This is a genomic window from Candidatus Poribacteria bacterium (assembly GCA_016866785.1).
GTDB lineage: Bacteria > Poribacteria > WGA-4E.
This window is the reverse complement of the sequence record VGLH01000004.1, coordinates 1-57,671: the sequence shown is the minus strand read 5'-3', so window position 1 is coordinate 57,671 and position 57,671 is coordinate 1. Positions and strand designations below refer to the sequence as shown.

The 57,671-nt window shown below is 64.9% G+C and carries 51 protein-coding genes (1 of these 51 running past the window's edge); 24 read left to right on the top strand and 27 right to left on the bottom strand.

The window, feature by feature from the left end:
* Positions 1 to 357, bottom strand: the beginning of a protein-coding gene (locus FJZ36_01445; protein MBM3213575.1) for a hypothetical protein. The gene continues 522 nt to the left of window position 1, outside the view; the window shows 357 of its 879 coding nt (coding positions 1–357); it begins with the start codon at positions 355 to 357; its stop codon lies beyond the left edge, outside the window.
* A 127-nt stretch (positions 358 to 484) separates the two neighbouring features.
* Here FJZ36_01445 and FJZ36_01440 point away from each other — a divergent pair, with 127 nt between their 5' ends.
* The 7 genes from FJZ36_01440 (at position 485) to FJZ36_01410 (ending at position 8,766) form a co-directional block, all read left to right on the top strand.
* A complete protein-coding gene (locus tag FJZ36_01440) occupies positions 485 to 1,543 on the top strand; it encodes a uroporphyrinogen-III decarboxylase-like protein (protein MBM3213574.1) in 1,059 nt (352 codons plus the stop codon).
* Between the two features lie 186 nt (positions 1,544 to 1,729).
* The gene (locus FJZ36_01435; GenBank protein MBM3213573.1) at positions 1,730 to 3,982 is read left to right on the top strand and encodes a PBP1A family penicillin-binding protein; all 2,253 of its coding nucleotides are present in this window, start codon (positions 1,730 to 1,732) and stop codon (positions 3,980 to 3,982) included.
* A gap of 7 nt (positions 3,983 to 3,989) precedes the next feature.
* Positions 3,990 to 4,538 (top strand): hypothetical protein, encoded by a 549-nt coding sequence (locus tag FJZ36_01430; protein MBM3213572.1) that lies wholly within the window; start codon positions 3,990 to 3,992, stop codon positions 4,536 to 4,538.
* An 82-nt stretch (positions 4,539 to 4,620) separates the two neighbouring features.
* A complete protein-coding gene (locus FJZ36_01425) occupies positions 4,621 to 5,538 on the top strand; it encodes a Zn-dependent exopeptidase M28 (protein MBM3213571.1) in 918 nt (305 codons plus the stop codon).
* 223 nt (positions 5,539 to 5,761) lie between these two features.
* The gene (locus tag FJZ36_01420; protein ID MBM3213570.1) at positions 5,762 to 6,754 is read left to right on the top strand and encodes a Gfo/Idh/MocA family oxidoreductase; all 993 of its coding nucleotides are present in this window, start codon (positions 5,762 to 5,764) and stop codon (positions 6,752 to 6,754) included.
* A gap of 13 nt (positions 6,755 to 6,767) precedes the next feature.
* Positions 6,768 to 7,730, top strand: coding sequence for a flippase-like domain-containing protein (locus FJZ36_01415; protein ID MBM3213569.1), 963 nt, complete (start codon positions 6,768 to 6,770; stop codon positions 7,728 to 7,730).
* Positions 7,717 to 8,766 (top strand): GNAT family N-acetyltransferase, encoded by a 1,050-nt coding sequence (locus tag FJZ36_01410; GenBank protein MBM3213568.1) that lies wholly within the window; start codon positions 7,717 to 7,719, stop codon positions 8,764 to 8,766. The genes FJZ36_01415 and FJZ36_01410 overlap by 14 nt, the downstream gene beginning before the upstream one ends.
* Here FJZ36_01410 and FJZ36_01405 read toward each other — a convergent pair.
* The 5 genes from FJZ36_01405 to FJZ36_01385 form a co-directional block, all read right to left on the bottom strand.
* Entirely contained in the window at positions 8,738 to 9,973 is a 1,236-nt protein-coding gene (locus FJZ36_01405) for a hypothetical protein (GenBank protein MBM3213567.1), read from the bottom strand. The genes FJZ36_01410 and FJZ36_01405 overlap by 29 nt on opposite strands.
* 68 nt (positions 9,974 to 10,041) lie before the next feature.
* Positions 10,042 to 10,245 (bottom strand): hypothetical protein, encoded by a 204-nt coding sequence (locus FJZ36_01400; GenBank protein MBM3213566.1) that lies wholly within the window; start codon positions 10,243 to 10,245, stop codon positions 10,042 to 10,044.
* A gap of 237 nt (positions 10,246 to 10,482) precedes the next feature.
* On the bottom strand, positions 10,483 to 10,839 hold the full coding sequence (locus FJZ36_01395; protein MBM3213565.1) for a hypothetical protein: 357 nt from the start codon (positions 10,837 to 10,839) through the stop codon (positions 10,483 to 10,485).
* Positions 10,840 to 10,858: 19 nt separating this feature from the next.
* Positions 10,859 to 11,935 carry an AIR synthase gene (locus tag FJZ36_01390; protein ID MBM3213564.1) on the bottom strand — a complete coding sequence of 359 codons (1,077 nt, stop codon included), beginning with the start codon at positions 11,933 to 11,935 and terminating at the stop codon, positions 10,859 to 10,861.
* On the bottom strand, positions 11,919 to 13,067 hold the full coding sequence (locus FJZ36_01385) for a hypothetical protein (GenBank protein MBM3213563.1): 1,149 nt from the start codon (positions 13,065 to 13,067) through the stop codon (positions 11,919 to 11,921). Before FJZ36_01385 ends, FJZ36_01390 begins: the two co-directional genes overlap by 17 nt.
* A gap of 262 nt (positions 13,068 to 13,329) precedes the next feature.
* On the opposite strand from FJZ36_01385, the gene FJZ36_01380 reads away from it, so the two are divergent.
* On the top strand, positions 13,330 to 14,190 hold the full coding sequence (locus tag FJZ36_01380; GenBank protein ID MBM3213562.1) for a hypothetical protein: 861 nt from the start codon (positions 13,330 to 13,332) through the stop codon (positions 14,188 to 14,190).
* Positions 14,191 to 14,335: 145 nt separating this feature from the next.
* Entirely contained in the window at positions 14,336 to 15,475 is a 1,140-nt protein-coding gene (gene dgoD / locus FJZ36_01375) for a galactonate dehydratase (protein MBM3213561.1), read from the top strand.
* Positions 15,476 to 15,479: 4 nt separating this feature from the next.
* Here the strand turns inward: dgoD and FJZ36_01370 are convergent, their stop codons facing one another.
* Positions 15,480 to 16,352: a hypothetical protein gene (locus tag FJZ36_01370; protein MBM3213560.1), complete on the bottom strand. Its 873-nt coding sequence runs from the start codon at positions 16,350 to 16,352 to the stop codon at positions 15,480 to 15,482.
* A 30-nt stretch (positions 16,353 to 16,382) separates the two neighbouring features.
* On the bottom strand, positions 16,383 to 18,740 hold the full coding sequence (locus tag FJZ36_01365) for a hypothetical protein (protein ID MBM3213559.1): 2,358 nt from the start codon (positions 18,738 to 18,740) through the stop codon (positions 16,383 to 16,385).
* A 150-nt stretch (positions 18,741 to 18,890) separates the two neighbouring features.
* On the opposite strand from FJZ36_01365, the gene FJZ36_01360 reads away from it, so the two are divergent.
* From FJZ36_01360 to FJZ36_01350, 3 genes are read left to right on the top strand one after another with little or no spacing between them, the layout of a single operon-like run.
* A complete protein-coding gene (locus FJZ36_01360; GenBank protein MBM3213558.1) occupies positions 18,891 to 19,322 on the top strand; it encodes a hypothetical protein in 432 nt (143 codons plus the stop codon).
* A gap of 12 nt (positions 19,323 to 19,334) precedes the next feature.
* Complete coding sequence (locus FJZ36_01355) at positions 19,335 to 19,616, top strand: RNA-binding S4 domain-containing protein (protein MBM3213557.1); 282 nt, start codon at positions 19,335 to 19,337, stop codon at positions 19,614 to 19,616.
* On the top strand, positions 19,609 to 20,418 hold the full coding sequence (locus tag FJZ36_01350) for a PHP domain-containing protein (GenBank protein ID MBM3213556.1): 810 nt from the start codon (positions 19,609 to 19,611) through the stop codon (positions 20,416 to 20,418). The genes FJZ36_01355 and FJZ36_01350 overlap by 8 nt, the downstream gene beginning before the upstream one ends.
* On the opposite strand, the gene FJZ36_01345 is transcribed toward FJZ36_01350, so the two are convergent.
* The 3 genes from FJZ36_01345 to FJZ36_01335 all read right to left on the bottom strand — a co-directional run bounded on the left by FJZ36_01345 (position 20,415) and on the right by FJZ36_01335 (position 23,351).
* Complete coding sequence (locus FJZ36_01345) at positions 20,415 to 20,981, bottom strand: hypothetical protein (GenBank protein ID MBM3213555.1); 567 nt, start codon at positions 20,979 to 20,981, stop codon at positions 20,415 to 20,417. The two genes, FJZ36_01350 and FJZ36_01345, sit on opposite strands and share 4 nt — an antisense overlap.
* Positions 20,982 to 20,984: 3 nt before the next feature.
* Entirely contained in the window at positions 20,985 to 22,880 is a 1,896-nt protein-coding gene (locus FJZ36_01340; protein MBM3213554.1) for a cation-translocating P-type ATPase, read from the bottom strand.
* 186 nt (positions 22,881 to 23,066) lie between these two features.
* Positions 23,067 to 23,351, bottom strand: a complete 285-nt coding sequence (locus tag FJZ36_01335; GenBank protein MBM3213553.1) for a metal-sensing transcriptional repressor — start codon at positions 23,349 to 23,351, stop codon at positions 23,067 to 23,069.
* Between the two features lie 188 nt (positions 23,352 to 23,539).
* Here FJZ36_01335 and FJZ36_01330 point away from each other — a divergent pair, with 188 nt between their 5' ends.
* The 4 genes from FJZ36_01330 (at position 23,540) to FJZ36_01315 (ending at position 28,306) form a co-directional block, all read left to right on the top strand.
* Entirely contained in the window at positions 23,540 to 24,646 is a 1,107-nt protein-coding gene (locus FJZ36_01330) for a hypothetical protein (GenBank protein ID MBM3213552.1), read from the top strand.
* 30 nt (positions 24,647 to 24,676) lie between these two features.
* Positions 24,677 to 25,783: a hypothetical protein gene (locus FJZ36_01325; protein MBM3213551.1), complete on the top strand. Its 1,107-nt coding sequence runs from the start codon at positions 24,677 to 24,679 to the stop codon at positions 25,781 to 25,783.
* A gap of 74 nt (positions 25,784 to 25,857) precedes the next feature.
* Positions 25,858 to 26,337 carry a cupin domain-containing protein gene (locus FJZ36_01320; GenBank protein MBM3213550.1) on the top strand — a complete coding sequence of 160 codons (480 nt, stop codon included), beginning with the start codon at positions 25,858 to 25,860 and terminating at the stop codon, positions 26,335 to 26,337.
* A 4-nt stretch (positions 26,338 to 26,341) separates the two neighbouring features.
* Entirely contained in the window at positions 26,342 to 28,306 is a 1,965-nt protein-coding gene (locus FJZ36_01315) for a hypothetical protein (protein ID MBM3213549.1), read from the top strand.
* Here the strand turns inward: FJZ36_01315 and queG are convergent.
* The 4 genes from queG to FJZ36_01295 are packed head-to-tail and all read right to left on the bottom strand — an operon-like array spanning position 28,258 to position 35,675.
* A complete protein-coding gene (gene queG / locus FJZ36_01310; GenBank protein ID MBM3213548.1) occupies positions 28,258 to 29,430 on the bottom strand; it encodes a tRNA epoxyqueuosine(34) reductase QueG in 1,173 nt (390 codons plus the stop codon). The two genes, FJZ36_01315 and queG, sit on opposite strands and share 49 nt — an antisense overlap.
* Entirely contained in the window at positions 29,430 to 30,953 is a 1,524-nt protein-coding gene (locus tag FJZ36_01305; protein ID MBM3213547.1) for a TolC family protein, read from the bottom strand. Before FJZ36_01305 ends, queG begins: the two co-directional genes overlap by 1 nt.
* Entirely contained in the window at positions 30,880 to 33,936 is a 3,057-nt protein-coding gene (locus FJZ36_01300; GenBank protein ID MBM3213546.1) for an efflux RND transporter permease subunit, read from the bottom strand. The genes FJZ36_01305 and FJZ36_01300 overlap by 74 nt, the downstream gene beginning before the upstream one ends.
* 56 nt (positions 33,937 to 33,992) lie before the next feature.
* Complete coding sequence (locus FJZ36_01295; GenBank protein MBM3213545.1) at positions 33,993 to 35,675, bottom strand: efflux RND transporter periplasmic adaptor subunit; 1,683 nt, start codon at positions 35,673 to 35,675, stop codon at positions 33,993 to 33,995.
* A 219-nt stretch (positions 35,676 to 35,894) separates the two neighbouring features.
* Between FJZ36_01295 and FJZ36_01290 the strand changes: the two genes are divergently transcribed.
* Positions 35,895 to 36,809: an aldo/keto reductase gene (locus tag FJZ36_01290; protein MBM3213544.1), complete on the top strand. Its 915-nt coding sequence runs from the start codon at positions 35,895 to 35,897 to the stop codon at positions 36,807 to 36,809.
* A gap of 21 nt (positions 36,810 to 36,830) precedes the next feature.
* Here the strand turns inward: FJZ36_01290 and FJZ36_01285 are convergent, their stop codons facing one another.
* From FJZ36_01285 to FJZ36_01235, 11 genes are all read right to left on the bottom strand, one after another.
* Positions 36,831 to 39,209: a hypothetical protein gene (locus FJZ36_01285; GenBank protein MBM3213543.1), complete on the bottom strand. Its 2,379-nt coding sequence runs from the start codon at positions 39,207 to 39,209 to the stop codon at positions 36,831 to 36,833.
* A 106-nt stretch (positions 39,210 to 39,315) separates the two neighbouring features.
* A complete protein-coding gene (locus FJZ36_01280) occupies positions 39,316 to 40,827 on the bottom strand; it encodes an NADH-quinone oxidoreductase subunit N (GenBank protein MBM3213542.1) in 1,512 nt (503 codons plus the stop codon).
* 28 nt (positions 40,828 to 40,855) lie between these two features.
* A complete protein-coding gene (locus FJZ36_01275) occupies positions 40,856 to 42,415 on the bottom strand; it encodes an NADH-quinone oxidoreductase subunit M (protein MBM3213541.1) in 1,560 nt (519 codons plus the stop codon).
* 66 nt (positions 42,416 to 42,481) lie between these two features.
* On the bottom strand, positions 42,482 to 44,782 hold the full coding sequence (gene nuoL / locus FJZ36_01270; GenBank protein MBM3213540.1) for an NADH-quinone oxidoreductase subunit L: 2,301 nt from the start codon (positions 44,780 to 44,782) through the stop codon (positions 42,482 to 42,484).
* Positions 44,783 to 44,785: 3 nt separating this feature from the next.
* The gene (gene nuoK / locus FJZ36_01265; GenBank protein MBM3213539.1) at positions 44,786 to 45,091 is read right to left on the bottom strand and encodes an NADH-quinone oxidoreductase subunit NuoK; all 306 of its coding nucleotides are present in this window, start codon (positions 45,089 to 45,091) and stop codon (positions 44,786 to 44,788) included.
* On the bottom strand, positions 45,088 to 46,062 hold the full coding sequence (locus FJZ36_01260) for a hypothetical protein (GenBank protein MBM3213538.1): 975 nt from the start codon (positions 46,060 to 46,062) through the stop codon (positions 45,088 to 45,090). The genes nuoK and FJZ36_01260 overlap by 4 nt, the downstream gene beginning before the upstream one ends.
* Before the next feature lie 3 nt (positions 46,063 to 46,065).
* Positions 46,066 to 47,313, bottom strand: coding sequence for an NADH-quinone oxidoreductase subunit NuoH (gene nuoH / locus FJZ36_01255; GenBank protein MBM3213537.1), 1,248 nt, complete (start codon positions 47,311 to 47,313; stop codon positions 46,066 to 46,068).
* 21 nt (positions 47,314 to 47,334) lie between these two features.
* Positions 47,335 to 48,486: an NADH-quinone oxidoreductase subunit D gene (locus tag FJZ36_01250; protein ID MBM3213536.1), complete on the bottom strand. Its 1,152-nt coding sequence runs from the start codon at positions 48,484 to 48,486 to the stop codon at positions 47,335 to 47,337.
* A 10-nt stretch (positions 48,487 to 48,496) separates the two neighbouring features.
* On the bottom strand, positions 48,497 to 49,111 hold the full coding sequence (locus tag FJZ36_01245) for an NADH-quinone oxidoreductase subunit C (GenBank protein ID MBM3213535.1): 615 nt from the start codon (positions 49,109 to 49,111) through the stop codon (positions 48,497 to 48,499).
* Positions 49,014 to 49,502 carry an NADH-quinone oxidoreductase subunit B gene (locus FJZ36_01240; protein MBM3213534.1) on the bottom strand — a complete coding sequence of 163 codons (489 nt, stop codon included), beginning with the start codon at positions 49,500 to 49,502 and terminating at the stop codon, positions 49,014 to 49,016. The genes FJZ36_01245 and FJZ36_01240 overlap by 98 nt, the downstream gene beginning before the upstream one ends.
* A 5-nt stretch (positions 49,503 to 49,507) precedes the next feature.
* A complete protein-coding gene (locus FJZ36_01235) occupies positions 49,508 to 49,900 on the bottom strand; it encodes an NADH-quinone oxidoreductase subunit A (GenBank protein MBM3213533.1) in 393 nt (130 codons plus the stop codon).
* Between the two features lie 538 nt (positions 49,901 to 50,438).
* Between FJZ36_01235 and FJZ36_01230 the strand changes: the two genes are divergently transcribed.
* The 5 genes from FJZ36_01230 (at position 50,439) to FJZ36_01210 (ending at position 55,478) form a co-directional block, all read left to right on the top strand.
* Positions 50,439 to 51,101 carry a (2Fe-2S)-binding protein gene (locus FJZ36_01230; protein MBM3213532.1) on the top strand — a complete coding sequence of 221 codons (663 nt, stop codon included), beginning with the start codon at positions 50,439 to 50,441 and terminating at the stop codon, positions 51,099 to 51,101.
* A gap of 3 nt (positions 51,102 to 51,104) precedes the next feature.
* A complete protein-coding gene (locus FJZ36_01225; GenBank protein ID MBM3213531.1) occupies positions 51,105 to 53,246 on the top strand; it encodes a xanthine dehydrogenase family protein molybdopterin-binding subunit in 2,142 nt (713 codons plus the stop codon).
* Positions 53,243 to 54,217, top strand: a complete 975-nt coding sequence (locus tag FJZ36_01220) for a xanthine dehydrogenase family protein subunit M (GenBank protein MBM3213530.1) — start codon at positions 53,243 to 53,245, stop codon at positions 54,215 to 54,217. Before FJZ36_01225 ends, FJZ36_01220 begins: the two co-directional genes overlap by 4 nt.
* 61 nt (positions 54,218 to 54,278) lie before the next feature.
* Entirely contained in the window at positions 54,279 to 54,527 is a 249-nt protein-coding gene (locus FJZ36_01215; GenBank protein MBM3213529.1) for a hypothetical protein, read from the top strand.
* Positions 54,528 to 54,959: 432 nt separating this feature from the next.
* Positions 54,960 to 55,478, top strand: a complete 519-nt coding sequence (locus FJZ36_01210) for a hypothetical protein (protein MBM3213528.1) — start codon at positions 54,960 to 54,962, stop codon at positions 55,476 to 55,478.
* 106 nt (positions 55,479 to 55,584) lie between these two features.
* On the opposite strand, the gene FJZ36_01205 is transcribed toward FJZ36_01210, so the two are convergent.
* Positions 55,585 to 56,439, bottom strand: a complete 855-nt coding sequence (locus FJZ36_01205) for a ThuA domain-containing protein (protein ID MBM3213527.1) — start codon at positions 56,437 to 56,439, stop codon at positions 55,585 to 55,587.
* On the opposite strand from FJZ36_01205, the gene FJZ36_01200 reads away from it, so the two are divergent.
* Positions 56,318 to 56,968, top strand: coding sequence for a nucleotidyltransferase family protein (locus tag FJZ36_01200; protein ID MBM3213526.1), 651 nt, complete (start codon positions 56,318 to 56,320; stop codon positions 56,966 to 56,968). The two genes, FJZ36_01205 and FJZ36_01200, sit on opposite strands and share 122 nt — an antisense overlap.
* A partial coding sequence (locus FJZ36_01195) for an adenylosuccinate lyase (protein MBM3213525.1) occupies positions 56,965 to 57,671 on the top strand: 707 nt, incomplete at its 3' end. The genes FJZ36_01200 and FJZ36_01195, both read left to right, overlap by 4 nt.

Here is a 57,671-nt window from a genome sequence, read left to right as displayed (position 1 = left end):
GCGAGTGCCCTGCTCATCGACGACGCCCGACTCGAACCGGATATCTCCGAGGCTCGGGTTCGTCGGGTTGTTATCGTGGAAGAAGTTGACCCCGTTGACTCGCGCGTGGCCGATGAAGATGCTCTTATGGTGGTTGAACCGGTAGGCGCAGTTCGTCGTGACGGCTCTGCCGCTGGGAGAGTAGACCGGAAAGAAGTTGGGCCGCGACAGGTAGAAGTCGCCCCACGACAGGTGACCCTTGTTGTAGGCGAGGGCGAGCCGGCCGTCCGCCAGAAACTTGTAGCGGAGGTCCTCTTCGACGACGCGCGCTGTCGGCATGGTCATGTCCTCGGTTCGTGCGGGGCTCCGGTGGTTCATGAGTTATCTGCCACACGATGCCGGAGCGCACAAGCGCGGCGCGACGTCTGAGGAGATGAGCCTGCCGGCGCGACTTCGGCGACATCCGAGCATCCACGCACCCGAACCGATGAGGAAGGACATGCCAATGCCCACGGAGACGATGACTCCCCGCGAACGATGGCTCGCCGTGATGCGCCGCGAGAAGCCCGACCGCGTGCCGCTCGACTATTGGGCGACCGGCGAGGCGACACGGAAGCTCCTAGCCCACATGGGATGCGCCACGACCACGGAGATGTTCGAGCGATTGCACATCGACCGCATCGACGGCGTCGGACCTCACTACACGGGACCCGCGAGCCCGCCAGGCGAAGATATCTACGGGTGTCGATACCGAACGGTCGAGCACGACGGCGGAGCGTACTCCGAGTGCATCCACAACCCGTTGGCGCAGTACTCGTCCGTCGAGGAGATCGAGGCGAACTTCCAGTGGCCCAGCCCGGATTGGTACGACGTATCCCACCTCAAAGAGCAGGCTGCGTCTCTGGGTAAACATCCTATCCGTGGCGGGGGATCCGAGCCGTTCCTGGTCTACAAGAACCTGAGGGGCCAGGAGCAGGCGTTCATCGACCTGATCGAGAACCCCGAGATCGTCCACTACTGCCTCGACAAGCTCTTCGACCTTGCCTATGAGAACACGGCTCGCATCTACGAGCAGCTTCCGGGCAAGGTTGACTTCAGCTACGTCGCCGAGGACATGGGAGCTCAGGAGGGCTTGATGTGCTCCCCGGCTCTCCTCGAGGAGTTTCTGATCCCGCGCATGAAGCGGATGATCGACCTGGCGCACAGCGCGGGCGTGTACGTGTTCCACCACAACGACGGAGCCGTGCGCGACATTCTTCCTCGCATGATCGAGATCGGCATCGACCTGCTGAACCCGATCCAGTGGCGTTGCAGGGGGATGGCACGGCGCGCGCTCAAGCGCGACTTCGGCAAGGACGTCGTGTTCCACGGAGGCGTGGACAACCAGCAGACGCTGGTCTTCGGGTCCGTCGGAGACGTGCGGCGCGAAGTCGAGGAGAACCTGTCGATCCTCGGCGAGGGCGGCGGGTACATCTTGGGGCCCTGTCACAACATCCAGGTCGTCAGCCCCGCCGAGAACATCGTGGCGATGTACGAGACGGCGTACGACCTCGGCTGGACATGAGCTTTGCGTCCGCTCGGCAACGACAGCGCGCGTCCTCGTCTGTCGCTGCTCCGTCCGGCAGAATCCTCTTGCGTCGTGGGTGAGAGCTTCGCAGCCGATTGACACCCCGGTTCCTGCAGACCATAATCTGGTGCGTCGGGGCCCAATGGCGCGGCGCCGTTCGGCGCGACCGGAGACCACCGCTCGATGCGTTTGCCCGCATCCATCGTCCGAAACCGCCCCCTACGCATCCTCGTCCGCCTGTGCCAGGTCGCGGCGATCTTGCTGGCGATCGGACTTGTCGGAGCAACCGCGGCGGGAATCGTCTACCTGACCCAGGTGAGTCGCAACCTGCCGGAGCTCGACCCGCTGGAGTACGGCGAGGTCGCCGTCTGGAAGCAGCATACGGAGGTCTACGCCGACACACCCCCCATCGTGGCGGGCACGCCGTGGACGACCCTCAAGCGGCGTATGGAACGCCTCGACTACGCTCCCGTCACGGCGGACAACCTCCGCGAGGGAACCTACAGCGGTCAGCCGAACGCCGGTGACTCGACTGTCCAGGTCTTCCCGCGCGCATTCATCCATCCGCGTATCCGGCAGAACCCGCAGGCTTTCGTCGTGGCGATTCGCGACGGCGCGGTGGCGGACGTCCAGCAGGCTGACGGCGCGTCCGTGGGTCGGTTCTTCTTGGAGCCCGAGCTCGTCGACGAGCTCTACAACGTCGATGAAGGGCTCGCCCGCCAGTTGATCGCGCTGGAAGAAGCCCCGAAGCACCTGATCGACGCCTTCATCGCCATCGAAGACAACGACTTCTACAAGCATCCGGGGATCCACGCGCGGCGGTTCGCCGTGACGATGTTCTGGAACGTCGTTCGGAACCGGCGGTATGGAGCCAGCACGATCACCCAGCAGCTTGCGCGGAACCTGATGCTCACTCGTCAGAAGATTCTGCTGCGCAAGGCGAAGGAGTGGCTCCTCGCGGTCCAGATCGAACGCCGCTACTCGAAGAACGAGATCCTCGAACGTTACCTCAACTTCATCGACATGGGCAGGCACAGCGGTCGCAGCCTCGCCGGGGTCAAGGAGGCAGCGCGCTACTACTTCAACAAGGACGTCGCCGAGCTCTCGTTATCGGAGTGCGCTCTGCTCGCGTCGATCCCGAAGTCTCCGACGCGCTATTCGCCGGTGCTCCATCCTGAGAACGCTCGCGAACGCCGCAATCTGATCCTCCGGCAGATGCACCGCCGAGGCTACATCTCGCGTGCCGACATGATCGCCGCCCAGGCTGAGGAGCTCGTCGTCGAGGGTCCCCGCCGCAGCCGGTTCCGGGGAACGGCTCCGTACTTCGGTTCCTACATCCGCGCGCTGCTTGAGCAGCGGTACAGCCGGGAGCAGCTCTACAACCAAGGCATGCGCGTCTACACGACGATGGACCCCATCGCCCAGGATGCCGGCACACGCATCGTCGCCAAGGAGCTCGAAGAGCTCGACAAGCAGCTCCGGTACCCGCCGTACCGCGACATGGTCGCGGCGGCAGACGCCAAGCTGAGCGCGAAGCACGAGCCGGGCGACTACATCCAAGCGGGACTGGTGATGATCGAGGTCCAAACGGGCTACGTCCGAGCCATCGTCGGGGGGCGCGACTACGACTACAGCCAGTTCAACCACGTCACCCAGGCGAAGCGCCAGCCCGGATCTGCGTTCAAGCCGTTCGTCTACACGGCGGCATGGGAACGCGGTATGAAGCCCTCCGATACGATCGAGGACGAGCCCTGGACCTATCGCGGCTGGACACCCCACAACATCAGCTTCTCGCACGAAGGCGAGGTCGATCTGCGTCGGGCTCTCGTGCGTTCTCTGAACATCCCGGCGGCGCGGCTGATGAACGAGTACGTGGGCGTCACGGCGACGGTGCGCATGGCTCGTCGCTGCGGCATCGAAACGCCGCTCGCCCCGTACCCGTCGCTCGCTTTGGGTTCGTCGGAGGTCACGCCGCTGGAGATTACGTCGGCGTACGGAACGCTGGCGAATGGGGGCGTGCGCGTCAAGTCCATCGCCATCCGCTATGTGGTCGACAGCTCGGGTCGGGTGTTGGAGGAGCAGGTTCCTGAAACGTCCCGCGTCATGGAGGAGTGGGTCGCCTACACGACGACGTCTGTGCTACAAGACGTTGTCACCTATGGAACCGGAGCGCGCGTCCGCCGTCTCGGATTCACCTATCCGGCTGCCGGGAAGACCGGCACCACGTCCGACTACACGGACGCGTGGTTCATCGGATACACGCCCCACGTCGTCACCGGCGTATGGGTCGGCTTCGACGATCCTAAGAAGAGCGTCAAGGCGACCGGCTCCGAGGCGGCGATTCCGATCTGGACGGAGTTTATGAAGGAAGCGATCCGTGGTCCGAAGGACGCCTTTGTCGCCCCCGGAAGACGCTCCGCCGCAACGTCTCAATAGGCGAGGCGTGCTGTTCGCCGGGCTGTTCGTTGGGGCGCTGTCGGTCGTTGCCTCGGCGCTCGCTCATACGACGGACCTGCCGCACCACACGCGCGACTTCGCCGATATCGCCACGGGGCAAGACCGTCGCGGAATCGTGATGCTGCTGGCGTCCGTGCTGACGACCGGGCTGATCGCGCTCGCCTACTTCGTCTTTCGGAACTCCGTGAGACACGACGGATCGAGTGACGTGCTGCGCGTGCAGGAGCGACTCCGAGCCCGAGCGCTTCACGCCGCGAGCCACGCCCGGAAGCATCTCGACCGACCGCAGGACGACCTCATCATGGCGGTCGTCGACGCGTACGCGTCTCAGACCGGAGGCGCACCGGCACAGCCGCTCAAGGGCGAACCCGGTCGGTATCGCATCGGAACCGACGTCCTGGCAGTCCGGGCGACGACGGACTCGGTCGATCTGACGGCTTCGTCCGAGGGGTGCGCGGCGAGTGTCCGCGTCACGCAGGCAGGCGATATCACCATCAGCCTCTACCGGACGCCGACGACCGAGGCGGCTCTGTAGGCACCGTTGCGTGACGGCGAGCGGGAGTCGGACCTTACGACGTTCTCGAACCGCGTCGGTTCCGCCAACCAGGAGGCACGTCGTGCAGACCGTCCGGGCGATGATCGACCGGTTGTCAGGTGATCGCCTGCGTCGAGACCTGTTCCACCTATGCAAGGACCCGATTCCGTACCGCAAGATCAACCACACGCTCCCAGGACACGCGAAACATACGCTCGACGAGGCGGACGACTACATTGTCGCTCAGCTCGAGGCGTGCGGGTACACCGTCGAGAAGCAGGCGGTGCCCGTGCAGGCGCGCGAGCGCGACGAGTCCAAGCCCAAGGCGCAGCAGTATGGGCCCGCATCGGGCCCCTGGATGGCGGCGTATAACCTGAACGCGGTCCGCGTCGGCTCCGCCCAGCCTGACGAGACCATCGTGTTCGTCGCCCACAAGGACTCGCAGAGCTGGGTCGATTCGCCGGGCGCTTACGACAACGGCGTCGGGACGGTCGCGCTCATCGAGATGGCGCGCGCGCTGAGCGAGAACCAGCCGAGGCGCAGCTTCTGGTTCCTCTGGTGCAACGAGGAGCACGCGCCGTGGACGAGCATCCACGCCGCCGAAGTCGCGCGCGACCGAGGCGACAACCTGATCGCCGTGCTCAACATGGACGGCATCGGCGGCAGACCCGACGAGGATGTCCGCGCCGGGCGTCGGACCAACGTCACGCTCTACACGGAGCCGGAGGGCGAGCGCATCGCCGACCTGATGTCCGAAGTCAACGACCGGTATCGCATCGGACTGACTCAGACCAAGGGAAGGCGTTCGTCGCCAGGGGACGACGACGGATCGTTCATCCGCGCGGGCTTCCCGACCGCCGTCATCAACATCGGCTCGTGGCACTATGCGGAGCCGAGCTACCACCGGGAGACCGACGTGCCGGAGAACGTCGATATCGACAACGTGCTCATGGCGACCCAGGCAGCCTTCGCAGCAGCCCTGACACTCGACGCATCGTAGGACGCGCAGCCGTCGGACACGGCGGCGACCGCGCTGTTCGAGGCAACAGGGAGTACTCGACCGCAGAAGTTCATACGGCTTGTCATCCTTCGCTGCGCTCAGGATAGGTTCCTGAGGAGCGAAGCGACGAAGGATCTCGCGCATCACGTGCCGGGCAGATTCTTCGCTTCGCTCAGAATGACAGTATCCGTAGCAACTTCCAAGATGGATTAGGGAGGAACCGATGCCTCGCGTTCTGAGAGTCATCCACGTCGGCGCCGGGGGCAGGGGCGCATGGCCCCTCGATGTTGTCGCCCGCATGGATGGGTACGTGTCTGCGGCGCTCGTCGACGTCAACCCCAGCTATCTCGAAGCCGCACGGCAGAAAACCGGGCTTCCGGCGTCCGTCTGCTTCTCGGACGTGCAGGACGCCGTGGGCTCCGTCGAAGCGGATCTGGCGATCATCTGCACGCCGACGGTGACGCACGTCCCGTATGCCCGAATCGCATTCGGGGCTGGCGTCCATGTGCTCACCGAGAAAGGCATGACCCTCGACTGGGAGCTCGCCCGCGCCGCCGTTGACGAAGCCGAGCAAGCTCGACTCTGTTTCTGCGTTTCTCAGAACTACCGCTACTTCCAGGTCGAGCGCACGATGCGCGAGGCGTTCGGAACCGAGCAGTACGGCGAGCCGTCGTTCCTCGACCTGATCCACCACCGCTACCGCCCGGAACCGCGAACCCTCGACTACAAGAACGCGATGATCTGGGACATGAGCTGCCACCACTTCGACAACTTCGTCTACTGGTTCGGGCCCGCCCAGCGCGTGACGGCACGCACCTTCGGTGCCCCCTGGAGCCGATATACGCCCCACGACGCGAACGTGAGCGCCGTGATCGAGTTCGCGAACGGCGTCGTTGCGACCTACTGCCTGACGCACGTCGCGCAGAACGATTTCCATCGCACGTTCATCCACACGACGACGGGGACGCTCCGATGCCACGACATCGCTGGCATCGAGTTCCGCCCGACCCACAGCCGCGACGCGCAGGCGGTTCCGCTGCTGTCCGTGCCGCAATCCGAGCAGTCGGTCCTGGAAGACGTGTATCGGTACATCCTCGAGGGCGTCGAGCCGGGAATCTCCGGCAGGAACAACCTGCAGACGCTCGCGCTGTGCGAGGCGACGGGCAGAGCGTCGGACGAACGGCGGACGGTCGAGATCGGCGAGCTCTTCGATTAGGACGGGCGAACGCGTGAGTGGCGCCAGACGCGCGCGATGGGCAGTCGCCACGGCGGTCGGCATCGCCGCTGCCATGTGGCTCCTGCGCGGCGTCGAGTGGCGGACGATGTCCGACAATCTGGCGCGCCTCCGATACCAGCACATCGTCATCGCATTCGGCGGCTACGGGTTGTCCATCGTCGCGAAGTCCCGCCGGTTCGCGGCGCTGTTGGATAGAGCTTGTTCGAGTCGCGAGCTGTTGGGCGTAGTCGCCGCGCAGACGTTCTGGTCGAACACGCTCCCGATGCGCGCTGGCGATGTATCCTACGTGCTTCTGCTGCGCGGACGTGGATCGGTTTCAGGTACCCGCGCCGTGTCGTCGCTGCTGGTCGCCAGCCTGCTAGACCTGTGGTGCATGATGCTGGTCGCGCTGCTCTGCACCACGGCGTTCGAGTCGTCTGCGGCTGGCTCGACCGCGTCGCGCGCTGTGGCGGCGGTGGCGGCGACCGGAGTGGTCGCCATGCCCGTCGGTCTCGCGGTGTTTCGTTGGGCGCAGCCGCGACTGTCCGTGTTGGGCGGCGTTCCGGTCGTCGGCGCTCGCGTCGCTTCTTTGCTGCAGGACGTGAGTCGCGTCGCGTGGAGCGCCTCCCTGCTGCGAGGACTGGGCTACTCGACGCTCTCGCTGGCGCTCCGGTTCGCGTTCCAGGTGTATCTGCTCGCCGTCCTGTTTCCGTCGATCAGCGCGCCGCAAGGTCTGTTCGCGCTCTCGGTCGCGGGATTGGTGAACCTGCTCCCTATCCAGTCCATCGGAAATGTGGGAACCATCGAGCTCCCGTGGGCGTGGGCGATGATGGCGACCGGCGTGGACGCCGGCAGCGCCATCGCGTCTGGCTTCGTTCTCCACGCAATCGTGCTCGTCTTCGCGTGCATCGTAGGCGCTCTGGCGCTTCCGCTGCTCGCCAGGGCGCCGACGGAGGACCCGCGTGGCGGCAACTGACGATGAATGGGTTCAGGCACAACCCGGCGACGAGTGGGACGAGCTCGCCAAGCAGTGCCCAGACGCCTGCGCATTCCATTCCAGCGAGTGGAAGGCAGCCCTGACTGCCGCCTTCCCGCAGTACGTCGCGGGCGACAGCCGTCATGTCAGAGACGGGCGGTCGATTTGCCTATGGTCATCGTTCGACTTCCGCCCGGCACCAGGCATTCGGATCGCCGAGGCGGGACCTTGGAATCTCTACGGCGGCTACTTGGCACAGTCGCCGTCCCAGTCGGAGTTCGCGTCTGCGCTGAATCGATGGGAGGATCGCTCGCGGCGTGCAAGCGCCGCCTTCCTCCGTCTGACCCTCCACCCAACGGATTACGAGGACCGTCTGGCAATCGCTCGTCAGGCTGGCTTCGCCGACTTCGACTCGAAGCGTACGCACTGGCTCTCCCTGCCGGACGATCTCGACACGCTCTGGCACGACGCCTATCGCGGTAGCGTCCGAACCGACATCCGGCGAGCGCGGAAGTCCGGCGTCACGGTCGAGGCGTCTTCGTGCCCGGACGACGTGCGGGCGTTCTACGCGCTCTACGCCGATTCGATGCGTCGGTTCGGCAGCCTGGCGAAGCCGCTCGTGCTGGTCGAGATGCTCTTGGCAGGAAGCCTCGGTAGGCTGTGGGTGGCTCGGAGAGAAGGCTCGGTGGTTGCCGGCTTGCTAGAGCTCCGCTTCGGGCGCTGGATGACGATCTGGATGGCTGCCAGCGAACCATCGGAACGGCGGTACTCGCCCAACCATCTGCTCTACGACGCCGCTCTGCGCGACGCGACTCAGGCTGGGGTGGAGATGGCGGACTTCGGGGCATCGCCGCCGGGCAACGACGGGCTCGTGGCGTTCAAGGAGTCGTTCGGCGCGCAGGAAATGGCGTTCGGAACCGTCACGAAGACGACCGCCCCTCTGCGGTCGTGGCTCTGGCGCGTCGCCGAGCCCGCCGCTCGAGGGGCGTATCGCCGGTTCCAGCGAATCAACCGACCGTCACCGACGGCGGATTGACGAAGTTGTGGTACGCGCCCGCCAGATCGGCGTCCTCGGCGTCTCCGGCGTGGACGACGACCTGATATCGGAATGTCAACGAGTCGCCCGCCTTCAGCACGTACTGCCCGTCGCCGTCGAGGAGCTTTCGTCCCGACTCGAACGTGCCGCGTCCGAAGATGTTCGTCGTCATCAAGCCGTAATCGCGGACGTGCCAGTGGCACGGGTGGCGCGGGTTCCCTATGTGATCCATGATGGCGATGCCCAGATGCACGCCGTCGATGTACCCTGAGTAGTCGCACCAGTTGGCGCGCTTGCCCCAGGTCTCGCGTTCGTTCGTCCCGCCGAAGGAGTTGACGATGATTCCCGTGTTCGAGACCTTCACCATTGGCGCGACGCGGACGGACATGATGCCGCCCTCCTTCGTGTCGCCGAAGTGAACGTCCCCCTCGGTCGCTCGGAACTCGACGACCGACTCGATGATCCGTCGGTTCACCGGAAGCGCGTAGATGCGCCACGAGACGCGGTCGGTCATCAGTCGCTTGCCGTCGAGGCTCTGCCACAAGCTCTCGGTGGTCACCGTTCCGAAGACGGAGCCGCCCTTCGCCTCCGACAGCTTTTGGACGACGACGCGCCCGGAGTTGGCTCCCTCAGCCCAGCAGTCCACTCCGTTCACCTCGCCGTAGGCGACGTACAGCGATCGGTGGTGCTTGTGATCCGACGCGCCGGTCTCGGTGACCTCCTTGCCTCCGGGACCCAGCACGGGATACCAGTGCGGACGGTAGTGCTCGGGCCCGTAGAGCATCGTCGTGAAGGGCTCGCCGCCGATCTCCACGGCAATGGCTCCGCCCTTGTCTGAGACCGCGACGCGACCGGGCGACGAGCCCGTGACCAACTGGAACCGCCGCGTCTCACGCCGCACCAGATAGGGGCAAGGGAAGGTGAGCTCCACCTTGCCATCCACCGCATCCGACGCCTGAACCGGCAGGGAGGTTCCCGTCACCGAGTCGACGAGGCTCATGCCGCCCGATGGCAGCGACGCCGCATCGACGGTTACTCGTGCGAATGCGTCGCGGCGCGCGTGCTCTCCGGCGTTGACGACAAGATCGAGACCCATCAGCTTTCTCCTTGCGCCGATCCCGTTCCGCGCTTGACGGAGCCACGCGAGTGACTCATACGTCAGCAATGTCCTCCGCAACACTATTGCCGATGCCGACCCCATCGGCAAGAGTGTGTCGCTCGGGCGCGGATCGCATCGCGGCTGTCGCGCTCGAGCGGCTCTTTGGTCTCCCGCAGCTAGCTGGCGTACCAGATAGAGCTGCGTACGATCCGACCGTCGTGCTCCGGGTTCGTGAGAACCTCCAGCGCCTCTCGGAGTACGCGGCTGCCCATATCGGGATCGTTCGGTCTGCCCATCGGATGTCCCAGCGGGAAATCGACCAGCAGCGCACGAGGCGGCTGCACGTGGGCGGTCATCTCGGCGCTCATGGTGATCGACACCGTGCGGATCCCCGACTCCTCCACGGCTCGCTGAACCAGTCCCACGGACTGGTGGCAGATGCCTCAGGCGGGGGTCAGAAGCGCGATGTCGACTTCTCCACGATGGAGCTCATCCACGATGGCAGGAGCCGTATCCGATACGAGCGCGTCCACGCAGCCGCCGGTGATGTGCCCCATCAGGCTGTACGCGACCGGATGCAGTGAGCCGACGATTCTTTCGGCGACGAGCTCGGCGAGTCAGTCAATCGGGAGCACGACGTTGATGTCGAGCTCCGCGTCGCGGTGATCGTAGTAGTCGTGCGTCACGAGCACGCTGCTTCGCGGCGCGTCGATTGGGATTCGGCGCAGCGACGGATCGCCTTCCGGGCGCGCCATGTTGAACGGTGGGTCGGAACCCAAGTGAAAGCCGCCGGTCGTGATGAGTGCGATGCAGCACTCAGACAGTGGCTTCCGTATCGGAACGATGGCTGGAGCTGGCAGCGTCTCTAGCCTGGCTTCCGCGATCCAGCGCTTCAGGCGATCCGGATCGCGGGTGTACCAGCGAGCCACGTGCTGGTTCCGCCACCGGCGATAGAGCAGCCGGATCCCCGTCATGCCTCTGAAACTCCCGCCCTCAGTCGCTGGGCTCCCCTGCGAGCGCATCGGCAAACGCGCGCCAGAACGGGTCGACGCGCGGATGCGCCAGCTCACGCCATGCGCCTTCGGACAGGAGCTGGCACGACGGTTCCTCGACGACCTCGCCGATCTGCGCGGCGACGATGCCAGCGCCCTTGAGCGCCGACAGGACCGCCTCGGTTCGGTGGGGGCAGCACGTCATCACGAGCGTGCCCTCGCTGATCGCCGGGAAGGGATCGACCCCGAACAGCTCGCACAGCCGAACGGCATCCTGGTTCAGCGGGATAGCGCTCTGGTCGATCCGCATCCCGACGTCGCTCGCCTGCGCGACCTCGACGATGCCACCCCACAGACCGCATTCCGTCGCGTCGTGCATCGCCGTCACGCCGTCGTCTCGCACACCGACCTGCGCCGCCGTCAGCGCGTCGTCCACGACCGTCATTTGCCAGAAGAGCTCCTCGCAGCGCCGCGCGGCGTCCTCGCCGAACGCGCGGGAGACGCGATCCGGGAACGTGGCGGCGAACAAGCCAGCGGCTTCGATGGCGGGACCCTTCGTGACGATAACGGCGTCGCCTGGGCGCGCCATTTCAGGAGTCACGTATCGGTCCGCATCGCCAATCGCCATGACGGTCGCGCCGCCGACCATCGGGTAGTCGCAACCGTCGTAGCGCGCGGTATGTCCCGTGACGACGGCGACGCCATATCGGTCGCACTCCCGGTGGATCGTCTCCCAGACCGTTCCGAGAGCGGCGGCATCCATGGAAACCGGCAGGTTCAGGTCGATGGTCAGGTGGGTCGGCGCGAGACCGCTCGTCGCGACGTCGGACATGAGGATGTGGATCGCGAACCACGCGGCGCGCTCCCATCCGTACTGCGGCACAATGAAGACGGGGTCGGTCGACATCGCCATCACGCGACCGCCGCCGATGTCGATGACGCCGACGTCGACGCCGCTCTTGGGCGGAACCAAGACATCCGCGCGTTTCCTGCCCAGACGCGGCTTGATGAGCGTCTCGAACACGTCCGGTGATATCTTGCCAATGTCGGGAAGCTGCGCCTCAGAAGACTCGGGCACCGATCAGTTCTCCCGTCTTGACGCCGAAGGGCCACTCGGTTCGCCGCTCTTGAACGGGCGTGCTGAAACCGGTCGAGTATTGGGCGGCATGTCGGTACGCCGCACGGATGTTGTCCGTAGGAACTTCGGGATTGATGACGTTCGCCGAGAAGAGGAAGAGCCCCTTGCCGCCCTCCGTGACGTCGATCGCGTAGGCGACGTCCTCCTCGACATCCTGGACGGAACCCCAAGGCAGCGTCCGCGTGACGGACATGCCCGCGAACAGCAGCAGTCGGTCTCCCGTCGCGGTACGAAGCTTCACCAGGTCGGAGATGTGGACGCCGAGCTCTTCCTGGAACCCCTGGAGCCCGCAGAACCCGCACGCGAGGATGTCATCCATGATCGGCATCACGTTGCCGTCACAGTGGCAGATCGTCTTGATACCGCCTTGGTGCAACGGCTCCAGCGAGTACTTCAGCCACGGGAAGTAGTGCTTGCGAAGGAATCGCGGCGACACCATGGGCCCGTTGTTGTCACAGATATCGTCGCCGGTCATGATGAGCGGCGGACGTTTCAGCGCCGAGTAGACGCGCGCAATCACTTCGTTCCGGGCCCGCGCCGCGACGGCGCTGGCGCGGTAGATGCGGTCGAACGCCTCAGGATGCAGAGCGACCGCTTCGTAGTACGCCGTGTAGCCAAACGTGCCGTACCAGCCAAAGGTCGCCGAGCAGTCCCACCGGGCTGGCAGGTACTGCACGTCTCCGTACCGCGCCTGCGTGGTTTCCAGGTGCGTTCGCAGTTCCTTTGCGTACGCGTCCGCGTCGAACCGCGCCAGAATCTCGTCGTCCGTCGGACGCGATTCGGCGAAGGCAAGCACCTCATCGACCGAATGGTTCGTCTGGTCGCGTTCTAGGATGTAGCTCTGTCGGATCGTGTCCTGTCCGCGCGGCACGATGTGACCCAACATTCCGTCGGCGCCCAGGTTCCTGTACGCCTTCAGCGCCCCTGTCCATGGGTCCTTCCAGAACTCGTCCTCCGTCGTTCCACCGAGCTCCTGAAGGTGCACGGCGCCGTTGATCCAACCGGCTAGCAGCGGTATGCGGTCGACCGGCTGGAAGTGCGCCTGACGCATGATGCGCTCGTACGAAGTCATGTCTCCTCCCGTTTTGCCAGGTGGAACCGAAGCGGCGTTTCACTGGAAGATGGATAGCCGCTGAGCGTCTACGGTTCCAGTGTGCCCGCTTGGTTGCCTGCGCGAATTGCCGTGCCCAATCTACTTGCGCGCGCGACATTCCTGTGGCATATGCGTACACGTCGCGCTGCCGGGGTCAGTGGCGACCGATGCGGCGGCGCGGGAATCGGACGGTTCGCGGCAAGCGCATCGCGCGCGCCGCGCAGAATAAGGAGTCCTGACCATGTCAAGACGCCTGTGGTGCGGCGTCTGTCTGTCGATCGCCTCCCTTCTCATCTCCACCAGCCTTTGGGCAGTCGACCTCGCGTTCTACGCGGGACCGCCGAACACGGGATGGATCATCCCAGGTGACGTGACGCGCGAGACCGACCAGATGGTCGCTGCTCTCAAGGGCATGTTCGACACGACAACCGTCTTTGGCGACGGAGACGAGGTCGGGGAGAACTCGAAGCTCGCCAAATGGACGAAGGATCGCACGAAGGACGGCAAGAAGGACGTGCTCATCCTTTCGTGCGGTACGATGCCCAGCGGGCTCTACCCCTTCCCGAACAAGCAGCCCGACGGTTCCATCATCGAGGAGTACCTCGACAATGGCAACACCGTCATCAACATCGCCGACTGGTTCGGCTACATGAGCTACGAAGGCGGTGTGCGTAGTCCCGACAACGGCGCTGCTGGAGCGGCGAACATCATGGACATCCCAGGGTTGTCCTTCGGCAGCCGATGCAACGCGCAGGTCGTCAATGCGGCGGGCAAGAAGTACCTGCCCTCCCTCAAGGACTACACGAATGACCGTCCGTGGCACGTCGAGCAGTTCAAAGGCACCGACTGGGTCGTGACGACCTTCGCCGACTGTGGCGCGAATGACGCGGATCCCGCTGTCGCGGTCAACAGTAAGACGGGCGGCGTCGTCGCCTGCCTGATCCAGAAGGCGTGGCCCGGGCCCGACCCCAAAGCCGACAACCGAGGCGAGGTCGTCATCGAGTTCGTCAAGAACTGGTTGACCGAGCAGGGCCACCTCGTGCTCGCTGTCGAGCCGAGAGGCAAGCTCTCGACGACATGGGGGGCGATGCGAACCCGATAGCGCGTGCGCCATCCGAGGTGGCGCGTACCGTTGAGGATAGGGCTCCGCTGTCACGGAGCCCTTCGTTGTTTGGTTCGCCGTCAGGCGCCCGCAGTTGCCCTGAGCCATGGGATGAGCCACACTGACGAATGTCCAGAGAGGTTCCATGAAGATCGCCGACGTCCGCACATTGCCGATTGCGTCCTACCTGTTCGTCCAGGTTCACACCGACGAAGGCATCGTCGGGCTGGGCGAGTCGGGAGCTTGGGGCTACCTGGAGGCGTCCGAGCGCGCGGTCGAGACGTTTCGCGACTACCTTATCGGTCAGGACCCGCTCCGCATCGAGCATCACTGGCAGAGCATGTATCGCTGGAGCCACTTCCGGGGCGCGGCGATCATGGGCGCGCTCAGTGCTATCGACATCGCCCTGTGGGACATCGCCGGCAAGCACTTCGGCGTCCCCTGCTACCAGCTCCTCGGCGGCAAGACACGGGATAAGGCGCGCGTCTACTACCACGTCTTCGGAAGCACACGCCAGCAGCTCGTTCAGGGGTGCATCGACGCGAAGGAGCGCGGCTTCACGGCGGTCGGTCACCTGACGCCGTTCCGTGACGAGTCGCACGACATCCCCTACTTCAAGACGCACGCCGACAAGATGCGCGACGCCATCGAGACAGTCGCCGCCTATCGCGACGCCGTCGGGAACGACGTCGACCTGTGCATCGAGATCCACCGGCGGCTGACGCCGTCCGAGGCGATCGTCCTGGCGCGCGGCATCGAGCCGTACCATCCCTTCTTCTACGAGGATCCGACGCTACCGGACAACCTCGACGCTATGGCGCACATCGCCGAGAAGATTCACATCCCTATCGCAACCGGCGAGAGGCTCCACACGATCTACGAGTTCCAGATGCTGCTGAACCGGAACGCGGTTCAGTTCGTGCGACCCGACGTGTGCATGGCGGGAGGCTTGACGCACAGCAAGAAGATCGCCGCGCTGGCGGAGGCGCATCACGTCGGCGTGGTTCCCCACAATCCCTTGAGCCCGGTCAGCACGGCGGCATGCGTCCAGCTGGCGGCATGCATTCCCAACTTCGCTCTTCAGGAGTACCCTAGAGGCGAGCACGAGCCGCCGAAGAGCGAGATCGTCCGAGGCGCGCTGAGGGCTGAAGACGGCTTCCTCATCGTGCCCGATGCGCCAGGGATCGGCGTCGAGCTGATCGAAGGGGCTCAGGAAGCGCATCCATTCCGCCGCCGACGAGTCAACACGCGCCTGCACGTCGACGGATCGGTCGTCGACCAGTAGGGCGTCACGGGAACAGTTGAGCAGCGAGCCGCTCGATCCCTGCGAAGTCCCCAGCCTCGAGCATGGCTCCATACCCGAGGAGCTCTCCGGCAAATGACTTACGCCACGCTGCCCACGCATGCTGAGACCTCCATCCCTTGACCTGCGCCGTCACGAGGGCTCGCTCCGCCCGGACGAAGGCGTCGCGAGTCGCGTCGTCCCAGTCCGGCATCGACCGCGCCAGGCACGCCAGACGGCGCACGATCACGTCGGCGTACCGGTTCCCGAGTTCCGGCGAAGAGCCTTTCTCGATGGTATCCGTCTTGCCGTAGTCGGGATCGGTGCGTATCCGGTCGATGGCGACGAGCTCCGGCATGAGATGCCACAGCAACGACGTCTCGCCGATGCCCGCGTGGTCGCCCAGATAACCGACGTCCTGCGCCAGCCAGTACTCAGGCGTCCCGAGCACGGGGATCTGCAGGCGCTCTGTCATCCGCGCCGCCGTCTCTCGTACCACGATCTGTTGGTTGTGTCCGTAGTGACCCGTCAGCATGAGGATCGCGCGGAACCCGAGGCGGCGGAACTCATAGCAGAGCTTTTCCAGCCACGACCGCAGCAGGTGGTTCTCCCATGCGTCTTCGGGTTCCAGGACGACCGTTGCCGGCATGTCGAGCCCGCCCATGCCGCCGTAGACCGGTGGATGGACGACCCCGCCGCCTGCCTGCTCGGCGGCGAGAACGCACAACCGGTGCGCTTTGAGGGCGTCCAGTCCCAGCGCGTTGTGTTCGCCGTGCCACTCGACGGTTCCGAGCGGTAGGAACACGACGGGCAGCGCCTCGACCGCCTCGCGGAACTCCGCCGGCAGCATGTTCTCCCACCGAACTCGATCGCGCTCCATCGTGGACTCCTTCTCAGCCACCGTCTCAGATCACTCGAACGTCCCCTTGACGACCTCTGCCCGAAGCGGAACCTCCTCGCTGCCGATTCTGAGCGTTCCGCCGACCTTCTCAGTGAACCGGACGACCGAATCGCCGACCGTGACGCGCACGTCTTCTCCGTCGCGCGCTGCCGTCGCTGTCACAGGCCCGTCGGTCGAAAGCACGTGCACGAACACATCGTCGACGCTGTCTGCGGACGGCGACACCTCGACGCGCCATCGGTTGGCGGTGGGCGTGTGAACCGATGGACGTGGGTCGAACGTCAGTCCACCGTACGTGTAACCCTCGACCTTCCGCACGACAGGGCTTGTCGGCAGAAGCGTCTGGACGTGGAGCGTTCCCTTCCCGTGCTCCGCCGTGATCTGGGTTCCGTCGATGGTCGGCTCGTTGCGCGTATGGAGCAGCCAGGTCTTGGCGTAGGTGGCACGCGTGGCAACGACGCGGTCGAAGATGACGAACGTGTGAGGACGAAGGAACACGATCTGCCGAACCCATGACCGGAGCTTCGTGGACGCGTACGCCTTCGTGCCGTCACCGGCGACGTAGAGGTACTCCGGCGCGTTCCGATAGGCGACGATGTCTCCGCGCTCGAACTCCTCGCGCCGCGCCTCCCAGATGTCGAGGTTGTCGACGGTCCACTGCCATTTCTTCGCCTGACCGCCGTCGTTGGCGTAGGCGTTGCGCCCGCCGTCGCGCATGTCGCGCCACGTCTCGTCGGGCTGGTGGACGAGGATGGAGTTGTGAGCGATCGTCCGAATCAGCCAGTTGACGGAGTGGTTGTCCAGGTAGTCCGTGTACTCTCCACTCTCGGTTGCCAAGGGATCGTGGCGGAAGATCTCGAAGTTGCCGACTTCGTAATGCTGATGCCCCGCCCAGTAGTCCCCGCACTCGAATCGGAACCAGGTCGCGTCGTCCGTCCAATCGCTTCGAGCGTAGACCTTCCCGATCCCTTCCACCAGATGCGCCAGGGGGAGCCCGGCGGGATCGAGCGGCGCGTCAGGCTCCTCCTCGTACAGGAAATCGACCAGCCTCGCCTCGGGGTTCGACCCCCTCCGGCGCTTGGCAGCGACGTATCTGGCTAGCTCCAACCCGCGAAAATACTGCGCGAGTAGCGTCCGTGTGTGTCGCGGGTACTCGTTGTGTCCCCCGTAGGTCGCCGCCCCGTCGCCTTCGACCGGGTAACGCTCCGCGCCGTACATCCAGAGCCCGGGGTACGGCTGGTACATCTCGTAGGCGAGTCGTTGGTAGAAGAACCGCGATGCCAGCTCGAAGCCATCATACCCCTCGATCCGGCGAGCTAGTTCCAGCGCCTGGACGAGATACCACAGTGATCCGCGCGTGTACCAGCCACATTCGGTGAACCCTCCTCCTGCCCCAAACTCGTGCAGGACGGGCAGAACCTTCCCCTCGTAGAGCCGCGTCAGGGCTTCATCGCGGAACTCGCGGGCGCGCGGGTTCTCGCCCCAGGTCGCGTAGGCGATCCGCAGGTAGCAGAGGATCTTGGAGAGCGTCGAGTTGTGGAACGCGTTCTCATCCGCCGTGAAGCTGCCGAGGTGGGCGTTCATCCAGTCGATCATGCGCGCACGGTCGGCAGGCTCGATGGCGTCGTGGAAGAGGTCGTACGTCAGCGCGACCTCCGTCAGCCATATCCAGGTGTCCTGGTGCAGGTTCGTCACACCGCGTTCGACGTGCCCAAGTGCCAGGCGCACAAACAGGGCGATCGACTCCTTTGGCAGACCCTCGACGGCGTGGACGATTCCCCTCGCCAAGAGCGAATCGCTCTGGACGATCTCGCGATAGGCGTCCGGCTTCGTCCGCGCCAGGGTCACCAGGAAGTCGCGGTACCCGATGACGCGGGGGTGCCCCCCGAGCGTTAGCATCTCGGACCATGCCCCATCGGGGATGCGAGGCGCGGGAGTGGGCGAATCCAGCGCCGATGCGACGAAGAGAGCGGCAAACCACATAGGGGAGTCTCCTGAGTCTGTCCCCGGCGACCGGACTTGAGGCTCGCCGTCCGTCGGGCACGTCGTCGTGTCCTCGTTACAGGACGGATGGACGTACGCCCCGTCCGTTCCGCGTGAATCGGGCTGCGTGAGTCCGGGCTTCGATATCGTTGCTGTCGATTCGTATCCCAGCGGAGTATGACATGCACACACGCTCCCCAGGAATCGGACGGAAGTGAAGGTATCCTCGACGCGTGGTGGTCTGTTCCACTTTGCCGTGTAGGATGACCATGGCGTAGAGAGCTTGATGCCTCTTTCCTGGACCCAGGAACAGATCGTCCCGATCTTCAGGTTCAGGACACGACCTCGAGGAAGCCAGCACGATCCGGCTCTGTCCTGCCTCATGGGATGGCGTCAGCGCGTGGCGTTGATACTCGTCCTCTGCAACGGTATCATTGACCAAGCGCGAACGGATTCGGCGCGACACAGGTGACGTTGGTGCGACTCGCTGCCGAGCAGTGAGCTCGCGAACCAGTGGAGAGGGCACCTTGGACGATGAACCGTAACCCAGACCGGAGCCAAGCCCCGACGACCTCGTCGGAGCAGAACCAGCCGGGGACGTTGGACGCGTTCTTGTTCAAGGACAATCTGTGGGACCTGATTCAGGCTCTCATCGAGGAAGGCGAGTGGTCTCTGCCTGAGGATCTGGACGACAGGCAGTTTCTCGACGACGTCTTCGAGCACATGAGAGCCGGGGTCCGCGAATGGGTCCGTGGTTCCGCCGGCTACTTCCTCGAGAACTCGGAATACTTCCTGTCCAGCCGCGAGGCGTTGTCGATCTTCGACGAGGAGTCGCGAGCCAGGGAGCTCGACGTTTCGGACAACGTACGCCAGGCGTTCCTTGAGTTCCTGTACCGCGACTTCGCGAGCTTCTGCTCGCAGGCGATCACGGCGGTTCTCGAGAACATCACGGCAAAGAAACACTAGACGAAGGCTGGCATGCGACTCGACAAGTACCTCCAGACCAGCCGGATCATCAAGCGACGGGCTGTCGCCACGGAGCTCTGCCGCAGCGGGAGAGTGCTCGTCAACGAGCAGTCTGCGAAGCCGGGCAGAGAGCTACGGGTTGGCGACCGGATCGAGTTGAGCTTCGGGTCGCGCGGTCGCCTCGAATGCGAAGTCGTCGAGCTTCCGACGCGCGCGGTTCGTAAGGAAGACGCCCATCGCCTGTACCGAGCGTTGTCTGACACGCGTATATCCAGCGCTGAGGGAGATGAGTGAGAGCGTCTCGAGCGTCATCGGAGGGAGCCGCGTGCTGACGGCGAACTACCACATACACACGCACCTATCGCCGTGCGCAACCGATGACATGCGGCTGCGTCAGATTCTCGATGCCGCCGAGAAGACAGGACTCTCCGAGATCGGCATCACGGATCATTGCTACGGACTGGAACTCAACAGCACGAGATTGCGCGAGCTCCGCAGCGAAGTGGACCAAGCCGCGTCCGGCAGAGACATCCGCGTCTACTTCGGGGTCGAAGCCTACATCATGCGCCATCGCATGGCGTCCATCACGCCGCAGATCGGCGCGCTCTTCGACTACGTCGTGATGGCGCCGAACCACTACAACATCCGTGGCGTCGCCCAGCCCGTTCGGCTCGATCCCCGCATCCTCGCCGACCACGAACTCTACATGCTGGAGGCTGCGGTCAATCATCCGGCGACGGACATCGTTGCGCATCCGTTCGTGCTATCGCCCCGCATCTTCCGAGTCGCTCCGGATCGACTGGCGGCGCTCGCACATGCCATGATGGACGTCATCGACGAAAAGCGACTGGCTGAGACGCTTGACCGGATGCGGCAGCGCGACATCGCCATCGAGCTGACGCCCAAGATGTTCCAGTTCAGCCAGGTGCACCTGGAGTCGTTCTACCGGCTGTGCGTCGAACGCGGCGTGCTCTTGGCGTATGGCGGCGACTCCCACGACGTAGACGAGATCGCAATCCCACAGCAAGTCCTATTGTTCGCCGACCGCCTCGGGATCACAGACGATGCGCTGTGGTCCCCGCCGTCGTCCCTCTAGCCTGACGTTCCTGTTGGCTCAATTGGCGTTGCCGTAACGGCTGGAATCACCAACCGGAGGTGTTCCGGTAGGTAGGCAAAGTAGACAGCCGTGATCAGGTTGCCGTCCTGTACGGCGCCGTCTGCTACGTACTCGCCGCAGGCGTTGCGCACATCGTCGCTCATATCGCCGGGACATGCGATGCGGCGTCCTCGCACGACACCTGCCGAGACAAGTACCCATGACGCGTGGCAGATCGCGGCAACGATCCCGCCTCGGTTCAGCACCTGTCGGGTGAGCTCGAGCGTCGGCTCGTTGACCCGCAATGCCAACGGCGCCCAGATGCCGCCGGGCAGGTAGAGGCAGTCGATGGATTCCGGGCGCAGATCGGCGACCGCGACCGCGATCTGGGCTGCCAATCCGTCTCGTCCGTTGCGCCCTTCGCCGTGCACGACTCCCGGACGAACGCCGGCGACTGTGACCTCGGCGCCTTCTTCCCGGAACCGGTAGTACGGGTACCAGAACTCATGCTCGTGGTATCCGTCCGCGATGACGAGGGCGATCCGCCTTCCCACCAGCGTCATCGACTATCCCTTCTGTCGAGCACTCGACAGCAAGCGCGCGGAGTTGGCGACGACGAAGATCGAGGAGGCGTTGTGAACCACGGCGGCACCGATCGGGTGCAGCACGCCGGAGCCGGCGAGGGCGATCCCGACAACGTTCACAGCGACGGCAAAAACCCAGATGTTCTGGCGAATCGTCCGAACCGCGCGGCGAGAGAGGACGAGCGTCTCAGACAGCGCGCCCAAATCGTCGCCCATGAGCGCGATGTCCGCCGTTTCGACGGCGACATCGGTCCCCGCCGCCATCGCGATTCCGGCGTCCGCCATCGCCAACGCCGGAGCGTCGTTGACGCCGTCACCGACCATCGCGACGACTTCGCCCGCGCCCTGGAGCTCCTCGACGATGCGCATCTTCTCCTCCGGCATCACGCGCGCGCGGACGTCGTCAATGCCGAGTTGAGAAGCCAACGCCTGCGCCGCAGCCTGGTGATCGCCCGTTACCAGCACGACGCGACGGATCCCCGAGCGTCGGACTTCGTCCACGACGCGCGACGCAGATGAGCGAGTCACCGATGAGAGCGCGATGCAGCCCGCCACACGGTCGCCCACGCGAACGACAACGGGCGTCGCGCCTCGGCTCTCGTGCTCTTCGATGAACAGCCTCGCCTGGTCGGTCTCCGCTGACTCGCCCAAGCCCGCCAACGCTCGCTCATTGCCGACCGTGACGCGCTCGCCTGCCACGTCGCCTTCGACTCCGACGCCAGGCGTGAGAATGACGCCTGAGGTCCGTGTGGCAGTCGCCGCCTGCGAAGAACCCCGATGCGCGCGGACAATCGCTTTGCCGATCGGGTGTTCGGATGCAGCCTCGACTCGGCTCGCCAGGCGGAGCACGTCCTCGCGCGTCCACGGCGATGCGGGCATGACGTCGATGACCTCGAGCTCGCCCGAAGTCAGCGTTCCGGTCTTGTCGAGGCAGAGGGCGGTCGTGTGCCCCAGAGCTTCGAGGGCTGCGCCGCCCTTGACCAGCACGCCCATCCTCGCCGCCTTCCCGACCGCAGCGACGACGGCGGTCGGAGTCGCCAGCACGAGCGAGCATGGGCAAGCGATGACGAACACGGTGACCATGCGCATCGGGTCGCCCGTAAGCGCCCAGACGAGTCCGCCGATGATGAGGATCGCCGGCGTGAAATAGGCTGCGAAACGGTCGGCGATCCGCTGTGTGCGTCCCTTGTTGCTCTGCGCCTCGCGAACGACGCGGACGATCCGCGCAAGCGTCGTGTCCTCCCCGACCCGCGTCGCGCGAACCTCGACGGAGCCCGTCAAGGCGATGGTACCGACGCAGACGGTGTCCTCGACGGCTCGATCCACCGGGACGGCTTCGCCTGTCAGCGCCGACTCGTCAAACGCCGCTCGGCCCGTCTCGATCACTCCATCGACCGGCACGCGGCCGCCGGGTCGCACGAGAACACGGTCGCCGACGCTCACATGGTCAATGGCGAGCGTCTGCCACTGTTCCTGACACCACACTTCCGCCGTGTCCGGCGCGAGCTGAATCAGCGCTCGCACGGATCGTTGCGTGCGCGCCAGGACGATCTCCTCCAAATACTCCCCGCCGATCATCATGAATGCTACGATAGCGCCCGCCAGATACTCCTCGACAATCGCCGAGGCGACCAGGGCGATGACGACGAGGACGCCGGCCGTCACGCGACGGGTTTCCAGCGTCGCGACGACGGTGCGGTAGAGAATGACGGTTCCGCCGAATGCGAGCGCGATGGCAGACAGCGAGAAGTCGCTGTCGGCGAGCAAGGGGAGTCCAGCCGCAGCCAGGATGAGGGCGAGGACGATTGCTGGAACCGCCAGCGCCTTTGTCCAGGCTGCGGCACTTTGCCCGACTCGGGGCTCCGCTGCTGAGCTCATCCCGACCTCCGGGTTGGCTTTTGGCTTGCTCGGCGATCAGCCGAACACGCGCCAGAACACGAACGCCGCTCCTACAAGCGCAGCGATGATGAACCCGATGATCCGATGGGCGCGTTTCTTGCCCTCGGGGGTGTGGTCGCCGAGGATTCCGTGTCCGCCTTCGTGCATGGTTCCGCCCTTCCTGAGTCAGTAGACGAGCTTTGAGAACGCCTGCTTGAACTCTTCGATAGCCTCGTGATGATCGCCCTCCTGGATGGCAGACACGATGCAGGACTCGAAGTGATCCTCCAGTAGCAGACGTCCGACGGCTTCGAGCGCGGCACGAACTGCCGACACCTGGATCAGCACCTCGGAGCAGTCGCGCTGTTCCTCGACCATCTGCCGAATGCTCCGCACATGGCCCTCGATACGCGCCAGCCGGCGAGCGACTTGCTGGGTCTTCTTGTGGTCGTGCCGATGGTCCTGTGGCATCCCGATCCCCTGTCGCGAGTCCACATCCTATCCCCCGGGAGGGGTTATTCCCATTGTAGCGCGTACCGTACCGCCGAACAAGCGCGGCGTTTCCGACTCGCGCGCGAGCCGGGGGTCGGCTATTGTCGTGTCGAGCAAGCAGACCGCTGCATCGAGGGGTTGGACTCACTGGGGAGGCGTGAAGCAGCATGTCGAACAGCGCTGGCGCGGCGGATCGTGTGAAACCCACCGAGGGCTATGGCGCGGAGCTCGACCGAGCCGTTTGGGACCGCATCCGACTGGCGATGAACCACCAGGAGCCGGATCGGGTCCCCATCTGGGACTACATCGACAATCGGCACGTCGTCGAGCACTTCGCGAGAGGCGACGATGACTACCACGCGACGATGGTTCGCGCCTACCACGAGCTGGGCATCGATCTCTGCCGTGGGTACGGAGGTTCGTTCGCGGAAGAGCGCGAAGGCGAGGCGAGCACGTCGCACAAGATATCGGGCAGAACGAGTTGGGTAACCCGCTATGCCATTCAGACGGTCGAAGAGCTTCGAGCGTACCGATACGAGCCGCCAACGGTGGAATCACTTCGCACGAGCTGGACTGCCGGAATCCGCGCTCAGCAGCAGCGCTTCGCACCGAAGACGATGTACGTGCCCGGTGGGGGTTGCGGCTTCCACGCCGTCTACGGGCTGATGAGCCAAGAGCGCTTTTCATATTGGATCTACGACGAGCCCCAGGAGCTGGATCGCCTCCTCGAGCTGTTCGGCGAAGGCGGCCGCCGGTGCGCGCAGGTGGCTGCGGAGGAACAGCTCGGGCCCATCTACTTCATCGGTGATGACATCGCCTACAAAGCCGGTCTGCTGTTCTCGCCGGAGTTCCTTCGGAGAACCTTCATCCCGCTGCTCAGGCAGTGCGTCGATGAGTGCCACGCCGGGGGAATCAAGGTCGTCTACCACTCAGACGGGAACCTGTGGGGCATCATGGACGACCTGGTCGATGCTGGCATCGACGGGATCAACCCGATCGAGCCCATCGCCGAGATGACCATCGAGCGCCTGCGCAAGCGCTACGGGCACGATCTCCTGCTCGTGGGAGGCATCGATTGCTCGCAGCTCCTTCCGCTGGGAACCCCGGATGACATCCGTCGCGAGGTGCGTCATTCCATGCGCGTCGGGGCTCCGGGTGGCGGTCTGTTCATCGGGTCGTCGTCAGAGATCGTCCCGGCGACGCCGCTGGCGAACATCCTGGCGTTCTACGAAGCCTGCCACGAACACGGGGCCTACCCCATTCGGACCGCGTGAGCTGGTGCGGCTCTCAGGAAAGGCTACTCGATGACCCGCAGGGAGTTGAACCTCGCCATCTTCGAGGGAACCGCCGATCGGGTGCTGTGGCAGCCGCGGCTGGAAACCTGGATCGGGCACCACGCCTCCAGGAACACGCTGCCCGCGCGGTTCGCTGGCATGTCGCATCTCGAAATCTACGACGCCCTCTCGTGCTCCATTCGGTACGCCGCGTCCGCCGGTATCGAGGGGTACGAGGACCCCAGCGATGTCGAGCGCGCGTCGCGCCGCACGGACACGCACTCGGTCGATACGATCCGAACGCCCCAGGGCACGCTGGAAACCGTGTACCAAGACATCTGGCTCGAGGGACGCCACGTGAACCATCGGATCGTCGAGTATCCGGTTCGGTCCGTCGAAGACCTCCGCGCCGTGACGGCGATCATCGACCGGCAGCACTACCGGGCGAACGTGGACAGATTCCGGGCGGCAGAGGCTGCGGTCGGTCATCGTGGCGAGCCGACCGTGTTTCTCTCCAGTTCCGGTTTCACCGAGCTCATCAAGAACTGGATCGGCTTGACCGGCACGTACTACATGCTGCACGACCATCCTGCCGCCATCGAGGAGTACCTCGAAGCGTGCGACCGTCGCGACGACCGCCTGCTCGACGCGGCTCTACATCTCCCGTGCCGCATCTTCAACCTCGGCGACCACGCGACGAACGAGTTCTCCCCGCCGCCGGTCTTGCGCAAGTATCTGCTGCCGCGATGGCAGCGCATCGCCGACCGCCTGCACGCCGCTGGAAGGTTCGTCCACACGCATTGGGACGGGATGTCGCGGCAGATTCTGCCGTTCTTGTTGGATACGCGACTCGACGGCGTCGAAGCGCTGACCCCGGAGCCGATGGGCGACATCACGCTGGAGCAGATACTGGAATCCGTTGGCGACAAGATGGTCGTGCTCGATCTGCTGCCCGCGATCGACTTCCTCGACTACCGTCCGGTCGGCGAGCTGTTGGACTTCACTCGACGCTGCATCGACATGTTCGCCCCGAGGCTGATCCTCGGCATCTCCGACGAAATCTCGCAGACGGGACAGATCGAGAAAGTGGAGGCGATCACCGAGCTCGTCGATCAAGTGTGCGGTCTTGCGGCGTAAAGCCGGTCGCTCTTGGCACGCCAAGCGCTCCGCAGTAGAGTGTCCGTCGGACGGCACGAAAGACGGAGCTCACCATGGACAAAGTCTCGACGGCTGGACTCGGTCGCGACGGCCGCTCATCGCCCAAAGGAAAGTACGGCTACACCTACCATCCGGTGACGAAAGCGATGTCGCCGCACAGCGACACGCCCCAGCAGAAGGGCGGATTCCCGTTCGACGTCTGCATCATCCGCGTTCCGCCAGGCAAAATGCCCTGGCCCTACCATCGGCACGCCGCTCAGTGGGAGTTCTACCAGGTGCTGGAGGGCTCCGGCGTGATGCGCGTCGAGAACGACGAACGCATTCCCTTCGAGGCTGGGGACTTCCTGCTGTGCCGACCCGGCGAGGCTCATCAGATCATCAACGACGGCGATGTCGAGCTCGTCATCGTCATTACAGCCGACAACCCGATTGCCGAGGTCGTCGACTATCCAGACTCAGGGAAGGTCGCGATGGGCCCGCCTCGTCGCCTCGGTCGCCTGACGCCGGCGGAGTACTATGACGGCGAGGAATGAAGCGATGGGCTCCTGGCACATCGTCCTTCGCGACGACTTCGCGTCGCTGCCCTTGGGCCCGCTCGCCTGCGATTACTCGCCGCTCGGAGAGTACCACGACATCCGCCAGCGTCCCGCCATCGGATGGCGCGAGTTGACGCTGCACCACTCCTGGCGTCGCCTTCCGAGGTGGCTCGTGGGCGAGGAGGACGGTGTCCCCTACCTGCACCAGTCGTCCTTTCTGGAGCAGGGAACGCCGATGATCGGCGTCGGCGATCCGGCGTGGCGTGACTGCCGCGCGACGGTCGCCGTGCGCCGCTTCTCTCGGGAGGGTCGCGCGGGGGTCTGCCTGAGAACCGAGGATCCGCGTCACTGGGTCGGAGCCTACTTCGAGGGCGACCACTTCGTGCTCGCCGAGGTGGACGACGAAGAGCGCCGCGAGCTCGGCAGGGCTGAGTGCGCCTTCGACGGAGACCGATGGATCTCTGTGTCGCTGTCCGTAACCGGACATGCCGTCGAAGTCGCCGTGGGCGGATCGCCTGTCATCCGCTCAGAGGGCCCGATCCAGGTAGCAGCGGGACGGATGGCTCTGATGGCGACCATCCCCGCGCGCTTCCGCGCCGTCCGAGTTTGGGTTCCAGAGCCCGAGCTCGCACGCCTCGACCAGGACGAAACGCTGCGATGCGCTACGCGACGGCGGAGAGCCTCCGAAGTGCCGCAGCCCATCGTGTGGCGGCGCTTCGAGACGCCGGGCTTCGGAGTCGGCAAGAGCGTCCGGTTCGGGGACCTGGACGGCGACGGCGAGCTTGAGATGCTCTTTGCGCAGAACGTGCCTCTGTCTGGCTACGACTTCGACGGCGTGTCGTGCCTCACGGCGGTTCGGCTGGATGGGCGGATTCTGTGGCAGGTCGGAACACCCAGCGACTCGTGCGGTCTCCTGACGAACGACGTCGCGGTTCAGATCCATGATATCGACGGCGACGGTCGCGAGGAGGTGATCTACGCCAAGGACTTCCAAATCGTCGTCCGCGACGGGCAGACGGGAGCCGAGAAGCGCCGAGTCCCGACGCCGCTGCACGGCGAGAACCGAACTTGGCTCAAGGAGCACGTCTACCACCGGATCATCGGCGACTCGCTTTTCTTCTGCGACCTCGAAGGAAGCGGCGCGCCGCGCAACCTCGTGATCAAAGACCGGTACAACAACCTCTGGGCGTACGACACCGAGCTCGAACCCCTTTGGCATTGGTCGGGGAATACGGGTCACTATCCGTACGCCCTCGACGTCGACGGCGACGGTCGCGACGAGGTGCTGATCGGCTATTCGCTGCTCAGCCCGGACGGCGAGGGGCTCTGGACCCTCGACGGCGTCCGAGACCATGCCGACGGCGTCGCCTTCGCCCCCGTCGGGCCCGATGGCTCCATCCGAGCTCTCTTTGCCTGCAGCGACGAGGGCATGATCTGGAGCGACCTGCGCGGGCGCATACTCCGGCACGACCGACCTGGACATGCCCAGTGCTGCCACGTCGCCAACCTGGATCCGGCTCGCACGGGCCTCGAAGTCGCGACGATCACCTTCTGGGGCGAACCGGGAATCGTCGTCACGTACGATGCCGATGGGAACCGTCTGGCGCGGTTCAGCCCGTTTCCGATGGGCAGCCATTTGACGCCGACCAACTGGGTCGGGGACGGTCAGGAGCACCTTCTGTTGTCCGCGATGCCCCAAGACGGCGGGCTCTACGACGCCTACGGCTCGCAGATCGTCCAACTGCCTGACGACGGTCACCCGACCCTTTGCTGCGAGCCCATCGACCTGACCGGCGACGCCCGCGATGAGATCGTCGTGTGGGACACGCGGTCGGTATGGGTCTACACGCAGGACCGGGCGTTCGAGGGCACGCGGCTGTACGTCCCACAGCGCAACGCCCACCACAACTACTCGAACTACCGATCCATCGTGTCGTTGCCGGCGTGGGACGACGGGTCTGGCTGAACCCCCAGCGCGCGCCGGATCGAAGCGAGTACCGAGTCGTCGCGCTCCCGGCTTGCAGCGGCGCGCAGCATCGCGCGTGCCTTTTTCCCTCCGATCCGACCGATCGCCCACGCGACGTGAGAACGGACCAGGGGCTCGGGGTCTTCCAAGCCGACCGTCAGAGGCTCGAGCGCCTTGGGATTCCGCGTGTTCCCCAGCGCGATGGCGACGTTGCGGAGCAGTCCGCGACGCTTGGCGCGCATGATTGGGCTGTTCTGGAAGACCTTCTGGAAGGCATCCTCTGCCATCGACATCAAAGACGCCAGCTTGGCTGCGGTCAGACCCGGTCGAGGAACGAACGCGGACTCGCCAGTCCGCGCCGCCTTCCGGTTCCAGGGGCAGACTTCCTGACAGATGTCACAGCCGAACACGTGGTTGCCGACCGCCTCGCGAAGCGGCTCGGGGACTTCGCCTTTCAGCTCGATGGTCAGGTAGGAGATGCATCGCCGTGCGTCGAGGACGTACGGCTCCGGGAACGCCTGCGTCGGGCAGGCGTCCAAGCACCGACGGCAGGAACCGCAATGATCGGTCGTCGGCGAGTCGGGTTCCAGCGCGGCTGTCGTGATAATCTCCGACAGGAAGAAGTACGAGCCCATGCGCCGGTTCAGCAGCATCGTGTTCTTGCCGAACCATCCGATTCCGGCTCGCGCCGCTGCCTCCCGCTCCAGGACGGGCCCCGAATCGACGTACGCGCGTGAGGTGGCTCCCGCGTTCTGGTCGATCCAAGCGGCAAGTTCCTCGGTTCGTGCGCCGAGGAGTTCGTGGTAGTCGTCCCCCCACGCGTAGCAGGAGACGATGCCGCGACTCGGGATGGCATGTTCCGGGGGTCTCTCGGTGCTCGTTCGATAGAGCGTGGCGAGGCAGACGATGGACTGCGCCCCGGGCACCACGCGCTCTGGATCGAGGCGCTTGTCGAGGGTTCGAGGCATGTACGCCATCTCGCCGTGCATACCGGCGTCCAGCCACCGGCGGAACGCGTCGGCATGATCGTAGGGAGCGACGGGCGCTACCCCCACGGCGTCGAAACCGAGTTCCAGTGCGCGAACCTTGAGGCGCGACGTCAAGTCCTGAACCGCCCGATCCATCACGGGATCGGTGCGCCGACTGCGTGTTCCAGTCTCGCTCGCGCCACGAGCGCGTCATAGGACGCCTGCGCGAGCAGCATGTCCGCCTGCGTCTTGCCGAGCTCGGCGTCCGCAAGTTCGACGCTCGTGATGAGCCCGTTCTCGAAGGAGATGTTGGCGATGCGGAGGGCTTCCGCCGCTTGGCGCTGCGTCTCCTCCTGCGTCTGCAAGACGGAGGACGCCTCCTCGTAGGCAAGCACGGCGCGTCGTACCTCGAAAGCCACGGCGTCCGACATCGCCTCGAGCCCGGCAGACGCTTGGTTCACGCCGGACAGCGCTTGTCTGACTCGCGCACGGTTGGCGAATCCATTGAAGATGGGCCAGCTCAGTCCGACCCCAACGGACCACGTCGTCGATGGGTCTTGCTTCTCCGTGTCGTTCCACGAGTAGGTGCCGGTCGCCGCGAGATTGGGACGGTTCGCGGCGCGAGCGACCTTCAGCATGTGCTGGGCGACCTGGCGCTGCGCTGCCAACTGCCGGAGGCTGGACCGGGTCATCAGAGCCTCGTCGACCAACCCCGTCGCTTCGATCCCCGCCGGCATCCAGTCCAGAATGCCTTCGGGTTCGCCCAGTTCTTGGGTCTCGACACCGATCGCAAGCGCCAAGCCTTCGAGCGCCAGCTTCCGCCCGTTTCCGGCGCGCAGTGTCTGCGTGCGAGCATTCGCGAGCGCTACCTGCGCCTGCAGCAGGTCCAGACGCGTGGCGACGCCGGCGGTCAGGCGTTGCTGCGCGGTCTGTGTCCGTCGCTCCGCCTGCTCGAGCGCCTTGGAGGCAACACCTGCCACTTCCCGTGCCAGCAGAACCCCATAGAACGCCTCTTTGACGCGTAAGGCGACGTCCTGTCGAGTCGCGTCGAGTCCGTGTCGAGCCGCTTCCAGGCTGTCCCATGCAGCGCGGTAGGCGTTCGTCGCCTTGCCCCACGTGAAGAGCGGTTGCTGCACCTGCGCAATGCCTCGCCAGTCGCGCTTGGTCCCGATCTCGATTTCGATGGGCTTGTCCGACGCCGCCGGGTCTTCGACCACGGGGGCATCCTCCCCGGACGCATCGCCGGAGCCATCCTCGTCCTCGCCCTCGGCACCCATCGCGGCGAACGGGTTGAATCCGCCGAAGTCGAGCACGCTCTCGGGCAGCTTCCCGTTGTACGTGAACGCGCCGGTCAGCGTGAGAGACGGAAGGAGCACGCCGCGAGCTTCCTCGATCCTCGCTTGAGCGCCGAGCACCGCTTCCTCGGCAATCCGCACGTTCCGGTTGTTCTCGTAGGCGCGGGCGATGGCGGCGTCCAGTGTCAGGGACGTCTCGGTCGCGTCCTGGGCGATTGCGTTTGGCGCGGCGGCAACGATCGCTAAGAACAGCGCCAGTGCCGAGATACGACTGCGATCTCTCATCGAGACAGCCTCCATGCGAGATGCCCTACGCTGAACCGGTTTCCACTTCAGGGGCCCGAGCCACGCGGTCGACGATCGTGTATGCGACCGGGATGACATACAGCGTGAAGACCATCGACACTGTCACGCCCCCGATCATGACGACCGCCATGGCGGATTGAACCGCCGCAACGCCGCCGGTGCTGAGCGCTTGCGGCAGCATCCCAGCCACGATGGCGACGTTGGACATGAGGATCGCACGAAGACGGAGCGGACAGGCGGCGATCAGCGCGTCGCGCATCGCCATCCCCTGGACGCGGAACTGGCGCGTCAGGTCGAGCAGCAAGATCCCATTGTTCACGACGATCCCGACCAGCATCACGATTGCCATCAGCGAGAAGATGTTGATCGAGAGGCGCGAGATGAGCAGCGCGGCGCTCGCACCTGCCAACCCCAGCGGCAGCGTCAACATGATCGTGAATGGGTGCACGAACGACTCGAGCAGCGCCGCGAGCAGCATGTAGGTCAGTATGATCGCCAAGATGAGCGCCGTGACGATGCTCGCGAACGACTCCTGCTGCATCTCTGCCTGACCCGTGTAGTGGATGGAGTATCCGTCGGGTAGGCGCATGCCGTTCGTCTGCGCTCGTAGCGCGGCGATCGTGGAACCGAGGTCGCCTGAAGCGATGTTGGCTTCCACGGCGATGGTTCGCTGCTTGTCCGTGTGCGTCAGTTCCGCCGGACCACGCCGGAACGACACCTCGCCAAGATCGACCAGAGGAACCGACGTTTCCCCGACTCGCACCAGCAGTCGGTCGACGTCTTCGAGCTGCTCCCGGTCGGATTCGTCGAGTCGGACTCGGATGTCGTATTCCTCGCCGCCTTCGCGATAGACCGATGCCACCTCACCGGTCAGGCTGGTTCGAAGCAGCCCACCGACCTGCGCGAGGCTCAGGTGGAACCGGTCCAGGCGGTCACGATCCAACTGTACCGCCAGCTCCGGCTTGCCTGACCGGTGGCTCATGCGGCTGTCGACCAGATTGGGCGTCGCATCGACGAGCGCTTTGACGGACTCCGCGAGCGCTGTGAGCTCGTCCAAGTCCTGACCTCGTACTTCGATGGAAACATCCATGCCACTGTCGCCGCCGCCTTGGGATGTGTCGAAGCTCAGGTCGACGTCTGGCACTTCCGTGATCAGCAGCGACCGAAGCTCGCCGACGATCACGCCGCCGCGCCGTTTGCGGTCAGGGTCCAGGATGAGCATGGTGGAAGCGAACTCCACGCCCTCCTGTCCGCTGCTGCCGCGTCCCAACGAGCTCGCCACACTCACGGTTTCCGGCAGCTTCCGCGCGATGGCTTCGATCTGCGAGACGCGCTGGTCCGTCGCATCCAGGCTCGCCCCTGGAGGCAGTTGAATGCCGATGGTGATCGTGTCCGAGTAGAACTGCGGCAGGAAGTCGCTGCCGATGAACTTGAACAGGTAGATGCCGCCCACGAACAGCGCCGTCGCCATCACGATGGTTAGCAGGCGATGCTTGAGGGACCAGACGAGGGTCCGACCATATGACTCCTGCAACGCGCCGTAGGCTCGATCCCACAGGCGGAACAAGGCGGACAGCGGGCCGTGCGATGGCACAGGCGCGCTGGACCTCAGGAGTCGGGAGGCGAGCAGCGGCGTCAAGGTGAAGGACACGAACAGCGAGAAGAGCGTGGCGAACACGACGGTCAGCCCGAACTGCTTGAAGAACTGACCTACGATCCCGGACATGAACCCGATCGGCGCGAACACGACGACGTTCGTCGTCGCGGACGCGATCACCGCAACCATGACCTGTCGAACGCCGATCTCCGTCCCCGAACGGGGGCTCTCTCCTCGGTCGATCTGTGACGAGATGCTCTCCAACACGACAATGGCGTTGGCGACCAGCGTTCCGATGGAGATGCCGAGCCCGAGAAGGGACATCAGGTTCAGCGTGAACCCGGCGAAATCGATGAGCAGGAAGGTCGCCACGATGGAGGCTGGCATCACGATCGCCACGATGACCGTCGATCTCAGGTCGTGCAGGAACAGGTAGAGAACTGCCGACGTCAGCACGATGCCGAGGATGATGCTGATGATCACATCGCGCACGGCGGATCGGATGAATGTCGAGCTGTCGCGCACGACGGCGATATCGACCCCGCTGGGCAGCACATCCGCGAGTCGGTCGATTGCCTTGGCGATGCCATCCACGGTCTCGATCACGTTCGCATCGCTGCGTTTCTGAATGGTGATGCCGACGCTCGGGTTCCCGTCGAGACGGGCTAGTGAGCGTTGATCCTTGAACCCATCGACGACGGTCGCCACATCGGTGAGTCGCACCGAGCCGCCGGTCATCGTAGGGATACGGATCGCCTCGAGCTCGGCAAGGGAACCGAATTCACCCAGCATGCGAACGCTGTATTCCGTGGGTCCCTCCACGACTCTGCCCGCCGGCACGGACAGGTTCGACATCGCGACGGTCTGGTAGACCTCCATCGGGCTCAGACCGTAGGAGTTGAGGGCTCGGCTGTCCAGGTTCACTTGGATCTCACGTTCCTTGCCGCCGACGATGGCGATGCTCGAAACCCCATCGACGCGGGAGAAGGCGTCCTTCAGCTTCGTGTCTGCCAGCTCGTAGAGGTCTTCCAGAGGCAGACTGCCGGACAGAGAGAGGTCCATCACGGGCGCTGCGCCGATATCGAACTTCGTGACGGATGGGTCTTCGGCGGACTGCGGAAGGCTGAACCGGATCGCGTCGACCTTGTCCTTCACTTCGATCGAGGCGAGATCGACGTCGGTTCCCAGCTCGAACTCGATGGCGACGACGGACACGTTCTCGCGTGACGTCGACATCACGCGCTTGACGCGGCTGATCGCGACGACCTCGTCCTCGATCTTCTCCGTCAATTGCGTCTCGACCTCGCCAGGACCCGCGCCCGGGTAGATCGTGACGACCGTGACGTAGGGGAAGCTGATTTCGGGGAACAGGTCGACCTTGATTCGCATGAACGACACCGCGCCCAGAACGATGAATACCAGCACCATCATCGTCGTGAGGACGGGCTTGCGGACCGGCAACATGCGTTCTGCCTCCAGAAACGGCGGTCAGTGGATCGAGTGGTGAGCGGCGTCCCGTGCTAGCTCGTGCCCGCAACCCGCACGCGCGAGCCCTCAGACACGCGCCGTTGACCGCTGACGATCACCTGGTCGCCCGGCTGCACGCCGGACGTCACCTCGATCAGGTCCCCCTTCGACGACGACGTGGTCACAATGCGCTTAGCGGCGCGGTCGCCCACGACGACGTACAGTACTGCCTGATCTCCCCGCTGTTCGGTCAAAGCGGTTCGGGGTACTAGGACTACCCCGGCTCGCATCGACGATGACAGCGTGACATCCGCGTAGGCGCCCGGTTTGATGCCGTCGGAGCCCTTGAGCGCGACCTTCACGACCGCAGTGTGCGTCCGTGGGTTCACCACGGCGCCGATCAGCGAAACGGTTCCCTCAAGGGGCTGACCACCGCCGCGCACGCTCACGTCCGCCGAAGCTCCCGCCTCGATGTACGGCAAGTCGGACTCCGACGCGTCCACGACCGCGTAGAGCACGCTTGTGTCGACGATCTCGCACACCGGATCGCCCATGCTGTATCCCGCGTTGACGAAGTCACCGACGTCCACCGGTCGGCGCGCAACGACCCCGGTGATCGGTGCGACAACGGATGCGTCCTTCAGACGCAGCTTCGCCATTTCCAGTCCGACGTTGGCAGCAGCGACGGCGGCTTCCGCCAGGGCGATCTCGTTGCGCCACAGCTCGGAGTCCCACGCGGTCTGGGCGAGCGCCATGCCTGCTTGGGCGGTTCGGAGCCCGGACTCCGCCTGAGCCAGGTCGAGCTCCCACGTCTTGGCGGCAACCTGGCTCTTCGCCAGCGCGAGCGCCGCGTCTGCTTGACGGACCTGCGCCTCGACCGCCTCGATATCCTCCGGTCGCGCCCCTTCTTCGACCAGCTTGACCTGCTCCTTGGCGACGGTGTGCTGAGCGCGAGCTACCTTGAGCTGTGTCTCCGTGCCTTCGAACGTCTGGCGGCTGACGGCTCCCGCTTCGTAGAGCTCTTTCATCCGCCGGAAAGTGCTCTCGGCGCTGTCGAGGGCGGCCGTTGCCTGCGTTAGGCCCGCCTGAATCTGCTCGCGCTCTTCAACACGGGCCCCTTCACGGATCTTGCGCAAGGTCGCCCGCATCGCGTCCAGACCTGCCTCGGCTTGGGCGACCTGGGTCTCGACACGCGGTCCCGACAGTTCGCGAACTTGGGCGACGACCGCCGTCGCCGCGTCGACACCAGCGCGCGCCTGCTCCAGTTGGCTCTTGGCGCGCGCCTCAGACATCTTGCGCGCCTGTTCGAGCATCAGCGTCGCCGAAGCCACCTGAGCCTCCGCTTGGCGGACCCCAAGGCTCAGCGTGTCGAACTCGTCGATCACGGCGAGCACGGTTCCCTTCGAGACCCGTTGACCCTCCTCGAACCGCAACTCCTTGATGTTTCCGGGAACGCGGGTGTAGACGCTCACCTGGGCGCGTGGAGCTACGACGCCCGTGAGTCGAATGTCCCGCGTGAGGTCACCCCGAGTCGCCGCGCGGACCTCCACGGGTATCGGGACGTCGCCGTTCTGTGACAAGGCAGCCGTAACGATGCCGCACCAGAGCGCGGCGACCGCCGTGGTGCGCGTGGCTCGCTCAGTCATGGATGCACCTTTCGCATGCCGATGGGAGTCATACCGACCCATGACGGATGACCAAGCGGAATCGGTCCAAGCCCCTGCATAGGGCAACATGGATGAGGTCAGCCGTCAGACGAGACAACGTCAAGGGTTCGGTGTGGCAAGGTTGCGTGGGCCCGTTCTATCGCCGTCATCGGCTCCATGACGCAATGACGGCACAGTCAGCATTTGTCTATCGTAGCGCGACCTCGTCTGTCATTCAAGGCGACGACCGCTTCGCGTTGCGCCCGTTGGTGGGGGTCGGCATACTCGCAGTGACGGTACGCAGTCTGGATGGAGGGAGACTCGATGGAGACTCGCACGCTCGGCAGAGACGGTCCGGAAATCCCGGTGATCGGCTTCGGGGCGTGGCCCATCGGCGGGGGCATGGGAGAGGTCGACGAAGCGCAGGCGGTCGCGACGATCCATGCCGCCATCGATCACGGCATCACGCTGATCGACACGGCGCAAGCCTACAGAGGGTCTGAGGGAGTCATCGGTAGAGCGCTGACCGACGGTCGCCGATCTTCCGTGTTCCTTGCGACGAAGGTCAGCGGGAACTTCTCAGCCGCAGCCATCCGCACGGCAATCGACGACAGCTTGGCTGCCCTGCGGACGGACTACGTGGACCTCTACCAGGTTCACTGGTGGAACGCCCGGTACCCGATCGACGAGACGATGCGAGCTCTCGACGACCTTCGTCGGAGCGGCAAAGCGCGGTATCTCGGTGTGTCCAACTTCGGGGTCCGAGAGATGGAAGAAGCGATGAAGACGACGCCCTTCCATTCACTGCAACCGTGTTACCATTTGCTGGACCGATCCATCGAGAACACGATCCTGCCGTTCTGCCAGCAGGAGGGAATCGGCATACTGGCGCACAGCCCTCTGGCAAAAGGTCTGCTGACCGGGAAGTACCGACCGGGTCACCGGTTCGCTGAGGATGACGAGCGAGCGCGGATGGACTCGTTCGCCGATGCGTCGCTTCGGCGTGTCGAACCGATCATCGACGGCTTGGCTGAGATCGCCTCGGGTCGCGGCAAGACGCTGGTTCAGCTCTCGATCAACGCGCTGCTGAGGAACCCGGCAGTGACGTGCGTGTTGGTGGGCGCAAAGACGCCGCAACAGGTGGTCGAGCACGTCGGCGCCCAGGGGTGGCGGCTCACGGAGGATGAGTTCGATGCCGTCGACCGTCTCGTCAGCCTCCCCTAGCCGCTGCTGCGCGGGTTCTTCCTAGCGCGGATCGGACACGAAGAGGATGGCGTCGGCGTTCACCCGTTGACGTACCGCCGCGTGCACGGGCCCGGCGCTGTCCCGCGACGAGAAGTTGCCGATCAGCACGCGGTACCAGTTCTCGCCGGAGAGCGAGACCACTTCGATCCTCGCTGGCGATCCGAGGTTCATCGCGTTGATCTGCGCCACGAGCTGATCGGCTCGGGGCTTTTCGCGGAACGACCCGACCAACACCGCGACCGCGCCGGGGGTCGGCGCTGCGACGGAGGCTGCGGGCGTCTGTTCCGCTGCGGAAGCCGGGGAACCCTCCGGCGCTGGGATCCGTGGAGTCGGCGTCGCTCTGGCAACTGACGGCTCGAACGACGCCCGAAGCCTGCCGGATAACACGATCTTGACCGCCGCGCTGTCCGCCGTCGGCGCGTCCATGACACGGACGGGGGAACGATCGGCGGACGCTGTGGACTGGAGAGCGGACTGCAACGTGGCGACGTGACTCGTCGTGACGGCACGCGTCACGGGGTCAGCGCTCTGCTGAATCACGAGGTCGAGGTTCGGATGAGCGCGCCACGCCTCGCCCAGTTGTGCGACCAGTCGGCTTCCCTGCGATGTCAAGCCGATTCCGTTCTGCGCGAACGCCGTCGCTGGCATCGATACCGCCAAGGAGCCGTTCTCAACCGCCGCTGACGTATGGCGAAGGTCGAGGACCGGCATCGTCAGACGAACGGCAGATGCGTTGCCTGCCTCGTCAGTCGCCGTGAGCTCGGCGACGCATGAACTCCCCGCGTCGACCGATTCCTGCCAGTTCCGCCACGCGATGGACCGGGGAGGCACGCCTTTCCCAGCCGTGGCGACCAATACCTTCCCGCCCGCATCCTGGATGCGCACAGACCACGCAGTGATGATCCCGGCGTCTGTTGCCGCCAGGCTGAGGCGGGCATCCGACGACTGCTTGTCGTGCAGGAACGCCAAGGGCTCTGACGCAATCGCGATGACGGGAGCCGACGCATCGACGGTGACGGCTCCCTGCGAGAGCACCCGGTTCGTGCCTCCAGAGCCCATGAGCCTCCAGTAATACACGCCATCTGGCACGACGAGGTCGTCGCGATCCCGTCCGTTCCATCCAAGCGTCGTGATCGGCGCCTTCGCCTCGCCGGCATGGCTGCGGACCGTCCGACGGTCGCGATCCATGATTTCGAGCGTCCACGCCGATGGCAGCGACGCGATGTGGAACCGCGCCTCGCCGCCACCGTCGCGGCTAGGCGAGAAGACATCGCGCTCGACGGTCACGAGCCGGTCGATTCCGTCCGGGAGCTGAACCGGCTGGGGGTCTTCGACCGGAACCTGGGCGATTGGAGCCGACGTGCGACGGAGCGACAGGACCGGGCTCGCCCAGTCGAGCGACATGGTGATGAGGTGACGCGCGCGCAACTGGCGTCCGAGGGCGTCCTTGCCGGTCACGAGCGCGTAGTCCAGCCTGCCGGACAGGACCCGATAGGACGCGCCGAAGCTCCACACGCCCTTGCCGAAGCGATCCCGCCGCACGGTCGCGTTGTAGCCGACTCGCGCAGCCGCCCGGCTTTCGGCGAACCAACGTTCCAGCCCCAGATGGAACCGGTGGCGGTCCGGGACTTCGCGCAGATCGTCGTGCGCGTACGACCACTGCGACGCCAGAAGCGTGTCGGCGTCCGGTTGGTACGCAATGCCGGCTCGCACGATGGGTGGGCTGTAGGCGAGCGCCAGCCCTTCGCCGGAGTTGCTCGACAGGCGCGTGCCGAAGTTGGTGACGGATGCGCCGAGCCCAACTCGACGTTGATCGCTGAACTCGTAGGCGTAGCTGACGCCGCCGTCGATGCCCCATCCGCCGAAATCCGTCTCGGCAGTGGTGCGCGTCTCGCGGCGTAGCGCCACACCGAATGCCAGACCGCGTTCGCGTGCCGACGCGTACCCGACGGCGAGGGTGCGGTTCCGCACAGGGTCGATGCCCCAGCCTTGAGCCCAATGGGCGACGCCGAGAGCTCCCCAACGATCGCTTCCCAGAGCGCGTAGGTTGCCGGAAAGGGCGACGCTGCCTTCACGCGAGACCCCGCGTGATCGGACCGGCTCGTCGGCTACGGCGATGCGGACGTTCTCGGAGTCGGTGAGTGACGCGGGGCTCCAGAGCAGGGATTCGGGGCCCGTGCTGATGGCGACTCCTGCCCCGCCGAGTCCCAGCAGGCGAGCATCGGAGCCCGTGAGCGCCTCTCGCTCGAGGGCAGCCTGGTACAAGGTGCGGCGAACGACGGGGTCACGAGATGCGCCAACGGTCTGTGCTGAGACGGTCGCGGCGACGAATACCATTCCAGCGGCGAGAAACCGGGCTCGCCACAGCAAACCGCGCATGATTCCTGTCCTTCCGCTACCCAGACGTACAGTCCGAGAGTCCTCCGGCAACTGAGGACAACGGCGGCGGGGCGCGTTGGGTTTCAGATGGACAGGAGCGGGCGGATCAGGGCACCAGCGAGGTCGAGGCGGCGCTCAGGGAGGCGTCGCGAACCCAGGGATCGTCGGATGTCGTGACGAAGCCGAGGAGCAGTGTCGGTATCAGCAGCAGGAGCAGCAACACGGCAAATGCCGGGTGAGCGCGGACCTGACCCTCTTCCTCGCCGGCGTCGAGCAGCATTGCCTTGACGACGCTGAAGTAGTAGTAGAGCGACACGGCGCTGTTCAGCAGCCCGACGACGACCAGCCAGGTGAAGTTGTGACCTGCGATGCCGCCTGGCGCGAGGCTGCGGTCGATCACGGACTTGAACAGGTAGAGTTTGCCCCAGAAGCCCGCGAACGGCGGCAAGCCGATCAACGAGAACAGAAAGACGCTCATCGACACCGCGAGCCATGGGTTCCGGCGAACAAGCCCGCGATAGCCGTCGATGGTCTCGGAGCCAAGGCGCGAGGGATGCGATAGGTGGAGCACGATGTAGAACGCGCCCAAGTTCATGAAGAGATAGACGACCAGATAGAACAGCATGGGCGCGATGGGCTCGGACGATCCGCCTCCCATCGCGGCGACGCCCATCAGGAGGTAGCCGCCGTGAGCGATGCTCGAATAGGCGAGCAGACGCTTCAGGTTCCGCTGACCGATCGCGGCGAAGTTGCCCACGGTCATCGTCAGAACGCTCACGAGGGCGACGAAGGTGGGCCAGTCGGCGACCGACGCGCTGGCGGATGCCCACCCATCGTAGAAGAAGCGGATCGCCAGACCGAATCCCGCCGCCTTCGAGGCAACAGACAGGAACGCCGTCACTGGTAGCGGCGACCCCTCGTACACGTCCGGTGACCACATGTGAAACGGAACGGACGCGATCTTGTAGCCGATCCCGGCGAACACGAGCACCAGCGCGAGGACCACTCCGACGTTCGGCGCTCCGACAAGGCGCGAAGACATCCCGGCGATGTCTGCGCCGCCGGCCATGCCGAAGAGCAGCGAGATGCCGAACAGCATGACGCCCGAAGCCACGGAGCCGTAGATGACGTACTTGAAGGCAGCCTCGCTCGACCGTGTCCGCGACGTGACGAAGCCGGCGAGGAGATAGGAGCTGATGCTCGCCATCTCCACCGCGATGTAGACGAGCACCAGGTTCGCGGCTGAGACCATGAGGAACATGCCGAAGATCGCGAAGAGCAGGAGCGTGTAGTACTCGCCCTTCATCTTCCCATCGATCTCGGGCGCGCGCCACGAGACGACGACGGTCGTCGCGCCGCAGACGGCGATCAGTACCTTGAGGAACTGCGAGAACGCGTCGTGCCGAACCATGCCCATGAACAGGAGCTCGCCGTCGTGCGTCTCGGCAGCGACGATGGCGCCGACGACGACGAGACTCAGCAGCGCCAGCGCTGCCGCCATCTGACTGCCTCTCCCTCGCGCCAGGAGATCGGCGATCAGCACGACCACCGCGAACGAGGCGAGGGCGAGCTCCGGTACGAAGTGCGTCAGGCTCTCAAGGTTCGATAGTGACTGCACAGTGCGCTGCTTCCCAGAGCGAGGGCTTCTAGAAGGATGTCAGACGGGCGACGGCGTCCTGAACTGCCTGGAGCCCGACGACTGTCTCCTTCGTCAGGTCGATGGCGATGCGTGGCACGACGCCGAGGACGATCACCAGAGCCGCCAGCGGCACGAGCGTCACCAGTTCGCGAGTGCTGATGTCCGGGAGCCCTGCCCAGTCCGGGTTCTTGGCGCCGAGGAACATCCGCTGGATGGTCCAGAGGAAGTACGCCGCACCTACGACGATCCCGATCACTGCCAGCACCGTGAATACGGGATACACCCGCCACGCCCCCAGCAACGCCAGAGCTTCGCCGACGAATCCGCTCATCCCCGGCAGCCCGAGCGACCCGAAGAAGGCGATGGTCATCACGCCCGTGTAGACCGGCATGATGTTCGCCAAGCCGCCGAAGCCCATCGTCCCAGCCTTGCTCCGGTCGATGTGATAGAGGTCCAGCAGCTCCGTCTCGGTCGGATAGACGATATAGCGGTGATGCGCTCGGACGTAGATGACGCCGACGACGAGGAACAGCATGCCGCTCAGGAGCCCGTGGCTGACCATCTGGAAGATCGCGCCGTTGATCCCTTCCGGCGTCCTTGCCGCCGTCGCGAGCAGAACGAACCCCATGTGTCCGATGCTGGAGTAGGCGACCAGCTTCTTGAGGTCCTTCTGCGCCATCGCGCAGAACGAGCCGTAGATGATGTTGATGACGCCCAGAACGGCGAGGAACGTCCACCAGCCCTCCGACGCGCCCGATAGAACCTGGACGTTCATCCGCACCAAGCCGTAGGTTCCCATTTTCAGGAGCACGCCCGCCAGGATGACGCTGATGGGCGTCGGAGCCTCGACGTGGGCGTCGGGCAACCAGGTATGGAACGGGAAGATGGGAACCTTGATGGCGAAGCCGAGGAAGAACCCCAGCCAGAGCCAGTTCAGCACATGCACCGGCAAGCCCGCCTGCGCGAGCTCAGGAATGCTGAACGTCCGGGCTCCCGCCGCGCCGCTCTGGAAGTAGAGCGCGAGAATCGCCACCAGCATGAACACGCTGCCGAAGAGCGTGTAGAGGAAGAACTTGATGGCGGCGTACTCGCGCCGAGGTCCTCCCCACACGCCGATCAGGAAGTACATCGGCAGGAGCGTCAACTCGAAGAACAGGTAGAAGAGGATCAGGTCCAGCGCCAGGAAGAACCCCAGCATCCCGGACACCAGCAGGAGGAGCATGGCGAAGTAGCCCTTCTCGGTTCCTTCGCGATGCGTCTCCTCCCCGATGTTCCACGAGGCGATCACGGCGATGATGGAGATGACGGTCGTCAGCAGGATCAGCGTGATGCTGATGCCGTCCACGCCGACGAAGTACTGGATGTTGAGCGCCGGTATCCACGCCAGCCGCGTCTCCATCTGGATGCTCGCGACCGACGGATCGAACGACGACCACACGACGCCGCTCAACACCAGCGTGATCGCCGTGGCGATCAAGCTGATGATCCGTGCGAGCGACCGCGGGGCGACGAGCACAACGACCATCGCCACGAGCGGTACCAGCCAGAGCAGCGTGAGCACATCCATCAGCCGAAGCCCTCCCGAAGTCCCGTGCGAGCCGCGCCCGTGCGACGGCGCTGACTCCGTCCAGCGCTAGCGAGCGAATGCCGACAAGATGAAGACCAGCACCACTAAGCCCGTGAAGATCACCAGCAGATAGCTCTGAACCATGCCCGTCTGAATGCGGCGGAACGCTCCTCCGAACGCGCGGATGACGCTCGCGACGCCATTGACCGCTCCGTCGACGACCGCGCGGTCGATCGCGCCGCTGAGCCACGTCATCGAATACCGTCCGCTCCCCAGCACGCGACCGACTCCGTTGACCGCGCCATCGACGACGCGATTGTCGAACGCGGCGGACGCCCGGTTCACGCGCAACAGGTTCCGAACGAAGAGGAAGCCGTATAGCTCGTCGAACCCGTACTTGCGTTCGAGCACTCGGGCGAACGAGCCGCCCGCCAACCGCGACGTCGAGATGCGGGACATCGGGTACACGAGCACGGACAGCAGGATGCCTGCACCGGCGACGATCAGAGACAGCACCACGCCGACCTGGTGCGCCGTGTGCGCGACGTCGTCATGGCTCTCTCCGTGTCCCTCGGTTCCGTGCGCCGCAACGTCGCTCTCGTCCGAGTGCGCGTCAGTTGATGGTGCGTGCGACGGTGCATCTGTCGCGACGTGCTCGGTTACATCCGCGCTCGCAATCATCGCAGACATCGACGACGCGGGAGCCATCGCGGTTGGCAGAGATTCGCGCGTCACCACCTCGCCGATCCAGCCCTCAGCGAACGGGTTCGCCGACCAGAAGAGGAACAAGCTGAACGCCGCGAGTCCCACGAGCGGAACCGTCATCAATGCCGGCGATTCGTGCAGGTGTCCGTGGGCGTGGGACACGTCTTCACGGTCGTGGTCATCGGCGCGGGCAGCGGCTTCGCCGAAGAACGTCATGAACAGGAGGCGGAACATGTAGAAGGCGGTCATCAGCGCTGCGCCGAACCCGAGCACCGGCAACGCCGCATGGGCGGACTCACGCATGGCGAACGCCAGCGACCCGCCCAGGATGGCGTCCTTGCTCAGGAATCCCGATGTCAGCGGCACGCCGGAGATGGCGAGCGTGGACACGGCGAAGGTCGCAAACGTCCAAGGCATCTTGCGCCGGAGTCCGCCCATGTTGCGCATGTCTTGGGCGTCGGCGTGCGAGTGGACGTGATGGAGCGCGTCGTGCATCGCGTGGATGACGCTACCCGATCCGAGGAACATGCATGCCTTGAAGAAGGCATGCGTCAGCAGGTGGAAGATCGCCGCCGTGTAGTTGCCGACTCCGACTGCCAGCATCATGTACCCGAGCTGGCTGATCGTCGAATAGGCGAGCACGCGCTTGATGTCGTTTTGCACGAACGCGATGCTCGCGGCGAAGACGGCTGTGAACGCCCCGACGTAGGCGAGGAACAGCATCGCCGTCGCGTCCAGGACAGCCATCTGGAGAAGGCGAGCCGCCAGGTAGACGCCCGCCGCCACCATCGTCGCCGCGTGGATCAACGCGCTGACCGGCGTGGGACCCTCCATCGCGTCCGGCAGCCACGTATGCAGCGGGAACTGCGCCGATTTCCCGATCGCTCCGCCGAGAGCCAGGATACCCGCCGCAGTGAGAAGCCCGCCGCTCAGGTGTCCGGCGCGGATCCCGGCAGCCACTTCTGCGAATCGCAGGCTCCCGATGTTCGTCCAGATGATCGCCAGCGCCAGGAACAGCAGCACGTCGCCAACCCGGGTCGTCATGAACGCCTTCAGCGAGGCGTCGCACGCCGACTTCTTCTCGTAGTAGAAGCCGATGAGCAGGTACGAGCAAAGACCCATCAGCTCCCAGCCGACGAAGAGCGTCAGCAGGTTGTCCGACACGGCGAGCAGGATCATCGAGAACGTGAAGAGCGACAGGTAGGCGAAGAAGCGCGTGTAGCGTGGCTCCGGATTGCCGTCGCGCAGCTTCATGTACGCGGACGCGAAGATGTGGATCATCGAGCAGACGAAGGTGACCATGAAGAGGAGCACCTTCGATGTGTTGTCCACGAGGAGCCCGATACGAATCTGGTGTCCGCCGAGGTCGATCCAGACAGCGCCGTTGCCGTCGGTTGGGACCGCCACCGGATCGGTGGGCTGCATCAGCGACGGCAGAACCGTCAGCACGACCAGCACCAGCGGGATTACGATGCCCAGGATTGGGATGATCGCGCCGGCGGCTCGGTTCCCAGCGCCGTGGTGGTGTCCGTCGTGGGGGGCGTCCGCTGGATCCAGGTAGTCCGTCGCGCCGAAAAGCCGCCGACCGATCAGGATCTGGATCAGGAAGGCGGCAAGCGGAGAGAACAGTATGATCAGCAGGATCGTCGGCGTGAGCGCCACGCGCTAGCCCTTCAGTTCCTGGGTTTCGTCGGGACTGATCGTATTCATCTCCTGATAGAGCGTCAGGATGATCGCCAGCGCCACCGCAGCCTCGGCGGCTGCCAGAACGATGACGAACACCGCGATCATCTGACCCGCGACCCCGCCTACGATGTAGCGCGTGAACGCCACGAAGTTCAGGTTGGCGGCGTTGAGGATCAACTCCGTTCCCATCAGGATCGCAATCGCGTTCCTGCGCGTCAGGACGGCATACATCCCCAGCACGAACAGGATTGCGCTCAGAATGACGAAGTGCGACAGCGGAATCAGACGACGACCCCTTTCCGCGAGATCACGGCGGCTCCGATCAGAGCGACCAGCAGGAGGAGACCCGTCACCTCGAACGGCAACAGGTACTCGCCCATCATCACGCTGTCGCCCAGACCGACGACGCCCTTCTCGTCCTCCACGACACGCAAGCCCATGTCTTCGGTCAGGCGCGACACCGCTTGGTCGGTCACGCCCTCGATGAGGAGCATGTGAACCGGTTCCACCGCAATGACGACTTGGACCGACTCAGGCACGAAGCCGGGGATCACCGAAGTCAGAGCCTGAGTCATCGCATCCAGCTCTTCGGCAGACAGATTGCGCGTCGGGTCCATGAGCGTGGTGCGCCGCTTCTCGACGGCGACCTCGATCCGTCGATCCGAGCCGCGACCAGATCGGACGCTCGTGACGTAGAGCCGCGTCAGCCCGGTCTTGCGGATGGTGTCCTCGACGTGCCGTGACAGCATCTGGCGCGCCGATGCGTCCGGCGCTTCGGAAAAACTGTAGGACGCGGTGAACCGCCGCACGACCGGAGTCGTTCTGACCGCCTTCAGCTCCGTGTGAGACTTGGCTTGTTCGGCAATGTGGGAAGCCGCCTGCTGGGACGCGTCCTCGACCAGAATCTGGCGCTTCCACGCCGAATCGGAGCGCGCGACGTACAGGAGCAGCCCCATCAGCAGCAAGCCGACGATCACGGCTGGGGCGATGAGCCCGGCGTCTGCGCGCAGCTTCATGTCGAGTCTGCCGCTGGTCATCATCACGCCGAAGAGAACCAGCACGAGGATTCCGCCCACATACACGATGAGCTGGATCGCCGCGAGGAAGTCGGCGTCCAGATACACATAGAAGGCGGCGACGCAGAACAAGGTGACCATCAGCGCGAACGCCGAATGAACGACGTTCCGCGACGTCACGACCACGAGAGCCGTGACGATTGCCAAGAACGCGAAGCCGTAGAAGATGACGGATGACATGGTCTAGCTACTCGACGGAGTCAGCGGTCGGACAGCACGCGGCTTCGCATCGCCGCCCGAGAATGCCGCCAATCCGGTCACGACCAAAGCGACCGGGACCACTACCCACGATACCGCGCCGACGCCGATGAAGGCTTCTCCGAGTTTGAGCCCGATGCCCTCTCCCTCCAGCAGCAGCAGTACTCCGGTGCCGAGGATGTTCACGAACGAAATCGGGAGGAAGTACTTCCAGCACAGGTTCATGAGCTGATCGACGCGCACGCGCGGCAGCGTCCACCGGATCCACATCATGACGAAGATGATGACCGCCGCCTTTGCGATGAACCACACCGCGCCGGGCAGAAGCGCCTCGCCGCCCAGCGGGCTCGACCAGCCGCCGAAGAACAGCGTCGTCAGGATCGCGGTGACGATGAACATGTTCGCGTACTCCGCGAGGAAGAAATACGCGAACCGGATCCCGCTGTACTCGGTGTGGAAGCCGGCGACCAACTCCGACTCCGCCTCCGGCAGATCGAAGGGGGTACGGTTCACCTCGGCGATGGAACTGATGAAGTAGATGAGCCCGGCGCCGAACAGGAACGGATGGCGGAACACGAGCCAGTCGCCGATCCCATCCGACTGCCCTTGGACGATCTCCTGCATGTTCAGCGTGCCGGTCGTCATCACGATCATGAGGATCGAGAGCCCGAGCGGAATCTCGTAGCTGACGATCTGCGCAGCGGCACGCATCGCGCCGAAGAGCGACCATTTGCTGTTCGACGCCCAGCCCGCCATCATGATCCCCAACGCCCCGAGCGAGGAGATCGCCATGATGTAGAAGATGCCGATGCTCACGTTGCCGAGGATCGCTGACGGGAACACAGGCAGCGCCACCACAGCCGCGAACGACGAGGCGAACACGACGTACGGGGCGAGGCGGAAGAGCGTCCGATCTCCCTGAGGAGGGATGATGTCCTCCTTGAACAGCAGCTTGACGCCGTCCGCCAAGGTGACGAGCAGTCCCCACGGACCAACGCGCATGGGGCCCAGACGGTCTTGGAAGTACGCGGACACCTTCCTCTCGGCGAGGACGAGGATGATCGGGACGGCTGCGACGATCCCAACGGACACCGCAGCCAGCGCGATGTACATTGCTGCAACGACCGCGTTCAGAGGCAGAGCGAGAGGCCACTCGCCGCCCAAGCCCAGCGTCTGGGTCGCCTTGGCGAGCCCCGTCCGCACGCCTTCCGCGATCAGTTCCATGTCCCGCATGCTAGCTCGCCCCGAATCCCTCTAGCGGTCCACTTCGCCCATGACGATGTCGATGCTGCCGATGATCGCGATCATGTCGGCGACCATCAGTCCCCGGCTCAATTCCTGCATGGCGCTCAGCGCCGTGAAGCAGGGGGAACGCACCTTTAGGCGCTGGGGGTACTCGGTTCCGTCGCACACGATGTAGAACCCCAGATCGCCACGTGGCGCCTCCGTTCGGGAGTAGACGACTCCAGCCGGCGGACGGATCGTCCCGCGAACCTTGCCCATGATTTCATCAGACTGCAGGAGCCCGGAGGACTCCATCTGATGCAGCGCTTGGCGAACGATTCGCACGCTCTGTCGGAACTCCTCCATGCGGACGAAGTACCGATCCCAGCAGTCGCCCGTCTCGCCCACCGGCACGTCGAACTCGAACCGGTCGTAGATGCCGTAGGGTTCGTCTTTCCTCAAGTCCCACTTGACGCCGGAACCCCGCAGGTTGGGGCCCGTCCAGCCGTAGGAGATCGCCTGCTCCGCGCTCATCACCGCGACGCCGCGTGTCCTCTCAAGGAATACCTTGTTCTTGGACAAGAGGTCGTTGTAGGTGTCGATCTGCGGCTCGAAGTAGTCGAGGAACCGTCTGGTCTTGTGATGGAAGTCCGGCGTGAGGTCGCGCGCCACGCCGCCGATCCTGATGTAGTTGTATAGCAGCCGCGCCCCGGAAACCTCCTCGAACAGACCGAGGACCTGCTCGCGATCACGGAACGCATAGAGGAAGGGAGTGAACGCGCCGATGTCCATGCCGTACGTGCCGAACGCGAGCAGATGGCTCGCTATCCGGTTCAGCTCCGCGACGATGACGCGGATGTACTGCCCCTTCTCCGGGATTTCGATGGGCTTGCCGCCCCTCTCGAAGAGGGCTTCCACGGCGAGGCAGAAGCCCAGTTCGTTGTTCATCGCCGCGATGTAGTCCATGCGGTCGGTGTACGGGATGATCTGCGGATAGGGCAGCTTCTCGGCGTGCTTCTCAAAGTCGCGATGCAGGTACCCGATGTGTGGGATCGCTTCCTCGACGATCTCGCCATCCGCCTTGAGCTCCAGACGCAGCACGCCGTGAGTGCTCGGGTGCTGCGGGCCCATGTTGATGATCATCTCGTCGGAGCGAAGCTCCCGGGCAACCGCCTGGCGCATCGCGCGCTCCTCAGTACGGAACCTTCATGCCGCGATAGAACGTGGGCGTCTCGTAGTCCTTGCGCAGTGGGTAGCCCACCCAGTCGTTCGGCAGCAGGATTCGGCGCAGATCGGGGTGTCCCTCGAATCGCACGCCCAGCATGTCGTACGCCTCGCGCTCGTGCCATTCCGCCGTCCGCCACACGCCACAGACCGTCTCGACGACCGGGTTCGCCCGAGGCAGGTCCACGCGTAGCGCGGCTCTGTGGCGCAACGACATCGAGTGCAGATGGTAGACGACGGAGAGCGCGTCGCCGCGATCCAGAGCCGAGAGGCACATGAGCGAGTCGAAATGGAGCTCGCTGTCGCCCCGGCAGACCCTGGCGACTTCGGCAAGGTACGATGCGTGGACACGTATCTCGACCGGCGTTGCCGAGAGCGCGTCGTCGCCTTCAGGGAGAATCGCGCCCTGGCTGCATTGGGCGACCAACCGGTCGCGGATCTCTGGCTCGGTCACACGGGCCCCCAGAACTGGTTCTCGACTTCCGCTAAGACTTCTTCGCGAGCGTTGTCGCGCGGATCTTGTCCTGGAGCTTGAGCAGTCCTTCGATGACCGCCTCCGGTCGCGGAGGACAGCCCGGCACATATACGTCGACGGGGATTACACGATCGACTCCCTTCAGCACGGAGTATCCGTGCTGCCAGTAGGGTCCGCCGCTCGTCGCGCAGCTTCCCATCGAGATCACGTATTTCGGCTCTGCCATCTGCTCATAGAGGCGCTTCACGCGCGTCGCCATCTTCAGCGTCACGGTTCCCGACACGATGATCAGGTCGGATTGCCTGGGCGTCGCTCGGGGAACTCCCGCGCCGAACCGGTCCAAATCGTTGTGCGAAGCCGCCGTCGCCATGAACTCGATGGCGCAGCACGCGAGGCCGAACGTCATGGGCCATAGCGAGGAGAGGCGCGCCCAGTTGACCACGGCGTCAACGGTCGTGACGAGCACGTTCTTGTCGAACTGGTCTTGGAGGATGCGCATCCTAGCTACTCCGGAGACGTCGTGCGGCGACCGTGATGCGCCCGCACCCACTCGAGATCGCCCTTCGCCCAGACATAGGCGAGCCCGACGAAGAGCATCAGCATGAACACGAGCATCTCGACGAACGCGACCATCCCGATCTGGCGGAACACCACCGCCCAGGGGAACAGGAACGCGATCTCGACGTCGAACACGAGGAAGATCAGCGCGATGATGTAGAACCGGATATTGAACTTGAGGCGGGCATCGTCGACCGGGTCTTCCCCGCACTCATACGGGAGAGACTTCTCGGCGCTGAATAGCTTCGTGTGGAACAGCTTGGAGAGGACGTTGTTCACAAAGACGAATGCGCACGCCACGACGAGGAAGACGAACACATTCGCGAACTCATAGCGCATCGAACAGCACTGCCTCCCTCGCGCCAAGCACATCCCTAGGGCTTCTGGGACCCGATCCTTGGTGGCGCCCGACGATGGGGCGGCCATGCGCCAAGACGTATTATAGCACTATGCCCTGGCACTGCAAGCGGAAGTTCCACGCGCGCAGGGCTGTTTCATGAGCGGGTCTCGTCCAGCTACGCGAGCCCGCTATGTCTCGTCATTCGTGCGAACGCCGGAACCCAGACTCTAGGCTCCCAACGCCTGTCCCGGCGAGAGCGGGAACACAGGAGCGACGACGGCAGAAGGTCTGCGCGTCGACGGGTGCCGTTGCGTTTGAGCGACAGCCGCTCGCCTGCGCTGCAGAGGCGCAGGGCAGCGATGTTCTTGAAACAGCCATCTGATCGTCGCGCCTGCGTTGACACACTCCGCAGCGCGTGGTACGATCCGCGAACCGGCTGAGGCACTTGCTCCATAGAGAACGATCCCTCGCCGATGGGGACTGACCATCGTCGGCTACCCCTCGTATCGCCGCCACCAGCAAAGGACGTCGCGCACCATGCCAGAGCACACGAAGCGTCCTGACGCCCCGTCCCATTCTGAGGAGCCGACGAGCTCCCAGCAGGGCGGCGTCTCGCGCCGGACCTTCCTCAAGGGGGTCGGCGGCGCGACGGTCGCCGCTTCCATACTGCCCGTCGTTCGACCCAACGCGGGGAACGCCCAGGAAGCCATCAAGGGCGTCTCGATGGGTCCGGTGACGCTCAAGGTCAACGGCAAGACCCACACGATCAGCCGCGTCGAATCGAGAACGACGCTCCTCGACGCGCTCAGGAATCATCTGGAACTCACCGGCGCAAAGCCCATATGCCTGCGAGCCTCGTGCGGTGGCTGCACGGTTCTCAAGGACGGAGCGCCCGTGTACTCCTGTTCTATCCTGGCGATGGACGCGCAGGGATCCGAAATCACAACGGTCGAGGGTCTGGCAGACGGAGACGATCTCCATCCCGTCCAACAGGCGTTCGTGGAACACGACGCCCTGATGTGCGGCTTCTGCACACCGGGCTTCATCATGTCCGTGACCGCCCTCCTGAACGAGAACAAGAACCCGACCCTGGATGACGTGAAGCGCTCTCTCGCCGGCAACATTTGCCGATGCGGCACGTACACGCGCATATTCGAGGCGACGATGACCGCCGCGGAGCGGATGCGAGAAGGAGCCTAACCGATGGCTGTCACGCCGTGGAAGCCGACCGACCAGATGACGGTGGTGACGAAGAGCACGCCTCGCGTCGACGCCGTCGCGAAGGTCACCGGTCGAGCGAAGTACACCTACGACATCAAGCCGAAGCAGTGCCTCGCCGGGCGCCTCGTCACCTGCCCGCATCCGAATGCCAAGATCACGTCGCTGGACTTGAGCGCCGCCGAAGCGCTGCCCGGCGTCAAAGCGGTGCTGGCGCTGCGCAACGCCCGCGATATGTGCCGGTTCGCCGGTGAGTTCGTCGCCGCCGTCGCCGCCGTCAGCGAGGACATCGCAACCGACGCAGCGCGCCTCGTGAAGGTCGAGTTCGAAACCTATCCGTTCGTCGTGCGCGAGGAAGATGCCCTCAAGCCCAACGCCCCCATGGCACGCGGCGAAGGTCGGGCGAATGCCAACGACGGCAACGTGCGCACGGATGGTGACGTCGATGCGGCGTTCGCCGGAGCCGACGCCACCATCGATGGAACCTACTCGACGCAGGTTCAGGGGCACGTCTGCCTGGAGACGCACGGCGTCGTCTGCGAGTGGAACGACGCCCAAGACCAGTTGACCGTCTGGGCATCGACGCAAGGCGTCTTCAGCGTCCGCGACGGTCTGACGGGCGCACTCGGACTGGATGCCAGCAACGTCCGCGTCGTCACCGACTACATGGGCGGCGGGTTCGGCAGCAAGTTCGGGCCCGGCGAAGAGGGTATCGCTTGCGCCCGGCTCGCGAAGATGGCGAAGGCTCCCGTGCGGCTCATGCTGACGCGCGAGCAGGAGTCGACCAACTCCGGGAACCGACCTTCGAGCATCCAGCAGGTGAAGTTGGGGGCGAAGAAGGACGGCACGGTCGTCGGCTACCAAGTGCGGTCGTACGGAACCGGCGGGATCGGGTCCGGAGCGGGGTTCCCCACTCCGTACATCTACCGGACCGGGACCGTGCGCGCCCAGCACTCCGACGTCTACATCAACGCGGGCAACGCCCGCGCGATGCGGGCTCCGGGTCATCCGCAGGCTTCGTTCGGCATGGAATCCGCGATGGATGACCTCGCCGACGCGCTGGGAATGGACCCGATTGAACTCCGCAAGAAGAACGACGGGAGCGACCGCCGGCATCGCCAGTACGCCGTCGCGGCGGAGATGATCGGCTGGAGCAACCGCCGCCCGAGCGGGAGCCTACCCGGTGTCATCAAGCGTGGCTACGGCATTGGTTCCGCCACCTGGGGCGGAGGCGGAGGCGGCACGCAGGCACAGGTCGATATCCATGCCGACGGCAGCGTCATCGTTAAGTGCGGCACGCAGGACCTGGGAACCGGCGCCCGAACGGTCGTCGCCGTCGTGGCAGCGGAGGAGCTCGGTCTGCCGGTGTCGGCGATCACGCCGCTCATCGGCGACACGTCCTTCCCGCCTTCCGGCGGCAGCGGCGGCTCGACGACGACCCCGTCGGTCGCACCGGCGATCAAGGTGACGGCGGACATGGCGCGCGACGCGCTGTTCGCGAAAGTCGCGCAGGCGCTCCACACGACGCCCGACCTGCTCGAAGCGCGAGACGGCATGATTCGCGACTCCGGCGACGCGAGCAAGTCCATCTCGTGGAAGGACGCGTGCGCGCTGCTCGGAACGGAGTCCATGTCGGTCCATGGCGCGCATGACCGGAGCCTGTCGAGCAGCGGCGTGGCGGGATGCTGTGCCGCCGAGGTCGACGTCGATACGGAGACGGGCAAGATCATGGTCCGGCGGCTCGTGTCTGTCCAGGACTGCGGACTCGTCATCGACAAGCTGACGACCGAGAGCCAGATCATCGGCGGCGCGATCCAAGGCATGTCGTGGGCGCTCTACGAAGACCGGATCATGGATCGGATCCAGGGTCAACAGATCAACCCGAACCTGGAGACGTACAAGATTCTGACGACGCCCGACATGCCGGAGATCATCCCAGTCGTCTGGATGGAGGAGGAATCCCTCTCGCGCGGAGTCATCGGAATCGGTGAACCGCCTGTGATTCCGGTCGCCGGAGCCATCGGGAACGCCGTCAAGAACGCGATCGGCGTGCGCGTCCCCTCGCTGCCGATCACGCGCGCGAAGGTGCTCGCCGCACTCGCACGGAAAGGGAATGGCACGACATGAAGTCCTTCGAGTACGTCACTCCCAGCACGGTGGAGCAGGCGGTCCGGGCGCTCGGCGCTGAGGGTGGACTCGCCCTTGCCGGCGGCATGGACCTGGTTCCGACGCTCCAGGAGCACCTCATCGCGCCTGACCGTTTGGTGAACCTCAAGGCGGTCGACGGACTGCGCTACATCCGGGCGGAGGCGGACGGGCTGCGCATCGGCGCGCTGACCACGCTGGCGGACATCGCCGGGCACCCGGCGGTTAGAGACCGCTACACGGCTCTCGCGCAGGCGGCGGAGACGGTCGGCTCGCCCCAGATCCGGAACGTCGGCACGCTGGGCGGGAACTTGTGCCAGCGACCGCGCTGCTGGTACTTCCGCAACGAGGACTACCATTGCCTCAAGAAGGGCGGCGACCGCTGCTTCGCCGCCGACACGTCGGCGGACAACCAGTACCACGCGATACTGGGCGGCATGCCGTGCCACATCGTGCATCCGTCGAACACGGCGACCGCCCTCGTCGCGTTGAGCGCCTCCGTCAGCGTGACGGGCCCCAATGGTTCCCGCGTGATCTCGCTCGACGACTTCTTCGTACTGCCGCGCACGCGGCTCTACGCCGAGAACGTGCTCGAGAGCAACGAGATCATCACCGAAGTGCATGTGCCGACGCCTGCGGCGGGCTCGCGAAGCCTGTTCCTCGAGGCCGCGGACAAGAGCGCGTTCGACTGGGCGGTATCCGGCGTTGCCGTCGCCGTGACCCTCACCAGCGGACGTGTCCGCTCCGCGCGCATCGTGCTCCACGCGGTAGCCCCTATCCCGTGGCGAGCTCGCAAGGCAGAGGATTCCCTGACAGGAGCCGTTCTCAGCGAAGCAGTCGTCAAGTCGGCTGCGGACGCTGCCCTCGCCGGAGCCAAAGCGCTGTCGAACAACGCCTACAAGATCCCGCTGACGACCTCGCTCGTTCGGCGCGCGCTCGCGGAGATCGCGTAGGTCAGCCTCCCAGGGCTCACTGACAGCAGTGAGCCCTGGAACCACGGATAGGATGGATGGCATGGCGACATCGCGTCAGGATGCTCGGGTCGTGCAGGTCTGCAGGCACCTGCGCACAAAGTCGGCGTTCATTCCCAACGAGGAGGGTAGTCGCGCTCTCGTCGAGCCGACGGAGACATCGCAGTACTGGTGCAATCGCAGCGGCGGGGCGACCGGGCCCGACAACGGGTTCGCCCATCCGCACGAATGCACGGGCGAGCGCTCCTGCTACCTGGCGGCTCCGCTGTTGTTGACGGGCACCGGCACATAGGAGTAGCGTGGCGGGGTGTCGCGCTCGAACCTCTTCCCAGGAGGATTGACCGTGCACCCAGCCTTCCTACGGGCGCAAGGCGCAACCGGGAGACAGCGACTGGTCGATGGAAGCGGACCGGCTGGGCGTCGACGTGTGGCTGTCTGGGACGACGTACTGGATCGAACACCGCCCGAGCGGATGAGTGCAGAACACGGATCGGCAAGGCGCGCCGCTGAATGTGGGTGACGAACGTCTGGTTGGCTGGCGCATTGTGGGCTCGTACGCTATACTCCTGGTGATGAGACGGAACGGCGAGTCGGCTTGGTTGGGACGCCGTCGATCCGTTTCAGAGGCGTCGTTCACGGTCGGAACCCGAGGTGTGGTCGACGGATCACCTGACGGATCGCCGGATTGAGCCGGAGCTGTCAGCGACACCATGAGGAGGCACGGATGCCACAGAAACGGCTCTGGGTTGGCATCCCCCTACTGGCGTTGGCGTTGGCTGGCGGGGCGTACGTGGTTCGGGCGGAACGCGCCAGTGTGCCGAAGACGTCAACGGGCGATACGCAGCTCACCGCAGATGTCATGGACACGGCGAAGCTGAGTTGCTGCGCCGCACAGGAGGCCTCCACAAAGCTCACAACGGCGAATGCGACCGGCGCCAAGTGCGACGAGTCCTCGCCAACCGTAGCTGGTGCAGCGCATGTGGAGTCAGGTCCCACCGGGAAAGCCTCATGTGACCGGATCGGAGCGGGAGCCGACGCAGGAAGCCCCGACAAGGCGTCCCATACGACGGGAGCGAAGCTCGTGAAACAGGAATCCGTCGGGGACCAGGGCGCATGCCCGATATCAGGGGCGAAAATGGCGAAAGCGAAGACCGCCGGGTCGGAGAGCTCGAAGGCAACGGCGAAGTCGAGTACCCAGGCGGCAACCGTCGCGGGACTGAAAGTGGCAGCCGCGGCGAAGTAGGGCGCCAATCCAGAGCAGACACGCCACAGAACGGCTACGACATAAGAAAGGGAAGCCACATCCGAGTGGCTTCCCTTTCGTCCGCACAAGCGTGGTCAAAGCGCGACTAGAGGCGACCTGCAGCCCAGAGCGTGCCCCGGAGCAGCAACTCGCGGAACTTCGGATTTTCGCACGAAGCCGGGTCGTGTCCAAGAGCCAGGTAGTACACTCGACCCTTGCCGTGCGACTTCGTCCACGCGACGGGCATCGCGCCGCCCTTCCATAGAGCCGTCGCCAGCACGTGGACGCGGGGATCGTAGTCGGTGATGTACTGCTCGTCGGTGACGAGGAACTCCTCGTCGATCCCCTGCGTGATCGGGTGGTTCGGGTCAGCGATGCTGACCTGATACTGCCGGTATCGCGGGTGCGTGATGAACCATCCGCCGACGAGGTTCCGGTAATCCGGGTCGTCGCGGAATGAGTCCGCTGCGCTGTGGATGCCGACGTACCCCTTGCCCGAAGCCAACCAGCGTGAGAGACCGTCGCGCTGCGCGTCGGTGATGGTTCCGATCGTGTAGTGGAACACCAACGCATCGTACGGGTCCAGAGCTTCGAGCGCAGCCAGGTCCTGCTGCGCCGTCGTCAGCTCGAGCTCGTCAGACGTCCTCAACGTGTCAACGAGATGGGGCTGGATGCCCTTCCAGTCGTGGATCTCCCCGCCTCCGAAGACGAGGACCTTTGCCTTTGCCATGATTGCCTCCTGGACGACCCATTCGTAGGGACCTGTTTGACGCGTCCGACTCGCCCATCCATCATGTCGAGCATACGGAGGCTGGTGAACCAGGGCAAGAGCGTTGAACATGCCAACGGCTGACACCAAGCACGTCGCGGGAATCATCCTTGCCGCCGGCGCATCGACGCGCATGGGCTCCCTCAAGCAGTTGCTTCCCTTCGGCGACGTCACCGTGCTCGAGGCGTGCATCGGCAACTTCCGCGATGCCGGGACAGCGCCTATCGTCGTCGTGTTGGGCTTCGCGGCAGAGCGCATCCGCTCGGAGCTCGCGGACGCACTGTCGCACCCGGACGTCATCGTGGCAGTCAATGATCGGCACGAGACCGGCATGCTCTCGTCGGTTCAGTGCGCAGTGCTCGCGCTGCAGGGCGCGGCTGTCGACGGCATCGTCGTCGGATTGGTGGACCAGCCGTTCGTCCAAGCCGCTACCATACGGAGTGTCCGGCACGAGCTCGCATCTGGGACGGCAACAGTCGTCGTGCCGGTCTACGAGGGGCGTCGCGGACATCCCATCGGGCTGTCGATGGCGCTGCGGGACGAAATCCTCCGCCTCGATAGCGCGCGCGCGAGCTTACGGGATGTCGTCGCCGCACACGAAGGGAACACGGCGGTCGTGGCGATATCAGACGACAGCATCCGTCGTGACATGGACACGCCCGAGGACTATCGACGCGAACTGGAGAGGCTTCAGCACCCGTCAGGACGGAGCCCAGCATGACCGACAGGAGTCGCTACGAATCGCCGCTGACGGATCGGTACGCGAGTGCGGAGATGTCCGAGCTCTTCTCGGCGCATTTCCGTGCCGTCACGTACCGCAAGCTCTGGGTGGCTCTTGCAGAGGCGGAACGCGAGCTCGGGCTCCCAATCACTGAAGCGCAGGTAGCGGAGCTGAGAGCCAACGTCGAGCCCATCGATTTCGACTTCATCGCCCGCAAAGAGCGCGAGATACGGCACGACGTGATGGCGCACATCCACGCCTACGGCGAGCTCTGTCCGCAGGCGAAAGGTATCATCCATCTCGGAGCCACCAGCGCCTACGTCGGAGACAACACGGACCTGATCCAGATGCGCGACGGGCTCCGCCTGACTCGTCGCTCGCTGCTGAACGTCATCGCGGCGCTGGCGGAGTTCGCGCGGCGCTACCGCGATCTGCCGACGCTCGGATACACGCACTACCAGCCCGCCCAGCCGACGACGGTCGGCAAGCGCGCGACGCTGTGGATCCAAGACTTCCTGCTCGACTGGCAGGACCTGGAACACCGGCTGGCGCACCTGCCGTTCCGAGGCGTCAAGGGAACGACGGGAACCCAAGCCAGCTTCGTCGAGCTGTTCGAAGGCGATCACGACCGCATCCGTCGGCTCGACCGTCTCGTGGCAGAGAAGATGGGCTTCGACGCGGTCTTTGCCGTTACGGGTCAGAC

Coding starts and splice junctions, on each gene's coding strand:
- FJZ36_01345 (MBM3213555.1), bottom strand. CDS start 20,981: ATGACGCTGGTGGGAAGGCGGATCGCCCTCGTCATCGCGGACGGATAC.
- dgoD (MBM3213561.1), top strand. CDS start 14,336: ATGAAGATCGCCGACGTCCGCACATTGCCGATTGCGTCCTACCTGTTC.
- FJZ36_01440 (MBM3213574.1), top strand. CDS start 485: ATGCCCACGGAGACGATGACTCCCCGCGAACGATGGCTCGCCGTGATG.
- FJZ36_01365 (MBM3213559.1), bottom strand. CDS start 18,740: ATGAGGCAGGACAGAGCCGGATCGTGCTGGCTTCCTCGAGGTCGTGTC.
- FJZ36_01385 (MBM3213563.1), bottom strand. CDS start 13,067: ATGACTTCGTACGAGCGCATCATGCGTCAGGCGCACTTCCAGCCGGTC.
- FJZ36_01420 (MBM3213570.1), top strand. CDS start 5,762: ATGCCTCGCGTTCTGAGAGTCATCCACGTCGGCGCCGGGGGCAGGGGC.
- queG (MBM3213548.1), bottom strand. CDS start 29,430: ATGGATCGGGCGGTTCAGGACTTGACGTCGCGCCTCAAGGTTCGCGCA.
- FJZ36_01340 (MBM3213554.1), bottom strand. CDS start 22,880: ATGAGCTCAGCAGCGGAGCCCCGAGTCGGGCAAAGTGCCGCAGCCTGG.
- FJZ36_01335 (MBM3213553.1), bottom strand. CDS start 23,351: ATGCCACAGGACCATCGGCACGACCACAAGAAGACCCAGCAAGTCGCT.
- FJZ36_01285 (MBM3213543.1), bottom strand. CDS start 39,209: ATGCGCGGTTTGCTGTGGCGAGCCCGGTTTCTCGCCGCTGGAATGGTA.
- FJZ36_01380 (MBM3213562.1), top strand. CDS start 13,330: ATGTCAAGACGCCTGTGGTGCGGCGTCTGTCTGTCGATCGCCTCCCTT.
- nuoH (MBM3213537.1), bottom strand. CDS start 47,313: ATGCGGGACATGGAACTGATCGCGGAAGGCGTGCGGACGGGGCTCGCC.
- FJZ36_01330 (MBM3213552.1), top strand. CDS start 23,540: ATGTCGAACAGCGCTGGCGCGGCGGATCGTGTGAAACCCACCGAGGGC.
- FJZ36_01240 (MBM3213534.1), bottom strand. CDS start 49,502: ATGCGCATCCTCCAAGACCAGTTCGACAAGAACGTGCTCGTCACGACC.
- FJZ36_01360 (MBM3213558.1), top strand. CDS start 18,891: ATGAACCGTAACCCAGACCGGAGCCAAGCCCCGACGACCTCGTCGGAG.
- FJZ36_01355 (MBM3213557.1), top strand. CDS start 19,335: ATGCGACTCGACAAGTACCTCCAGACCAGCCGGATCATCAAGCGACGG.
- FJZ36_01250 (MBM3213536.1), bottom strand. CDS start 48,486: ATGCGCCAGGCGGTTGCCCGGGAGCTTCGCTCCGACGAGATGATCATC.
- FJZ36_01305 (MBM3213547.1), bottom strand. CDS start 30,953: ATGTCATCCCGGTCGCATACACGATCGTCGACCGCGTGGCTCGGGCCC.
- FJZ36_01235 (MBM3213533.1), bottom strand. CDS start 49,900: ATGCGCTATGAGTTCGCGAATGTGTTCGTCTTCCTCGTCGTGGCGTGC.
- FJZ36_01320 (MBM3213550.1), top strand. CDS start 25,858: ATGGACAAAGTCTCGACGGCTGGACTCGGTCGCGACGGCCGCTCATCG.
- FJZ36_01225 (MBM3213531.1), top strand. CDS start 51,105: ATGGCTGTCACGCCGTGGAAGCCGACCGACCAGATGACGGTGGTGACG.
- FJZ36_01290 (MBM3213544.1), top strand. CDS start 35,895: ATGGAGGGAGACTCGATGGAGACTCGCACGCTCGGCAGAGACGGTCCG.
- FJZ36_01350 (MBM3213556.1), top strand. CDS start 19,609: ATGAGTGAGAGCGTCTCGAGCGTCATCGGAGGGAGCCGCGTGCTGACG.
- FJZ36_01200 (MBM3213526.1), top strand. CDS start 56,318: ATGCCAACGGCTGACACCAAGCACGTCGCGGGAATCATCCTTGCCGCC.
- FJZ36_01205 (MBM3213527.1), bottom strand. CDS start 56,439: ATGCACGCCTCGAGCACGGTGACGTCGCCGAAGGGAAGCAACTGCTTG.
- FJZ36_01300 (MBM3213546.1), bottom strand. CDS start 33,936: ATGTTGCCGGTCCGCAAGCCCGTCCTCACGACGATGATGGTGCTGGTA.
- FJZ36_01245 (MBM3213535.1), bottom strand. CDS start 49,111: ATGTGCCGGGCTGTCCTCCGCGACCGGAGGCGGTCATCGAAGGACTGC.
- FJZ36_01370 (MBM3213560.1), bottom strand. CDS start 16,352: ATGGAGCGCGATCGAGTTCGGTGGGAGAACATGCTGCCGGCGGAGTTC.
- FJZ36_01260 (MBM3213538.1), bottom strand. CDS start 46,062: ATGTCATCCGTCATCTTCTACGGCTTCGCGTTCTTGGCAATCGTCACG.
- FJZ36_01210 (MBM3213528.1), top strand. CDS start 54,960: ATGCCACAGAAACGGCTCTGGGTTGGCATCCCCCTACTGGCGTTGGCG.
- FJZ36_01315 (MBM3213549.1), top strand. CDS start 26,342: ATGGGCTCCTGGCACATCGTCCTTCGCGACGACTTCGCGTCGCTGCCC.
- FJZ36_01435 (MBM3213573.1), top strand. CDS start 1,730: ATGCGTTTGCCCGCATCCATCGTCCGAAACCGCCCCCTACGCATCCTC.
- FJZ36_01215 (MBM3213529.1), top strand. CDS start 54,279: ATGGCGACATCGCGTCAGGATGCTCGGGTCGTGCAGGTCTGCAGGCAC.
- FJZ36_01325 (MBM3213551.1), top strand. CDS start 24,677: ATGACCCGCAGGGAGTTGAACCTCGCCATCTTCGAGGGAACCGCCGAT.
- FJZ36_01275 (MBM3213541.1), bottom strand. CDS start 42,415: ATGGATGTGCTCACGCTGCTCTGGCTGGTACCGCTCGTGGCGATGGTC.
- FJZ36_01295 (MBM3213545.1), bottom strand. CDS start 35,675: ATGTTGCCCTATGCAGGGGCTTGGACCGATTCCGCTTGGTCATCCGTC.
- FJZ36_01230 (MBM3213532.1), top strand. CDS start 50,439: ATGCCAGAGCACACGAAGCGTCCTGACGCCCCGTCCCATTCTGAGGAG.
- FJZ36_01395 (MBM3213565.1), bottom strand. CDS start 10,839: ATGACGGGGATCCGGCTGCTCTATCGCCGGTGGCGGAACCAGCACGTG.
- FJZ36_01220 (MBM3213530.1), top strand. CDS start 53,243: ATGAAGTCCTTCGAGTACGTCACTCCCAGCACGGTGGAGCAGGCGGTC.